Consider the following 54,722-nt stretch of genomic DNA (forward strand, 5'->3'; position numbering starts at 1 on the left):
CCCGCTGGGCCGACCCGAGCGCCACCCAGGCCAGCGCCGGCATCGACCTGGGCTTCCCCACCAACGCCTGACCCCGCAGGTGGCCGATCGCCCTCCGTGATCATGGGCGATCGGCCACCCCTGGGTGTGACCGAGGAGTGGCGCGTGCGCGAGGCAGCCTCTGACCTGCGGGTCGCCGTCGTCGGGGTGGGCGCCATGGGCGCCGACCACGTGCGGCGACTCGCCGACCGCGTGGTGGGCGCCCGGCCCGTGCTCGTGGCCGACGCCTCCGCGCAGACCGCCGAGCGCGTGGCCGCCGCCCACCCGGGGGTGCGGACCGCCCCCGACGCCCTGGCGGCCCTGGACGACGACGACGTCGAGGCGGTCGTCATCGCCAGCACGGGCCCCACCCACGCGGAGCTGCTGCTGGCCTGCCTGGAGCGCGGGCTGCCGGTGCTGTGCGAGAAGCCGATGACCACCGACGCCGAGTCGGCCCTGGCGGTCGTGCGGGCCGAGGCCGCCGTCGTCGCACGCACCGGGCAGCGCCTCGTCCAGGTCGGCTTCATGCGCCGCTACGACGCCGGCTACCTGGCCCTGCGCGAGCTCGTCGTCACCGGTGAGCTGGGAGCACCGCTCCTGCTGCACTGCGCCCACCGCAACGCCTCGGTGCCGCCCTACTTCACCAGCGAGGCGGTGGTGCTCGACTCCCTGGTGCACGAGGTGGACGGCGCGCGCTTCCTGCTGGGTGAGGAGGTCACCGCGGTCACCGTGATGAGGCCGCGCCGTCGGCGCAGCGCGCCGGAGGGCCTCGCCGACCCGCTGCTCGCCCTGCTGGAGACCGAGAGCGGTGCGCTGGTGGACGTCGAGGTGAGCGCGGCGACAGGTCTGGGCTACGAGGTGCGCACCGAGCTGGTCGCAGAGCGCGGCACCGCCCTCGTCGGCACCGAGACCGGCCCGCTCGTGGCCCGCGCCGAGACCGCCGTGCGGGGACGCCGCGTGCCGGCGGGCTTCCTGGACAGGTTCGCGGCCGCCTACGACGCCGAGGTGCAGGCCTGGGTGCACGCGGCGCGGCGCGGGACGGCCACCGGGCCGTCGACCTGGGACGGCTACGCGGCCACGGCGGTCACCACGGCCGGCGTGGAGGCGCTGCGCACCGGCCGCCGCGTCGAGGTGGAGCTGGCCGACAGCCCCTGAGGCGGACGCCGCGCCGGCGCGGTGGAGCCCGGCCCCGGGGGCACCGGTCAGGTGGTCGTGGAGCCGTCCTGCGACGGCGCGGCGGCAGCGCCGCCGGGCGCGGAGCCCGACGGGTCGAGCTGGCCGTCCTGCCCCTGCGCCGCTGCGCTCCCCGGGTCCGGCGGCAGGCCCTGGGTGCCGGTGCCGCCCTGGGTGCCGGGGCCCGCCTGGCCCGGGGCGCCGCCGGGGAAGCCCGTCCCGCCGCTCCCGCCCGGGCCGCCCTGCAGGAAGCCGCTCGTGCTCGCGCCCGCACCCGGCGCGGCGGGCGCCGTGAGCCGCCCGATCCCCACGCCGCCGAGCAGCCCGACGGCGAGGGCACCGGAGGCCACCAGCGCGGTCACGCTGTGCCCGAGGCGGGGCCGGCGCGGCTCCGCCGGGGCGGCCGTCGCCGCCCAGGGCCCGGCCGGCGGTGGCTCCCCGCCCGGCGGCGACCAGGCCGCCGGGGCCGCGGGGGCCGAGGGGGTCGGCGCTCCCCGCCGGGCGTCGGACGGGCGGTGCGAGGCATCCGTGGTCATGGCAGGACGGTCGGGGCCGTCGCTGCCGCGCCGCTGGACGGTGTCCATGACCCCGCTGTGGAGCCTCCGCGGACCTGCACCGGCCCGGCGTCCACAGGTCCAGCACAGCAGACACCCAGACGCGGTCGGCGTCCTCGCCCCACACTCCTGGCATGGCCGTCACCGACACCCTCGTCCGCGCCGACGGGAGCCCCCTGCGCGCCCTCGTCGTCGACGACGAGCCCCAGCTGGCCGACCTGGTCTCCACGGCCCTGCGCTACGAGGGCTGGCAGGTCCGCTCCGCCGGTGACGGCGCCGCGGCGGTGAGGGCGGCCCACGAGCTGCGCCCCGACGTCGTCGTCCTCGACGTCATGCTGCCCGACGTCGACGGCCTCACCCTGCTGCGCCGCCTGCGCGAGGAGGCCCCGGACGTGCCGGTCCTCTTCCTCACCGCGAAGGACTCCGTGGAGGACCGCGTCGCCGGCATCCGCGCCGGCGGCGACGACTACGTCACCAAGCCCTTCAGCCTGGAGGAGGTCATCGCCCGGCTGCGGGGCCTGGTCCGCCGCGCCGGCGTGGTCGCCCGCCGCGAGGACCCCCGCCTGGTGGTGGGCGACCTGACGATGGACGAGGAGGGCCACGAGGTCTTCCGCGGCGACGACGAGGTGGTGCTGACGGCCACCGAGTTCGAGCTGCTGCGCCTGCTCATGCGCAACCCGCGCAAGGTGCTGAGCAAGGCGCACATCCTCGACCGGGTGTGGCAGTACGACTTCGGCGGGCAGGCCAACGTCGTGGAGCTGTACATCTCCTACCTGCGCAAGAAGGTCGACGCCGGTCGCTCGCCGATGATCCACACCGTCCGCGGCGTCGGGTACGTGCTGAAGCCCGCCGCCTGAGACCCGTGAGCCGCATGGTCCCGGTCCGGGCGTGGTCGCTGCGCACCAAGCTCGTCGTCGCGCTCGTGGCGCTGGTCGCCGTGGTGTGCGCCGTGGTGGGGACGGCGACCGTGGTCGCCCTGCGCCAGCTCCAGCTGGCCCAGCTGGACGCGCAGCTCGTCACCTCCGCCGAGCGCGCGCCCTCCGCCGGTGACGGGTTCCGCGGGGAGCCCCCCGGACCGTCGCAGCCGCAGCGCCAGGACCTGGGTCGCTGCCCGTCGTCCACGGCCGAGGAGGAGGCCGCGGCCGGCGGCATCGGGTTCCTCCTGGCGCCCGGCCAGGCGCCGGGGACGCTGGCCGCCCGGGTCGCTGACGACCGGGTGACCGCCGCGGCGTCGCTGGAGGGGTTCTGCGCCACCACCCTGAGCAGCACTGACGCCACCGCCCTCGCCGACGTCGCCCCCGACGGGACGCCCCGCACGCTGGACGTCGGCTCGCTCGGCACCTACCGGGTCGTGGGGGTCACCAGCGACTCGGACGGCAGCACGCTCGTCACCGGCGTCCCGCTCGCCGGGCTGGAGGCGACGCAGCGCCGCCTGGTCGAGGTCGAGCTGGTCGTGGCGGTGCTCGCCATGGTGCTCGCGGGCCTGGCCGCCGCCGTCGTCGTGCGCCGGTCCCTCAGACCGCTGCAGCGGGTGGCGGCCACCGCCGCGCAGGTGAGCGCCATGCCGCTGGACCGCGGCGAGGTCGACCTCGCCGTGCGCGTCCCGCCCGGCGACACCGACCGGCGCACGGAGGTCGGCCAGGTCGGCGCGGCCCTGGACAGCCTGCTCACCCACGTCGGGTCGGCGCTGTCGGCCCGTCACGAGAGCGAGCTGCAGGTCCGCCAGTTCGTCGCCGACGCCAGCCACGAGCTGCGCACGCCGCTGGCAGCCATCCGCGGGTACGCCGAGCTGGTCAACCGCGACCCGGCGGCCCTGCCGCCGGCCGCTGCGCACGCCGTCGGGCGGGTGGAGTCCGAGGCGAAGCGGATGACCGGGCTGGTGGAGGACCTGCTGCTCCTCGCCCGCCTCGACGCCGGCCGGCCGCTGGAGGCCGAGGTGGTCGACCTGACGCGCCTGCTGCTCGACGCCGTCAGCGACGCCTCCGCCGTCGGGCGGGACCACGTGTGGCGCCTGGACCTGCCCGACGAGCCCGTCGAGGTGGTCGGCGACGCCGCACGGCTGCAGCAGGTCGTGGTCAACCTGCTGGCCAACGCGCGCACCCACACCCCGCCGGGGACCACGGTCACGGCAGGACTGGCGACGACGACGCCGGGCACCGTGGTCCTGTCGGTCCTCGACGACGGCCCCGGCATCCCCGCCGACCTGCTGCCGCACGTCTTCGACAGGTTCGCCCGCGGTGACGGGTCGCGGTCGAGGGTGGCGGGCAGCAGCGGGCTGGGCCTGGCGATCGTGGCGGCCATCGTCGCCTCCACCGGCGGCGCGGTGGACGTCACCAGCCGTCCCGGGCAGACGGCGTTCCTCGTCCGGCTCCCTGTGGCCGACCTCGGGGGAGGGGCCCCGGCCGGCAGCGCCGAGCAGGCGGTCGAGCAGGCATAGGTCACGCACAGGGTCGCCCGAGAGGTGGCCCAGCGCCCGCTCCGACGCTCGGTGCATGACCATGAGCTACACGGCTGCCGGTGCCGGCGAGGCCCCGCCGCTGGAGAAGGGCGCCGACGGCGCCGGCCCCGCCGACCGCGCCGTCCGGAGCGCGCAGCGCCGCGGGCCGTGGGGCTGGGTGACCGCCCGCCGCGAGGACGGCCCCGCGTGGGAGCGCCCGGCCCTGCTGGCGCTCCTGCTCGCGGCGGCGGTGACCTACCTGGTGGCGTTGGGCTCCTCGGGGTGGGCCAACTCCTTCTACTCCGCGGCCGTGCAGGCGGGGTCGGTGAGCTGGAAGGCGTTCCTGTTCGGCAGCTCCGACGCCGGGAACTCCATCACGGTCGACAAGCCGCCGGCCTCGCTGTGGGTGATGGCGCTGTCGGTGCGGATCTTCGGGCTCTCGTCGTGGTCGATCCTCGTGCCGCAGGCGCTCATGGGCGTGGCGACCACCGGCGTCCTGTACGCCGCCGTCCGCCGCCACTTCCCGGCGGGCGCGGCGCTGCTGTCCGGCGTCGTCCTGCTCCTCACGCCGGTGGCCGCGCTGATGTTCCGGTTCAACAACCCCGACGCGCTGCTCGTGCTGCTCATGACGCTCGCCGCCTCCACGGTGCTGCGGGCGCTGGAGAGCGGGCGCACCCGCTGGCTGGTGGCCGCCGGCGTGCTCATCGGGCTCGGGTTCCTCACCAAGCAGCTGCAGGTCTTCCTCGTGCTGCCGGCGCTGGGAGCGGCGTACCTCTTCTTCGGGCCCCGCCGGGTGGGGGCGCGCGTGCTGCAGCTGCTCGCTGCGGGTGCTGCGATGCTGGTCTCCGCCGGCTGGTGGGTGGCGCTCGTCGAGCTGTGGCCGGCGTCCTCGCGGCCCTACATCGGCGGCTCGACGGACAACAGCTTCCTGGGCCTGACCCTGGGCTACAACGGCCTGGGCCGCCTCACCGGTGACGAGACCGGGTCTGTCGGCGGAGGCGGGGGCGGCGGCAACGGGGGCGGGAACTGGGGCGAGACCGGCATCACCCGCCTGTTCACCGCCGAGTTCGGCGGTCAGATCGCCTGGCTGGTCCCCGCGGCGCTGGTGATGGCCGTGGTCGCGCTGGTGCTCCTGCGCCACCGTCCCCGCGTCGACGGGCAGCGCGCGCAGGTGGTGCTGTGGATGGCGTGGCTGCTGGTCACCGGGCTGGTCTTCAGCTTCATGTCCGGGATCATCCACGCGTACTACAGCGTCGCCCTGGCCCCGGCGGTCGCCGCGCTCGTGGGCGTGAGCGCGTCGGTGCTGTGGCGCGAGCGCGCCCGTCCGCTGGCCCTGGGGACCCTGGCGGCGGTCACGGCCGGCACCGCGGTGTGGTCCTTCGTGCTGCTCTCGCGCAGCAGCGACTTCCTGCCCTGGCTGTCGTGGGTGGTCCTCGTGGTCGGCGTGCTCGCTGCGGTGGGGCTGGTCGCCTCGGCGCTGCGCCCGTCGCTGACCAAGGTCGTCGCGGCGCTCGCCCTCGCGGCCTCGCTGGCCGGACCGCTGGCGTACACGGTCGACACCGTGGCCACTCCCCACACCGGTTCGATCGTCTCGGCCGGCCCGACGGTGGCCGGAGCGATGGGCGGCCCCGGTGGCGGTGGCATGCGCGGCGGCTTCCCCGGCGGCGGCTTCCCCGGCGGTCAGACCGGCACCGCACCCGGCGGGACGGGGACGACGACGCCGGGCGCGGCCGGTGGCACGGCTGCCGGTGGCACGACAGCAGGTGGCGGCGGCTTCGCGGGCCGCACGGGCGGCGCCGGGGGCGGGATGGGTGGCCTGCTCAACGGCAGCACGCCTAGCGCCGAGCTGGTCGCTCTGCTCGAGGAGGGAGCAAGCTCCTACACCTGGGTCGCCGCGACCGTCGGGGCGAACAACGCCGCTGGCTACCAGCTGGCCACCCAGGAGTCCGTGATGCCGATCGGCGGCTTCAACGGCACCGACGCCTCACCGACGCTGGAGCAGTTCCAGGCCTGGGTGGCGCAGGGGGAGGTCCACTACTTCATCCCCGGTCGCACCGGCGGTGAGGACCAGGGGACGGCCGCGCAGATCACCGCCTGGGTGGAGGCGACCTTCACGGCCCAGACGGTCGGCTCCACCACGGTCTACGACCTCACCACCGGCGCCTGAGCCGACGCGTCCCGTGCGCCGGCCGTCCCCCCGGGGCGGCCGGCGCTCCGGCGTCGCCCCCTCCCCACCGCGACGATCATGCGGCTCCGCGCCACCACGAGCCGCCCGTCCCGCGAGTGCGCAGTCCAGGGCCGTGACGGGCCTCCTCTCGACCCTGGACTGCGCACTCGCGGGACGAGCTGCGGCAGCCGGAGGACGGCCGCGGTGCGTCGTGGCGCGGACTCCCATGATCGTGCGGGGGACGGGGGCGGTCATAGGCGGGGCACAGCACGGGCGCACCAGCGCGGGAGCCGCCCGGCTGAACCTGCCTGCATGACGACGTTCCTGCTGGACGACTCGGCGTCCTGCCCCTCCCTGCGGACCGAGCGCGGCCTCCTCGTGGCCGAGCCGGGGCGGCCCCTGCTCGACGTGGTCGTGCCGGTGTTCAACGAGCAGGACGACCTCGAGCCGTGCGTGCGGCGCCTGCACGCCCACCTGGCCCAGGCTCTGCCGTACCCGTTCCGCATCACCATCGCCGACAACGCCAGCACCGACGCCACGGCGGCGGTCGCCGACACCCTCCAGGCCGCCGTCCACGGGGTGGTCGCCGTCCACCTGCCCGCCAAGGGGCGCGGCCGGGCGCTCAAGGCGGTGTGGTCCGCCTCCGACGCCCCGGTGCTCGTGTACATGGACGTCGACCTGTCCACCGACCTCGCCGCCCTCCTGCCCCTGGTGGCCCCGCTCGTCTCCGGGCACTCCGACCTCGCCATCGGCACCCGCCTGGCGCGGGGGAGCCGCGTGGTGCGCGGCCCGAAGCGCGAGCTCATCTCCCGCTCGTACAACGTGCTGCTGCGGCGCAGCCTGGGCGCGCGGTTCAGCGACGCCCAGTGCGGCTTCAAGGCGATCCGCAAGGACGTCGCCGAGCAGCTGCTGCCGCTGGTGGAGGACACCGGCTGGTTCTTCGACACCGAGCTGCTCGTGCTGGCCGAGCGCGCCGGCGCCCGCATCGCCGAGGTCCCCGTCGACTGGGTGGACGACCCCGACAGCAGCGTCGACGTCCTGCGCACCGCCGCCGACGACGTGCGGGGCATCCTGCGGCTGGGGCGCGCGCTCGCCACCGGCGCCCTGCCCGTGGCAGCGCTGCGCCAGCAGCTCGGACGCGCCCCCCTGGAGCCGCACGTGCCGGGCGTGCCCCGAGGGCTGCTCGGCCAGGTGGTGCGCTTCGGGGCGGTCGGGGTGGCCAGCACGCTCGCCTACCTCGCGCTGTACCTCGCCCTGCGCGGCGTGGTGGGGCCGCAGGCAGCCAACCTCGCGGCGCTGCTCCTCACCGCGCTGGCGAACACCGCCGCCAACCGCCGCCTGACGTTCGGCGTCACGGGACGCGACGGGCTCGTCCGGGCCCACGGCCAGGGGCTCGTCGTCTTCGCCGCCGCCCTGGGGCTCACCTCCGGAGCCCTCGCGGCGCTGCACGCCCTCGCCGACCCTTCCCGCGCCGTCGAGCTCACCGTCCTCGTGCTCGCCAACGTGGCGGCCACGGCGCTGCGCTTCCTGCTCCTGCGCCGGTGGGTCTTCCCCGGTGGTCGCACTCCGACCAGCAGCCGGGACGCGTGAGGGGGCCGGTGCGGCAGGGCCGGGCGCACAGCTCGTGCGGGAGGCGGTGGGCGCTCCGAGGCGCCCACCGCCCGCGGTCGGCGCCCCCGGCTGGATTCGAACCAGCGACCATCGGATTAGAAGGAGAACGCCCTTCGTTCCGCTGAGTCTCCGCTCGTCGCGCCAGGTCTCTGAGCAGGCACTTCGTCCCACGCCGCTGAGCGCTGGTCCCGCCCCGTCTCACTCCGTGCTCGCCCGTCTCATGCAGATGTTGGCGTCACGTGAGCGCGAGACGTGCTTCCGGGCGACCTCCGCGCCCCCTGCGGCGAGCCCGCGAACGCCTGCTCGGAGGACCGATGACCCCTGCCCACCACACCCCGCCGCACCCACCGGCTGAACCGCCGCCGGGGGAGGAGAACGTCCTCGTCGTCGAGGATCAGTTCTTCGCCCTCGTGCCCGAGTGGGTCATCGAGGCCGACATCCCTGACGGTCCGTTCCGGCTCTACTGCCTCCTGCTCCGGTACGGCAACAGCTCCGGCATGCGGATGCCCTCGCGGGGCACTCTTGCACGTCGGCTGGGGCGCAGCACCGACGCCGTCGACCGGGCCATGCGCGCGCTGGAGAAGGCCGGGCTCGTCGTCGTCCAGCACCGCCAGCGCTGCGGCGCGACGCTGACGAACCGGTACCACCTGCGCACGCAGCGGCCGCCGGCTGCAGCTGCTGATGACGGGGGCGCCGCTGGGGAAGGGGGCCGCAGATTTGCGGCCCCCTCCCCGCAGGCTCCGCCGAGCGCGCCACCGCCGGCTGCGCCCATGAGCGAGGCATCGGCGGGGGAGGGCCGCGGATCTGCGGCCCCCCGCCGCACATCCGCGGAGGGGGCAGCCGCAGATGTGCGGCCCAACCCAGAGATCTCTACCCAGAGAAGTTCTCCTCCTCCCCCTCCATCCCCCGCTCCGCCGGCCGCCGAGCGCGCTCTGCGGGAGGAGGAGGTGGAGTTCCTCAGGGAGATGAACGTCGATCCGCAGGGTGGGTTGGGACGCGTTGTGGAGCGGTGTGCGGAGCTGCGCGCCGGACACGGTCTGGGCGCGGCATGCTGGCAGGCGCCGCACGTCCTCGCCGCCCTCGACTTCGCCGTCCGGCGACGGTTGTGGCCCAAGCGCTACGCGGTGGCCGCGCTGCTGCGGGTCGCTGCTGACCCTGCGACGCGCTCGCCGATGCGTCTGGCCGAGGCGGGCCCGTGGTGGGACGAGGTATCGGCGCCCGAGCGGGCCCCGCGGCTCAGCGAGGCCGACGTCGAAGTGCTCGAGGCCCGGCTGCAGGCCCTTGATGGCGGGCGGGTCGCGGTGCAGCAGCAGGCTCGGCTCGAGCTGGGCGCGGAGCGCATGCCGCTGACGCGGACCACGGTGCTGCGCCGGGCCTGCGAGATCCTCGACCGGGCGGCGACGTCGTGAGGGCGCGTTCGGCCCTCGCGACCCAGCCCCTGATGCCGGGGTGGGCGGCTTCTGCGGGGGCCGGAACAGCGGGAGCAAGATATGCATCTGGTACCCAGATGCGCCGTCGCTGCCGCGCCGGATGCCGCTTGCTACGCGTCGCGGGCCCCAGCGGGGGCGACGTTGGCCGGGCGCGGTCATGGTCTGCGGATGGCGCCGGGCCGGGCAGGTGGGCGCGGTGAGTGCTGTCGTTCAGCGCCCTGGCCGGGCGCGCCGGTACGCCAAAGCTCGGGATCGGCAGGTCAAGTTCCGCGCCACGGCCGACGAGTACGCGCTACTGGCCGAGGCGGCCCGCTCGGCGGGACTGACGCCGTCGGGCTACGCCGCGGAGGCTGCGCTGGCGGCTGCGCGGGGTGTCCAGGCGCCGTCGCTGACGCCGGTCCGCGAGGCTCTTGTGGAACTCATGGCGGCCCGCACGCAGGTGCGCCGGTTCGCGGTGAACGTCAACCAGGCCGTCAGGGCGTTGAACGCCACGGGCGAAGCGCCGGAGTGGCTGTCTGCCGCCGTCGCCGTCACCGATCGGGCTGTGGAGCGCCTGGACGGCGCGGCCGCCGACCTCGTGCACGCGGCGCGGATTGCTCAGCGGCCCGCGGCCGCTTCTCCGCTGAGGCTCACCCCGGGGGAGGAGAGGTGATCGGCAAGGTCGTCCGCGGCAACGACGTCGGGGGGCTGCTCCGCTACCTCTACGGGCCGGGTCGTGCGAACGAGCACACGAATCCCCATCTGGTGGCTGCCTGGGACGACGGCGTAGTGGCCGACGGCGCTTCGGGAAAGCATCTATGGCTAAAGCGGCTGACGGCACTCCTAGAGCAGCCACTGGCCACGCTGGACCACCGACCGTCGCCGTCGGTGTGGCACTGCCCGCTGCGTACCGCCCCAGGTGACCGAGCGCTGACAGATGCCGAGTGGGCGGACGTGGCTGCCGAGGTGCTGCACCAGACCGGCTTGGCCCCGCGTGGCGACGCCTCGGGGTGTCGATGGGTCGCCGTGCGGCACGCCGACGACCACATCCACCTCGCGGTCACGCTGGCACGGCAAGACGGACGGCGAGCCCGCACGGCGCACGACTACGCACGGCTCGGAGCTGCGTGCCGAACGGTCGAGGAACGGTACGGGCTGACGGTGACGCCGGCCCGCGACCGGACCGCGGTGAAGCGCCCGACGCGGGCCGAGAGCGAGAAGGCCGCGCGTCTGGGCCTTTCGGAGACGTCTCGTCAGCAACTGCGTCATCAGGTGCGGCGTGCCGCGCTGTCTACTTCTGAGCTCACCACCTTCGTCGAGCAGCTACAGCGAGCCGGGATTGCGGTGCGCTTGCGGCACAGCGAGGTGGACTCCTCTGTGGTCACTGGTTACGCCGTCGCTGACCCGGCGCACAGGACGTCTGCCGGCGACCTCGTCTGGTTTGGAGGCGGCAAGCTGGCCCCACAACTGTCACTACCGCGGCTAGTTCAGTCATGGGCGCACGGCACGTATCGCAGCTCCTCCCTTGGGCGCAGATCACGGCTGGGCCTGGTTCCCCAGCTGCGGGCAGCTGCCGCTACGGCACGCGCGCTTGAGCGCGGGGACGCAGGAGCTGGTCTAGCCGCGGCGGTGGAGGGGAGCCTTCGTGTCCTGCGTCGCGCTCGATGAGTCAGTGGGCACCTAACATTTTTGGACTCCTTCTGAGAGACTGCAACGTCGCCAACGAAGGGTGTGGAGATGTTCGAGGCGCTTGACCCGAAGCCCATCGACGCGCAGAACCGTCTGAGGTCCCTTGACCTTCAGGTGGACGACCTTCTGCTGGCCGTTCGGGCGGGCGCCCTCGCCCGTCGAACGGCTACGTCGAACCACCCGCGGTCCTACGGGGGCTGGAAGGAGTACGGGGAGCGCGTCGCGGCCTTGCGCGACGCGCTGGCTCCTCAGGGATGGAAGGCGACGGAACCCGACGGTGTCTGCCTCACCGTCCATCCGGGCGGCGCCTGGGCAATCATGACGGCACAGGGCACGGCGGGCACAGGTACGGCCGAGCCGGTGACAACCCGTCGCAGCAAGGGAGAGCGGACAACGAAGTTCGTTCGCGCCAACGCGCAACTGGAGCTGGAACTAGATTTTCCAGGCAGTACAGACGTCGAGGACTTGCCCCCCGCCGCAACTTGGGTGCTGCTCGTTTACACCGATGGCGACATCGTTCGTAGTGAGCTGAGTAGAGCTGTAAAGATTAGCGATGAGGGCTACATCAATGATTGGGCTGAGAGAATCGCCCTTCCAGTAATCCGCTTGAATGACGTGCTGTCCTTGGATGGTGACGACGATGACGGCGGACGCAACTACGATTTCGAAGTTACGGAGAAGTGAGCACCTTAAATTCTTCCCCAAAGGTTGTCCCGAGCCGGATTGCGTTGGCGCGTCAGCGCCGAGGACTGACTGCAACCGCCTTGGCCGATCGACTTGGCGTCGCCAGGCAGACAATTGCTGCATGGGAGTCAGGTCTTCAGGATCCGCTTGACGAGCATGTTGAGGCGCTAGCAAGGGCCCTTAAGTTTCCCGAGGGCTTCTTCGCTGGCCCAGATTTGGAACCCTTTCCCGTTGGCGCAGTAAGTTTCAGGTCCATGAGCAAGATGACCGCTGGGACGCGGGACACCGCGCTGGCGTCTGGGCGGGTCAGTATGCTCATTGGCGAGTGGATCGAGGCTCGATACAACCTTCCAAGGTGTGACGTTCCTACCCTTGGGAAGTTCGCTCCTCAGCAAGCGGCGGATGTTCTTCGGCAGCGCTGGGATCTCGGCTTCGGTCCAATCAAGAACATGCTCCACTTAATGGAAGCCAAGGGCGTGCGGGTCTTCTCGCTCCCCATGGAGTGCCAGACGGTTGATGCTTATTCCCTTTATTGGAAGTCAACCCCGGTGGTTGTATTGACCCCGGGGAAGACGGCGGAGCGTCGCCGCTTTGACTTGGCTCATGAGCTAGGACATCTGGTGCTGCACGCCGAGCTGGAAAGCTTCCAGGGGCAGCAGGCAGAGAATGAGGCGAACGCATTCGCAGCAGCATTCCTAATGCCCCGCGAGGGGCTGCTGGCGCGGCCGCTTCGAAGTGCCACCTTTGACGTACTCTTGCGAGAAAAGGCGCGCTGGCAGGTCTCGGCTATGGCACTCGCTCACCGCCTGCACGAGTTGAAGTTCTTTTCCGATTGGGAGTATCGAAGCGCCTGTATAGAGTTGAGCCGGCAGGGGTATCGCCGAAGCGAGCCCGGCGGCATCCCTCACGAGACTTCACTGATGCTTGGAAAAGTTCTCCTTGCCTTAAGGCGCAAGAAAATCTATCCCGGGGCAATAGCAGACGAGATTGGTATCTCCCGTGAAGACTTCAGCGCCCATCTTCTCGGGCTCACGGTGCTCAATGTGCCCAGTGGAACAGAGGTGCCGCCATCGAATGTGCCATCCAGCGGGCGGTCGGCGCCTGCTCTTCGCTTGGCCTGAGTGCCCAGGGCCCTCCATTGAATCTCGCCACACGTGTTGCCTCGTGGGTAGAAGCCCAACGCGGTGACATGCTCCGTTATAATTAAATTCAGAAAGGACAGTATTGCCCGAAGAAGCGCACACGCACGCTCCGGTGACGGGTAACGAATTTTCGCTTGATGAGGAGGAATGGCGGGCAATTCGTGACTATGCCGACCGCGTCGAGGTGGTTGTGCAGGCGGTCGAGTGGGATGGCACTGTTCTCGACGAGATGTGGGTCATCCAGTCTGACGGAGCGGCGTGGGAGAGAGACTGGCTGCTCCGCCGAGTCGAGCAGCTCGGGCATGGGGGCGGCTGCTGCGGCAGCCAGTACTTCTTGCGCGTCGAAGAGTCTCGTCAGCGCTGGGGCGCCGACGCCACTGTTATGGCTTTCATCTTGGGCCTGGCTTTCTCGTCTATGCAGGCGGGAGTTTATGACTTGCTGAAGGTGCTGGCCAAGGATATGGCGCAACGGCTGTCTGAGAGTGGCCGCGTCGGATGGGAGTTGTCGGATGATGAGGCCGCTCGGATCGCTAGCCTTCGAGTCGCGACCCACTACGACATCAACGCTGACCAGCTTGTCGTTAAGTCCGTGGAGACGTCGCGGGACTCCACAGCAACGGTTGAGATCACAGGACCCGAGGGTGTGTTGTTCACCGTAGCGCTGCAGATGATCGATGGCGCTTGCTGCTTGCAGCGCGTGAAGCGAACTCAGCCCTGACGTCGATCGCCTCGCGTTCAGGCTCGTGACGACCAATCGGCCTTTTCTGGATGCTCGGTTCGATAAGCGTTCTAGCATCTTCGTGGTGCGGCTTATGTGGGTTGCGTAGGATCCAAGTGACGCTTCTCGTTGCATGAGGCAAAAGGGCCTCTGGGCCCCAATATGATAAGCAGTTGCGGGTCTAGGAACTGCTGAAGCCATGTGGAGATGCCGAGGGATGGGTCGCGGCTGAGGGCCCTCCATGAACGCCACAGAGCCTCCAGCCGAACTACAGCCTCTCGATGCGCTCGCCACTGAGAGCACCACCGGAACTCTCCGCCCAGGGGGCGGAAGAAGGTGGCGCAGAAGTAGTCGTGAACCCACGTGTCCAGGTTGGGGTAGTCCTTCTCGTCGATCGTTCTAGCTCTTGTCCCGTTGTCGACACCTAGGTTGACGAGCTCGGCTTCATCGGCTCGCAGCTCCAGGCGCGCTAACCGGGAGTCGACCTCGCCGTACCACCTCTCACTTCTCATACCGGCCATCGGTCGCCTCGGCGAAGTGGCGTCTCGTAAAAGGGCTCAAGGCGCACCTGCGCAACGCGTAGACCCGTGGCCAGCAGTAGCGCCGTCCCCTTGGGCATCGCGCGAAGGTCCTCGGGTGGGAGGAGTCGCTGCCGCCGCAGGGACGTCGTCACCGATCGCGAGGCCCGCTGCCGACCGTCCCCGCTGCCGTCGGCGTAGGAGCGCACGGCGACGTCGTGCTCGCCCACCAGGCGGCTGACGTCCTCGGCGAACCTAGCGTCGTCGATGCCGGCGCCGACCAGCTTCACCGTGGCCGCCGACCACAGCGAGTCCATGCCGGCCTCGCCCCAGACGCGGACGCCCTGGCGGTAGGACTGCAGCACCGTCAACGGCACCACGCCGCGCGACCCCAGGTGGGAGTACAGGTCAGGCAGGTCGGGGATCTTGCAGATGTTCGCCGCCTCATCCAAGACCACGACCAGCGGCGGATCGAGCCGCGTCCCGGGGGAGCGCTCCGCGGCGCGGATGCCGTCCTGCATGAGCCGGTCCACCAACGCCGCCACCAGCGGTGCGGCGGTGCCAGCGCCGTTCTTCGACAGCAGGTGCAGCGTCTGCCGTGACGTGACAAACGCTGCAGTGTCGAGCTCGTCGCACCCCGTCGCGCCACTAATCCACGGCGGCACCAGCCACCGCATGATGACCGGGTCCCGCAGAGCCGAGGCAGCGGTGCGCGCCGTCTCGTAGACGCCGTCGCGGGTCTCCACTGCCCCGTTCTGTCGCCCGACGACCGCAGCAGCTGCCGCGTGGTGGCCGTGAGCACGAAGCAGCGCCGCCGCGGTCGGGACGGCTGGCTCGGTGAGCCACTCGTAGACCTCCGGCAGCAACCGCTCCGACAGCGCGGCTGCCAGCAGGAGGTTGGCGAGGAGGTCGTGGGCGGCGCTGGACCAGAAGTCGCGACCGTCCTTGTCGCCGCGGATCTCGGTGATGAAGTGCCCCGCGAGCCGGGTTGCCTCCTCGACGCTCGTGACCCCACGCAGCGGGTCCCACCACATCGCCTGCGGCTGCCCGGTGACGCCCTGCGGGTCGAAGACCCACACTTGCTCCCCGGTCGAGGCAGCGCGCTCCGCTTCGGTGGCCTCCCACAGGTCCGGCTTGATCGAGGTCGCCAGCACCGGTCCGGGAGCGTTGCGCACGATTGGCACCGTCAGCGTCGTCGTCTTGCCGGCCCGGGGCGCCATCACCGCCAGCAGCACGTCCTCCCACGAAGCCCGAAGCCGGGGGCCGCGCGGCATCAGGACCCCGAGCGCAAGGCCGACGTCGTTGGCAGCGACGTCACGGTCCGACTGCTCCGCCAGTGACCGGCGCAGACGTCGAGCCCGCTCTTTCGCGGAAGCGGGGGTGAGCGGCGCAACCTGGTGCGCCTGCGCGAGTCCAGCGACGGGTGCGAGCACCCGCCGCCCCAAGACAGTTAGCGCACACCCCGCAGCCGTCACGACGGCGACCAGGAGGAGGGCCAGGACGACAACAGCCCAGATCGGTGTCCCCGGCCACACCGCCTCGACGCCATCGCCAGCTAGGAGCCGCACGAAGTCGACGCCGAACGGCGGCGAGGCCCACCCGTTTCCGGCGAGCCAGGACGCCGTCGTCCCGGCCAGCCGCACCAGCCAGGTCAGCCCGACGACGCCCCAAACCACGCCCAGCATCGCTATCGGCAGTCCCAGCCCGGGCGCTGCAACACCACGGGGCTCCAACACCCGACCCATCAGCGCCTCACTCGAAGAGCGCCGGCTCGCCGACCGACGTCGTCCTGCCGGTGGGTCGGACGGCGCTGTCGGTGTCGTACAACCGGGCCTCGTCGCCGACGAACTCCAACTCCACGGGGATGCCGACCCGCTGCCCGGTCTTGATGAGGTACTTCCCCCGCCCGGGGTGACGGGCGCCGGCCTGCCAGGATTCCGGCGCCGACCAGGACGCGACCATCTGCCGCTCCTTGTCCGACAGCGGCACCACCGCCGAGACCGCGTCCAGCTCCCGCGGCGGCAGCCCCGCCAGCACGGTCACGGCATTGCGCTCGACGAACCCGCGGGCCTTGGCCCGGTCCTCCTCGGTCGGCAGCGCCGACAGGTCGTCCAGGGAGTGCGTCGCCATCGCGTGCGCGACATCGCGGCCCCGGTAGACGCGGGTGAGGGCGTCGGCATGGTCGACCAGCCCGGGTGCTCCGCGCAGCGCGCGCCACAGCTCGTCCATGACGGCGAAGTACTTTCGCCGCGGCGCCAGCCCTGCCTCGGCCAGCGCGGTGGAGGCGTCGATGACGGCAAAGCCGTAGGACCAGGTCGACAGCATCGCCGCGGCCACCAGGGTGTCCCCCGAGGCAGCGACCGCAGAGATGTCGACGCTGACCGCTGGCGCCTCCAAGTCGATGGGCTGCGTCGTCGGCCCGTCGAACACGCCCTTGAGGGAGCCCTCGCACAGCAGCGCCAACGTCTGGCGCAGTTCCTTGGTCTCGGCGCGGTAGGCGTCGTGGTCGTCCAGCTCGGCGGCGGCCACGAGCCGGTCCGGTCCCTCTCGGACGACCTTGAGCACCTCAGGGATGGTCGGGGACATCCCACGGCGCTGAGCGGCGGTCATCCCCGCGGGGAGTCGGCCGCGGGGCTTGCGGTCGGTGAGCAGGTCGACGGCCGCGCCCAGGACGACCTCCTCGCCGTTGGTCATCCCGCCGTGGCGGCGCACCAGCGAGCACAGCGCGAGGGTCGCCGAGAGCCGCCGGCCGCGGACCTCCATGCGCAGCCGCTCGGCAGCCTCACCGCTGAGCTGGCTGAGGGCCGACCCGAGCGGTCCGGCGTCTAGGGGATTGATGCGGTCCAGGCCGCGCCCGACGCGGATGACCTGCCCACCAGCGGCCTCGACGACGGCGGAGTAGTCCGGCTTCAGGTCGCCCAGGAACAGGGGCCGCACGCCGAAGGCCATGAGCCCGCGGGCCAGGCGCTTCAGCGCAGCGGACTTGCCCGTACCGGGCTGCCCGAGCAGCGTCAGCCCGCGGTTGGTCACCAGCCCGGCCTCGAGCCAGGCGAAGGGGTCTAGGCAGACGACCTCGCCCCACATCATGTGGCGCCCGAAGGGCACCCCGACCGACGGCGCCCCGGAGCCCGCGACGAAGGGGAACAGGCCGCAGGCCTGCACGGTGGTGGCCTGGTACTCCGGGGCGACTCCGGCGTGGGCGAGCCGTCCGGCGCCGCGGTCGCGCCAGCCCCAGGCGGGGGCGACCACGTCGGGAAGCTCGACGCGAGCCGCGGTACGCGCGGCTCGGTTGGTCCGGCCCGCAGGACGTGAGGACGACGACGCGCGGCTCACGCGAGCACCCGCCCGGCGACGTGCGCGGGGTGCAGCCCCGCGGGCAGCGTGGTGGCGAAGCCGAGGGCCTGGGAGCCCCACAGCCGGCGCAGGCGGACCTTGGACTGGTCGGCGCGGGCCTCGGTGTCGGCGATCGCTGCGGCGAGCGCGGTGTCGTCGTCGCCGTCCAGGACCGTCGTCGTGACGTACAGGCTCATCAGCACGACCCCTGCACCGAGGGCTTCCTCGCGGGCCGCTGCCACAGCGCGCTCCCGGTCGGCGATGTCGCGGGCGGTGGCGTCGCGGCCCTGGCTGCGGCGGTAGGCGTCGCGGAAGGCCGCGGCGTTGACCTGGCTCTCCAGCACGCGAGCCGCTGCACCGGCAGGGAGCGGGCGGAACAGCAGCGTGACTCGGCGCGGGAACCGCCCCGGGGAGAGAAGCCGGGTGAGCACGTTGGCGGTGACCTGCTGGCGGGGTGCCTCGTGCCAGGCCCAGGACACCGAGGTGCCGGAGTCGTGGCGGTAGGCGCCCCAGCCGTCCTCGGCGGCCACCGGGCCGGCCTCGCCCCAGGAGAGCAGAGGGCAGGTGCCCGCGCCGGAGGAGGAGGGGAGAGCGTCGTCGAGCAGGGCGTTGACGTCACCGCGGCTGGCGGGGTCGAAGGCGGTGCGCACCGTACCGGCGAGCTCAGCGGCGCTGGCCCGGCCGAGGACGGTGACGCCGCACTCCCCGAGCGCGGCCTCCATGCCGGTCAGGGCCCGGGCGACCTCGGCGGTGCGGTCGGCGAGGTCAGGCAGACGCTCTCCGGCGCGGGAGGGGTCGAAGGTGATGGAGACGCGGGTGTCGACGTCGGCGGCCGCAGCGGGGGAGCGCAGGATCAGCTCGCGCAGCAGCGCCAGGACGTCGGCGGGTGCCTCCGGGTGCAGACGGGAAGCGACGTTGCGGGCCAGCGTCGAGCCCGGCTCGGGTGCGGTGTCGACGGTGACGGCGACCCAGGCGACGAGCGGGTCGAAGCCTCGCGAGGCCAGCCAGGAATGCCAGGAGGCGACCCAGCCGTCGGCGGCCTCGCTGTCGACCAGCCAGGTCGAGGATGACGCGCAGCGCAGCGTGGCGGTGAGCATGCCGGTGCGCTCGTCGTGCACCAGCCCGAACTGCCCGCCGCGGCCGTCGGCGACCGACAGCAGCCGCGTGGTGGCCAGGGCGCCGGGCAGCTGCCAGGCGGAGGGATGCTCGACGACGACGCCTGAGCGCAGGCTGGTGTACCCGCGCATCCGCGCCCAGGCGAACTGCCCGCGGCGCAGCACGACGTCAGTCAGCGGGGCGCCGTCGAAGCGCGCCACCGTCAGCGCCGCGACGAGGGCGCAGGGCAGCGCGACGACGAGCCCGGCTCGCACGGAGGCGCTGAGCGCCAGCAGGGGCAGCACGATGCAGGCCAGGACGATGGCGGTGGCGACGGCGCCGAGACCGAACAGGCCGATGCCGCGGGTGCGCCGCCAGCCGCCGTAGGTGCGTGGTGACTGGACCGCTGACATCGAGGCCGTCGTGTGCGGGCGCGTGGCGGTGGTCGTGCTCATCGGTTATCTCCTGCAGACGTCGTGGTCATGGCGCCGCCAGCGGTGTGGCTCGCAGCGACGGTCGCGTCGTAGGCGCCCTTGGCGGCGGCGACGCCTGCACCGGCGACGCCTCCTGCTGCACCGGCTCCGGCGGCAGCAGTTGCCGAAGAGCCGCTCGCCGCCGTGGAGGCAGCACCAGCGCTGGCACCGGACGCCGTGGACGACGCAGCGGTGGTTGAGGCGGCGCCGCTGGCCGCGCCGCCCGCCCCGCCGCCCGAGCTGCCGGGTGGCGCGTAGGCCGACGTCGCTGCCGGGCCCAGGTCGGACTTCATCTGCGTGGCGTGGGCCCCCGCGTCACCACCGGAGCCAGAGCCCGCACCGCGCAGCGCCGAGACTCCCTGCGCCCCGGCAGCGGCCAGCGACAGCGTCGTCGACAGACCACGGCTTGGACCACCGCCGTCACCGGTGGCCCAGCTGAAGAAGCGCATCAGCACGGGCAGAGCCACGACGCTCATGACGATCATCGACAGGCCCACGATGACGGTGCGCGGGTCGCCGCCGTTCTGCAGCGAGCCCTCCGGCCCGGCGGTCATGCGCAGTGCGACGGCGTACACGAGCGCGGCGACCGGCTTGTAGGCGATCAGCGCCAGCATCCAGGCGAGCACCCTGCCCAACCAGGGGCGGCCGTAGCCGGTGACGTTGCCGGCTGCGGCGAGCACGAGCAGCCCGGCCAGGACGACGATGGCGCCTTCGCGGAACATCATCAGCACCGCCTGGATGAGCCCGGCGAGCATGACGAGCAGCCCGATGACGATGGCGGCCCCGGCGGAGTTGATGCCCTGAAGCCCGGCCAGGGCCACGAGGCGCTCAACGACCCGCCCGCTGGCGGCGCGGTCGAGCACCCAGGAGGAGAAGTCGTCCCCGGCGCGCAGCGCCAGAGCAGAGCCGGTGATGCCGACTGCGGCCCACAGCGCCAGGGTGACGAGTCCGCGGCCGATGTCGAGGAGCGGGTCCAGGCGGTGGGTGATCGCCATGCGTAGGCCCTGCCATGACACGCCGGCGGCGGCGATGACCAGGGAGAGCCACCAGACGTCGTCGCGGATCGCCAGGGCGGGGGAGTTGGTGACGTCGATAGCGGGTACCTCGACCCACCAGCCGATCGTCGTCTTGATGACCCAGGTGGCGCCCTCGCGCATGGCGTCGGCGAAGGAGTTGCCGAGGCTGGCCGTGGCGGCGTCCGCCACCGCGCCGACGACGCAGCTGGCGGGGTCCAGGACGTCGCACGGCATCAGTCGTCACCGCCCGTCGTGGGCTGGGCGGGGTCGAAGATCGTGAGGTCCGAGGGGACGTCGGTCAGCTGGGTCACGACGCTGTTCCAGGTCCCGGCACCGGGGGCCAGCAGGCGCCAGTCGTCGTCCTGCCACGTCATGATGGCGTCGACGCTGAAGACCTGGCGAGCGCCGTCGGCTGCTGAGGAGGTCAGCACGAGCTGGACGTGGCGGTTGCCCTGGGGCAGCTGCTCGACGCGGTAGCCGAGCAGAGTCGCGTCACCGGCGGGCAGCGCCTGGCCGTCGCGAAGTCCGGCGGCGACGCGGGCTTCGGCGTAGTCCTTCTCGACGGCGATGCTCAGCGCCTGCTGCGCCGGGCCCGTGACCTGGGTCTGCAGAGCGGGCCGGAACGTCGCTGACCCTGCCGACGGTCCAGCGGCGTAGGAGATGTGGACTGCCGCGAGGACCGCGCCCAGGTCGTCGTCGGTGTACCCGACGTCGAGCGGACCTTCCTGTCTGGTCGGTCCGGCGGTTGCCGAGGCCGGGAGCGGGGTGCCCTGGTGGTCGACCCAAGCGAGGTCGGTCATCGGGGAAGGTGCCGGGGACTCTCCCGGTGGGCCGGGAGTGGTCTCCTCGGCTACGACGGGCGGGGTCCGGTCCCGTCCCTCGCCGTCATGCAGCACCGTCCAGGCCGACAGCGCGGTCGCGGGGAAGACGACGGCGATGACGGCAAGGATCGCGATCTGCGTTCGCCGCCGGCGGCTCCGGCGTCGTGCGGGGTCGGAGGGGCGCGGTTGGGGCGTCGTCGTCATGAGGCGGTCGCCGGGTGTGCGCCGTGGTGGTGGCACGAGCGGGGTCGGCACGTCAGACCACCGCCCCGACGATGGCTGCTGAGAAGGCGATGACGGTGAGGCCTCCGAGCACCCAGGGGATGCCCGCGGCACCGTCAGCCGCGACGGCGGAGCGGTTGCGCCGGCCGATCATCATCATGATCGCGCAGATGAGGAGGCCGGCGACGCCGGCGACCAGGCCGCCCCACTTCAGCCAACCGAGCAGCGTGTTGACCGCCTCGCCGAGGCCCGGTGGTGCGACCGGAGCGGGGTCGGGGACGGCCAGGGTCAGCAGCCAGCTCACGAGACGGCTTCCTTCTGCTGCTGGCGACGTCGAGCTCGACTGGTCGAGGCGGGTGGTGGTTCGACGGCGGCCACGAGTCGTGCCACGGCCTTGGCGTACTGGAGGGAGGGGGTGCGCTGCTCGTTGGCCTCGTACCGCCAGCGCTGCACGTGCGGCACCTCGGTGATGGAGGCGACGAAGACGCTGAGAGCTCGCACTCGGGCTCGAGCCCCGAGGGGCTCGTGGCCGAGCCCGTCGCGCACCAGGGCGAGGTGGATGGCCGGCGCTGAGGACACGCTCGTCAGCCGGCGCACGGCGTGGGTGGCGGCGATGACACCGTCCACGGTCGCCGCGGCGACGACCACGCAGTGGTTGGTGCCGTTGACGGTGACCGGGGTCAGCGCGACCTCGCGGTAGGTGTCGGGCAGGTGTGCGGCCAGCGTGCTGGCGCCGCTGCCGCCGTGGGCGCTGACCAGTACGACGTCGGTCGTCGGCGGGGCCGTGCGTGGTGTGGCTGGCCGCTCGGAGGGGGACGGGTCGGGTGGCGCGCCGGTCTCGGGGGCGCACGTCGTCATCACTGTGGTTGTCACTGGACAGGCTCCTTGTTTACATGAGTTGATAGTCGGACGCTACATCGCCACTACGGCGATGTCACGCGCCTCGAGCCGCCTCCGCCAGCAACCACCACTGCCTGTGGACGACGCGCTTCGCCCTGCCCACCTGTGGAGAGACGAGGTCCGCCATGACGACGCCCACCACTCCCGACACCGCCGAGCGAGAGGACGGCCCAAGCGCCGAAGCGGCGCTCATCGCCGCCCGACAGCTCCTGACCGCGCTCGTCGAGCACGCCCGCAACGAGGGCGAGCGGGTCCGCGCGGAGGTCGCGCTCGCCCACCTCGACGACGTCTGGCCGCTGCAGGCACCGGTGGGCGCCGCGGACGTCGACGCCCGCGGCGCCGTCCTGCTCGACGAGGCGCTGAGCGCCCTCGTCAACGTCGTGGTCACCGCCCAGGACGCGCAGGCCCGAGCCCGAAGCTTGCGGGCGCTCGAGGTGATGACCTCCGCCCTCGACGCGCCTGCCGGACAGCCGTGAACGTCGCCGACACCCTCGGCGACCTCACCGGCCAGCTCGCGCAGCTCTACGCACAGTGCTCACCCACAGCTGTGGACGGACTCGACGTCGACGCCGCGCTGCACGGCCGCGCCGCCGTCGTCGCCCTGTCCCGCCACCTGCTGTTCTGGGGCACCCGCCTGCGCGAAGGCACCAGGCCGACGCTGCTCGACGCCGAGACCAAGCCCGCCAACGGACTGGCCTGGCACCTCGCCCGCTACCCGATGCCGCAGGCCACGCGCTCACCGATGGATGTCGCCCGCCTCGCGCAGGCCGGCTCAGCGGCCGACCGCTGGGAGCGCATCGCCACCCAGGCCACCTTGGTGCAGGCTCAGTGGGACACCAGTCTCAGCAAGCCCGTAGGGCCGGCCGTGAAGACCGTCGTCGCCGACGCCACCGTGCTGGCGCTGAGCGTCAGCCACCTCGACCAGCGCCTCGCGATCGCCGCCGCTGCGAGCGGTCGGACCGAGGTCGCCGAGGCGCTGACCCACCACGCCGTGCACGGCCTGCGGCACAGCGCCGAGGCCACGCTCCGCCACCTGGCCAAGGGTGACCTGCCCGCCTGGCGAGCCGAGGTTCCCGGGCGGCGTCTCGACGTCCTGCCTGTGCGACATCCCGCCGAGGTGCCTCGCGGACTGGCGAGGCTCATGTCCCTCCTGGACGCCGGCACGTCGGTCAGTCCGGCCCACCTCCACCTCGTGCTGCGCGGGCAGCAGCGGATCGCGACGGCTCTCGGGCATGAGTGCGCCGCCCTGTGGCGCACGACCGCGTCGCTTACCGCCTTCGACGCCGGGCGACGCCTGCACGAGCTGCGGGTCTCCCTAGGCGGCGCGATCCCCGCTCTAGGCAAGGACATCGGCACCATCGAAGCCAGCGACCCGCGCCCGCTCTTGCAGGTCAACGAGTGCCTGCGCGGCCTCGGCTTCTCTCTGCCGGAGGGGATTAGCGGCCCTCACCAGCGCGTCGACCTCGTCGCAGACCAGACCTCCACGCTGCTCTACAGCGTCGAGGCCGTCCGTACCTGCGTCCGCGACCAAGTCGACGAGCGGCGCTGGCTGACCGCCCAGTGGAACCACGACGAGACGAAGCAGAGCTGGCACAAGAGCGACCGGCTCGACCACCCACGCATCGGCCCGCTCATCGCCCTCGGCGAGAGGGCCCTCGACCTCCTCACTCGCCCCGCAGCGCTCATGGCCCCGCCGGTGACGCAGCCGGCGGTGGCGCGGACCGCGCACCGCTCTCACGCCCCGGCCTGAGGCCCACCGGCGTCACTCACCACCGCCACGGCCGACCCATCCGACCCGACGAGGGAGACACCGCCATGTCCAAACACCGCCAACCCATCCCCGCCACTCGCCGAGCGCGGCCGGGGCTCGTGACCATCGGGGCCCTCACGTTTCTGTGCTCCGCTACCGGCGTGGCTCTGGCCGCAACGACGCCGGCTCCCAACGGCTCAGCTGCCGCCACGGCGACGGCGGCACCCCTTCCGTCCCCGTCGACGACGTCGTCGCCCGCCTTCCCGGAGGCACCGGCGGAGTCGACAGTGGAGCCGACGACGGAGACTTCGTCTCCGCCGAGCGTTGGCGCCTCGGCACAGGGGGACGGGCAGTCCTGGCTGTCGGGAGCCTCCGGTGACGGAGCTGCGGACGGCGCGCTGGGGGAGTGGCGCGGGAGTCCCGTGGAGATCGTCGGCACGTGGGCCGACCAGGGCGACAACCAGACCCGGCTGTACTCCATCGCCCCCGGCGGGGAGGTCGCCGACTTCGACGGCGCCATCGACATCGCCCCTGGCGGCCTACTGAACGGCGAGACCTGGGCTGCGGCCGCCGACGGCGCCTACGAGGACCGCTGGCGGGAGTCCCTGACCCGCATGGCAGAGCTGCGTGACGGCAAGGGCACCACCTACATCCGCCCCTTCCACGAGTTCAACCTTGGTGGTTGGGACTGGTCGGTCACCCCCGCCGACGCTGAGGACTTCAAGGCCGCGTGGGCCCGCTACCGCGCGATCCAGCAAGACGTCTTCCCTGACGCCCAGCTCGTCTACGGCGTCAACGTCACCTCCAGCGGGACCGACCTGGACTGGCGCACCACCTGGCCCGGCGACGGGCAGGCCGACGTCCTAGGCGTGGACACCTACAACGGCTGGCCGACCATCACCTCCGAGGCAGACTTCGAGGCCCAGCTCGACGCCCGCGGCGACGACGGCATCCCCATCGGGCTGAACGCCTACAGCGAGCAGGCCGAGCAGTGGGATGTTCCGCTAGCGGTACCGGAGTGGTCCGGGCGCGCGGAGATGGGCGACGAGCCGGCCTACGTGGAAGGCATGGTCGACTGGTTCGCCGAGCACGCAGGCGACGGACCCGGACAGCTGACCTACGAAATCCTCTTCAACGCCCCGCAGGACGACGGCAACTTCCAGCTGTACACCGAGGACAGCCGGATGCCGGAGTCAGCGCGGGCCTACGTCCAGGCCTTGCAAGAGACAACCGAGCAGGTGGAGCAGCCCGCCGAGGAGCCGGCTGCGGCGACGGCTCCGAGCTCAGCGGGAGCGCCGGATGACGTGCACAGCGCCGACAACCCTGCCCCCTCGTCGGCAACTTCCACTTCGACGGGTAGAGCCGACGTCGATACCGAAGCCCTGGAAACTGCCGCGGCGGCGCCGACTGATGGCGCGGACATCGACCAGCTCGTGACTCAGCTGGAGGCGCTGCTGGCCCAGCTCAAGCAGCGCCAGTCAGCAGATGAGCAGCGCTGACTGTCAGGCCGAGCGGGCAGCATGCCGCCCGTGGCGGGAGGCATGGCGAAGAAGGGCGCGCCCCTGCCTGCGTGGTTGGTCGCGGCCAACGCAGAGGCTCGCCTTGCCGCAGAGGAGTCGCTGAAGCAGCGGCGTCCGCCCGGCAACCCGTTCGTCTGGGTCGTGGCCACTGAGGCCGACTACCCCGGCATCGTCATCGACCGCCGCCGCGTGGAAGCCGGCTGGCAGATCCTGGTTGTCTACGCGACCCCGGGGCTGGTGATGGTTCAGCAGTGGCTGGACGCAGAGCAGCTGCTGCCCCTTGACCTAGACCGGCAGGCTGCCTCGACTTCCTGAGGAGAGCGCGAGGGGCGTCGGCTCGAGAGTGAGTCGGCGCCCTTCGCTGTGTCAGAGCGGACAGCGCGGCGCCGGGGGCGCGTCCCGACGACGGCTGGGGCGGCTCGCCGGCGGTGGTCTGTCACCAAAGAGCGGCCCGGAACAGGGGGAGGGGCGGTTGGTGGTCCCGTGATGTCTCCGCGGTGACTTCCCGCAGCCCGGATACGGTCACGAACGCTGGCCTTGACACTGCGCGCTGCCCGTAGAGGGCAGCGAAGCGAGACACCAACGCCGGGCGGGCTATACGCGACTCGATCACCACTTGTGATGGCTCCTCGGCGCGGCGCTTGCCTGTGTGCGGACAGCGGTCGTCATATGACACTGGCAGGACGTTGCAGTACCACCAACGCACACTCCGAACGGCACGCCGACTCACTGTCCGGACATCCAGCCACTTGCTCGACGGCCTCCACCAGCTGCCCCCTCAACAGCGCTAACGCCTCCAGCGCAGCCTCCACCCGCTTCAGCTCGGCCACCAGCACCGGATGCAGGCGCTGCTTGACCTGGGTGCATGTGCCCTCGCGCGACAGCCTCAACAGCTCCGCGATCTGCGGCAGCTCCAGCCGCAGCGCCTTCGCCGAGGCGATGAAGCCCAGTTGCTCGAAGACCGCCTCGTCGTAGTCGCGGTAGCCGTTGGCCGAGCGCCGCGAGCTCACCAGGCCCAGCGCCTCGTAGTAGCGCAGCGTCGTCGCCGGAACGCCGCTGCGCTGAACGACCTCGGAGATGCGCACACACCACCGTAAAGCTTGACCTTCGAGTCGACTCCAACGTTTACGGTCCACCGCATGCACCTCGATGCGACCGCCTCGAGCCCGAACTGATGAGTCGGCTGAGCGCCACCACCGAGCGCCTGGAGCGCCACCAGATCGCCATCTACCTGGCCGGGATCGCCGCCGGAGTGGCTACTGGACTGCTCATTCCCGGTGCACGCCACCTCGAGGCGGCCATCAACCCCGTCATCGCGCTGCTGCTGTACGCCACCTTCCTCGGGGTCCCCTTCACCGCTATCAGCCGCGCCTTCACCGACGCCCGCTTCCTCCTGACCGTGCTGGCGCTGAACTTCGCCCTCGTGCCCGTGGTCGTGTACGCCCTCAGCCGTGTGGTTGCCGATGAGCCGGCGGTGCTGTTCGGGGTGCTGCTGGTGCTGCTTTCCCCGTGCATTGACTACGTCATCGTCTTCGCCCGCCTGGCCGGCGGAGCCGCAGACCGTCTGCTGGCGGCGGCGCCGCTGCTGATGCTCGCCCAGGCGCTGCTACTTCCGGTGTACCTGTGGGTGATGGTCGGTCCCCGGGCCGCCCGGGCCGTGGAGGTGGGCCCTTTCGCGCACGCCCTCGTGGTGCTGATCGTGCTGCCACTGGCAGCAGCGGCGCTGACCCAGGTCCTGGTAGGCCAAAGCACTCAGAGCCAGGGCAAGGATGACCGTCGACGGCCGTGGTGGGCGCGGTGGGCCGCTCAGCTGCAGGAGGTGACGCTAGCGGCGATGGTGCCGCTGATGTTCGCCACCTTGGCTGTTGTGATCGCCTCCCAGGTGCGGGCGGTCAGCGGTCAACTCGGGAGGTTGATGGAGCTGGTGCCGCTGTACGTGGGCTTCGCGGTGGCGATGGTCCTGCTGGGCCTGGTCGTCGCGCGATTCGCGCGTCTGGACGTGACCTCGGGTCGGGCGGTGGTGTTCAGCGGTGTCACCCGCAACTCCCTGGTGGTGCTGCCACTGGCCTTGGCGTTGCCGGCGTCGCAGTCTCTGACGCCGCTGGTGGTAGTGACCCAGACACTGGTGGAGCTGGTGGTCATGGTGGTGCTGGTTCGGGTCTTGCCGTTAACGAACCGGCCCAAGCCTGCAGGTGCCGAGGCCGTGGCCCTCGACGAGGTCGAGCGCTAGCCACCCGACAACAGTGCCCGGTCGACGACCGCTGCCCGGTCAGTGTCTCGCTGACCACCCCGACCGGACGGCCGCGAGGCTGGCGCGTCCAGCATCGTCACCTCGCGAGCCCATTTCGCTTTTGTCGTGTTCGGTGGTCCCTCTCAGTGAGGTGCGTCGGGGAAGATCAGCGCGAGCCTGGTCAGGGTGGACCAGGCCATGCTCGGCGCGTGCGCGGGCTTGCTCCGCGAGACGACGGAGACCGCCTTGGCCGCCGGTCCATCACTGATTGCGTTGACGTGAAACGAACTATCGGTGGGCGGAGGAGTTCCGGTCACGCTGCTGTTGCTGTCCTCGCCTTCGGCGAGTCTGCGCTGCTCGTCGGGCGAGCGCTCCTAGGCTGCGAAGGGCTGACTGCCGGTGGCCCATGGCTACCGATGATGAGCCACGAGGTGAGCCCAGGCGGAGGAGGGTGACGGTGAGTGACCCTGGTGCGTCTGCCGGGGCGATCCGTCGACGGGCGTTCCTCACGGGCGCGGGCGTGCTGGGCGGAACAGTGATCTTGGCTGCTTGTGCCGGCGAGGGACGCGTACGCCTGGGTGCTGAGGCGCAGGTCGACGGGCAGCTCCCACGGGCTGGCGGCACGGGCCAGGTGCGCCTGATCGCAGCTGAGGCGGTCTCACCCTCGCAGATGCAGATGCAGGTGCCGCAGACGCAGGTCCAGCAGATCGACGTGCAGGACATGACCGCCTCGCGCGTGGCGGGCTCGAGCGGGCTGGCGGCCACGGTGAGAGCTGATGTGGGCGGTAAGTGGGTCAGCGCCACCCACGAGGTCCGATCGTTTCGGCTGCTGGGCATGACGTGGCCGGCAGCTGCTCGTCAGGGGGCCCAGCTGGTGCTGGCGGTGCGAGTGCGCAGCGGTGGGCAGTGGAGTGCCTGGCAGGTGCTCGAGGTGATGGAGACCGCCCCAGCCAGGTCGGAGGCTTCCTCGGCGCAGGTGCGGGAGGGCACAGAGCCGCTGGCAGTGGCCAGCAGCGACGCCGTCCAGGTACGCGTGTCCTCCGAGACGGTCGCGGCACCTGCCGGGCTGCGTCTTGAGCTCATCGACCCCGGCGAGTCCACAGCCCACGGCACAGCTGAGGGGACAGCTGATGGCACGGCCCGGGTCGCGCCGACGACGTTCACCAACCAGCCCGCGATCGTCACCCGCGCGCAGTGGGGCGCAGATGAGAGCTACCGCAATGACGTCCCCCACTACAACGCCACCATCAAGGCTGCCGTCATCCACCACACGGCCGGGAGCAACGACTACACGAGCCCAGCCGAGGCCCAAGGCGAGGTCCGAAGCGTTTACGCCTACCACACGCGAAGCCTGGGGTGGGATGACATCGGCTACCACTTCCTCGTGGACAGGTTCGGCACGATCTACGAAGGGCGCGCCGGCGGCGTCGACCGGCCCGTGCGAGGTGCCCACGCCGGTGGCTTCAACACCGACACCTTCGGTGTCTCGGTGCTCGGCAACTACGAGACAGCAGCTGCTACCCCGGCCATCGTGGACAGCGTCGCCCGCGTGACGGCGTGGAAGCTCGGACTGCACGGAGTGGACCCCAACGCCACGACCCAGCTCGTCTCCGAAGGTGGGGGGACCTCTCGCTACGGCGCTGGGACCGTGGTCGACGTAGCGACGATCATCGGCCACCGCGATGTGGGGGTCACTGCATGTCCCGGTGAGCACCTGTACGCCCAGATGGATCAGATCCGCTCCACGGTCTCGTCCTACCTGGACGCGGACGTCGACCCCGAAGTGACCCGGCTGGCCGGTGGTGACCGCTATGAGACCAGCGCCGCCCAGGCGCGGGAGATCTACCCGGACAGCCGCACCGTCCTCATCGTGGCCGGGGAGGACGACCACCTCGTCGACGGCTTGGTGGCCGCACCCCTGGCCGTGCAACGCCAAGCACCGATCCTGCTCTCGAGGCGGGACCACCTGCCTGATGTCGTAGCCCGAGAGGTGCAGCGACGAGCAGCGAACACGGCCTACCTCATCGGTGGTGCTTCCTCCTTGGGGGAAGGGGTCGAGCAGGCGCTGCGCGCGTGCGGTGTCACCCAGCTGGTCCGCATCGCAGGCACCGACCGGTATGACACAGCGGCCCAGGTGGCTCTGAAGATGGCTGAGGCGGGCACCGACGACGTCGCGGTGCTGGCCTCGGGGGAGACCGAGCACATGATTGACGCTCTGGCGGTCGGGGGCCCGGCCGGTCTGACCGCGCGTCCCATCCTGCTGACCCGCGCCGGCGGGACTCCGCAGGTCACTTTGGATGCCCTGCAGCGCCTGAAGCCGAAGTCCCTCGTCGTGGTGGGCGGCTCTGCGTCCGTCTCGCCACACAGCGCCGCTGCAGCGCTGGCCAAGGTCGGCCTGACGACCAAGTCCTTGGTCCGCATCGCTGGCCCTGACCGCTACAGCACCGCTACGGCCATCGCTTCAGCGTGGTCGGGCAAGACCGGAACGCATACGATCATCATCGCCTCGGGTGAGCAGGCCAACGTCGCCGACGCCATCTCCGCCGGAGCCCACGGCCGCCTGACACTGCTGGTGCCCCGCGGGGACCTGCCTGGTGCCACCGTGCAGTGGCTGCGTAGCCGTGCCATCAGTCAGGTCATCGTCGTCGGCGGCGCCAGCGCCGTCTCCGACAGCACGGTGACGCAGATCATGGACGCCCTCAAGGGCAAGCAGGTGCGGTCGGTGTAGGCCAGGCCGGCGCACCGCCCTCCCGTGAGGGCCCTCGAGCCGACAACGCCCACCCGCCCCCCGCCTGCCCCCGCCCGCGGCACAGCCACGGTGCTTTCTCCGCCTCGTCGCTTGCAGCGCACGCGTCGACCTCACGCGGCGGCGATGGCCAGGGCGCCAGCGAGCACTCCTGCACCGGTGAAGCAGGCCCCTAGCAGGAGTCCTCGGCGCGAGCTGGTGCTCCATGCTGGCGCGAAGCGGCACGGTCGCTCGATCACCACAGCTGTGACCCATGCCAGCGAACCGGCCACCACGATCTCCAGGGTCAGTAGCAGCGGCCAGCCCTGGATGCCTACATCCTCGGCGACGTAGATCACGGGCAGGTGCCAGAGGTACCACACGTACGACAGTCGACCGGCTGCTTGCACGGGCGCCCAGGACAGGATGCGCTGCGCCAGACCTGGCGCTCCTGCGCCGCCGGCGATGAGGGCGACGGCACCCAAGGTGGGGATGATGGCAGCTGACCCTGGGTAGTCCACCGTGCCTGTCCATTGAGCACTCGTCGCGATCAGCAGCAGGCCGGTGGTGCTCGCGCATGCCGCAGCGGCCGGCCACCAGGATCTGTGGATGAGCTCGTGCACAGCCGGGACGGCAAGCGCCAGGAGCGCACCGGCGGCCAGCTGCCAGGCGCGCGTCGGCGTGGACAGGTAGGCCACGGTTCCCGACAGGGGCGTCAGGATGATGGAGGTGCTGAGGGAGACCAGCGCCAGTCCACCAGCGACCACGGCCAGCCAACGGCGCACCGAGCCCCCGCGCTTGTGAGCTAGCCAGGCGGTCAGCATCACCAGCGGCGGCCAGGCCAGGTAGAACTGCTCCTCAACGGCCAACGACCAGTAGTGCAGCAGCGGACTGCCCACCCCGATCGGGTTCAGACCTGCCACGTCGGCTAGGACGTAGCGCCAGTTGGCGGCCTGCAGGCTCGCCGCGACTGCGTCGACGCCGACGCGCGCCAAGGTCGCCGGGGCGACCACGGCGACGATGAGCAGGACCGCGATGGTGACGCTCACGGCGCTGGGAAGGATGCGCCGCGCCCGGCGGGCGTAGAAGCGCGCCAGGTCCACCCGACCGGAGGTTTCAACCTCCCGCACCAACAGTCCGGTGATCAGAAATCCGGAGATCGCGAAGAAGACATCGACACCGAGCCGCCCGCCGGCGGTCCCGGGCACTCCGGCTTGGTAGAGCAGCACCAGCCCGAGCGCCAGAGCGCGCATGCCCTCGATGTCGGGACGAAAGGCGCTGCGGTGCCTGGTCGCTGGCTGGCCTTGCACAGGTGGAGCTGTCTGAGGCATGGGTGCTCCCTTCGAGCCCGGCTACGGCGACGAAGATCGCCATGAGCGCGGGCGTGGGTCGTGGTGGGGGGCCGAGACCGACCGGGGACGCCGTCACCGGCGGGTCGGTCAGGCGGTGCTGATGAAGTGCTCACCGGGGACGTCGCGGTCAACTAGTGAGCGGCCTGCAGGAGGTGGTGTCACCGCTGGTGCCCGCCCGCACAGCCGTCATTCGGGAGTGCGGACGGCCGTGCACGGTTCTTCCCAGGCTGAGCGCGGGACAGTCGCGAGACAGCCCTAGGACGGCCCGCGGTGAACAACCACAGGCTGGCGTCGTTGCGAACAGGTGCGGCTGCTCGACAGCAGAGCGCTACCTGCCGGCTCCGTCACGCTGACCTGCCCCAGGCGTGTCAGCGACGGCCCTCCCAGCGGCCTCGCTGGGCGGCCTTGTGTGACACCGCATCCAATGAGTCGCTGCCTGTCAGTTCCCGGCGGGGTTGGACATCCCGGCGCGGCAGCTCAGTCAGGAAAGACGTCGGTGACGAGGTCGACCAGCAGCAACGAAGTTGTAGCGCCGGGAGCTGGCGTGGTCAGAGTCGATGGGTAGACCAGGGACACATCGGCGGTTCGGGTGTCGAGGCCGACGCAGCGGTGGTCGACGCAGGTGTACTTCGAGGAGGGCTCGGTGACCTCAGAGGACGAGGCGGCTGCTGCGGCTCCCCACGCATCAGCGGTCGGTTCCTCGAAGGTCGTCAGGGGTGCCTGCACCAAGGAGGCCGAGGAAGCCGGATCGGGTGCGTTGGTGAAGGAGCCACCAGCTTTGAGCATGTTCGGCTGCGGTGAGGATGCAGTGTCGCCGGCCGCGACTGCTTCAGTGCCTCCAAAGCCGATCAACGCGTAGCCGGAGCTGATAGCTCTGTTCAAGGGCTCCGACAACGGCAGGTTCAACAGGCCGACGACCATCAGCGCAGTCAGGGCAAGCAGATACCCACCTGCCCCACAGCGACTGCGTCGTCGCTGCGCGCACGTCTGCTCGCGCAGACGGGCCATGACCGGAGCGGGCACTCGCGAAACGTACCGGCGCGGGACGCAGCGCAGCGGATCGAGCTGACCAATCACTCTTTCGCCGGCCTCTCGCAGCGACGGCAGTAGAGCGATCAAAGTGTCTGATGTTGTCCGTGAGAGCTTTCGCCGTTCGGATTGCCAGCTGGGGGTGCAGAGCGGGAATCCCGCAGGCGGACTCTCAGGCTGACCATGACCATGACCACCAGGCAGAAGGCGAACACCGGTAGGTCAGCCCAGCGGATGTAGGGCGTCTGACCCTCGTGCAGATCCACCGTGGCCGTCAGCACCTGCGCTCTACCCAGATCGCTGGTCTGGACGATCTGGCCGTCAGCGTCGACGATCGCGCTGTACCCGGTGGGGGCGCTCTGCACCACCGTGCGATGGCTTTCCCGGGCCCGTAGCTGGGCGGCTGCGAGCTGCAGCGCAGGGACGACATCGTAGGAGTAGGACGCAGCGTTGGTGGGCACCAGGATCGCCTGGCCTCCCGCCTGCACCGCCTCTCGTACCCGGTCGGCGAAGAACCCCTCATATGAGATCACCGTGCCGAGCCGGACCGTTCCTCGTGCGGTAGGGACGTCCAGGGCGGCTGTTCCCACCCCGACCAGCGCATCGCGTGGCACCAGGGTCCCGGCTGAGGAGATGCGCGACAGCAGAGCCCTCGCAGGCAGGTACTCACCGAAGGGAACCCGGTGCTCCTTCTCGTAGCGCCCCACGATGCGCCCTTCGCCGTCCCACAGCACTGCTGCATTGCGGAAGGTGGTCGAAGCCGTCTCCACCACCCCCACCACCACCGCAGCGCGCAGGCGCTCGGCCAGGGCGGCGACACGACGCTGTTGCGGTGCGCTGGCGACCGGACCGGACACGCTCAAGACGTTCTCCGGCAGCAGCACCAGGTCCACCGGCGGTACCTTCCCGGTCGCGATGTCGTCGCCCAAGTCCTCCGCCAAGACCAGGTGACGCTGCGTCACCTGGTTCGGATCGCTGAAGACAGCTCGCAGTCCACGCGGCCCACCGCCTTGGACCAGGGACAGGTGCAGCTGCCCGTTGCTCTGGGAGTGCACCTGCGCGCCCAGCGCGATCGGTGTTGCCAGCACCAAGGCTGCAGCTGCGAGAACCGCCAAGGACGGCAGTGACCGCTTCCCCGCTGACAGGAGCCAGCGACCACCGGTGCGGTGATGGTCTCGCGTCCTGGCGGGCGCTGGGCTGACGCGGACTGCTCGATGGCCCGCCCGCTCGGCCCACCCCGTCTGCAGCACACGAGCCAGTGCGACACCGCTGGCCACCGACACCAAGGTCACCAACGGTGCCCCACCCCACGCAGCGGCCACCGCGAACGGGCCTGAGGCCTGCCCCAGCGACAGGGCCGGCAGGGGGAACCCCTGCAGCGGAAAGCGCGCCAGCACCATCTCCAGCAGGGCCATGCAGGCAGGTAAGGCCCCGTAGTCGCGCACCAGATCTGCCGCGGTTGTCCGGCCAGTTCCCCCGAGGGGCACACGCCGCCCAGGGCCAGTGGTGGACCGGCTGGCGGGGCGGGGCAGTCGCCCCGGAGGGGCCGCCAACCGCAGCGCAAGGGTGAGCAGGCTGCCGATGACAACGCTGGCTGCGACGTACCCGATCACCGTGATCTCGGTCAACCACCACAGCGACGCCGTCGCCCACAGCCATCCAGCAACCCAACAGCTCCATGCGCGACTTCGGCCCCGCAGACCGTCCAGCCCCATCACCACCAGCAGTGACCCCGCAGGCAGGCACCACCACCACGAGCGCGGGGGGGCGGACAAGAACCACACCAAGACACCCGTGAGCAGCGATGTTGCCGACCATAACGGTGCCGACGTCCACCCAAAAGCACGGACGAGACCGGCAACAGGACCCCCGACACGGTCACCGGCCGGACCACTCCAGCGTGTCCTCGAGCCACGCGCGCCGTGTCGTCGCAAGACGTTGATGTCGTCACCCTTTCGCTTGCTGGACGCCCACCCGAGCAGGGCCCGTCGGTGTGCCATCTCGTGGTCCCACGGCGTGATCGTCAGTGATGCGCCGTGAGGGACCAGCCGGGATCGATCCCGGGATCCCAGCCGAGTGATCTCCACGGCGGGCGTCAGTTCCTGATGCGCACGGCACCCTGGCCGTCACGGACGTCTTGCATGCACGCCGCTGCAGCCCGTGGGCGAGCGTGCCCGCGGTGGTCGCGCGGGGCCCGTCCTTGACCGCAGCCCCTCGCATCAGCGCTGAGCGGTGATCGTCGTGGCAGGTTGCGCCGTCCTCGGGTGTCCCGCTTCACGTGGCGGCCACCACGCCGGTGCCCACCAGGGCTAGGACCAGCGATCCCGCAATGATGCGGTAGGCGATGAACAGCGAGTAGCTGTGGCGGGCGATGAACTTCAGTAGCCAGTCCACGGTGAGGTAGGCGACCACGAAGCTGACGAGGGTGGCCAGCAGCGTTGGGCCCCAGCCGATGCCGCTGGAGATCTGCGGCGCGGCGCTGACGCTCTGGTAGACGCTGGCCGCGGCCAGCGCGGGGATGGACAGGAAGAAGGACAGCCGGGTGACGGTGACGCGGTCCAGGCCGCGAAGCAGGCCGATCGACATGGTGGCGCCCGAGCGGGAGACGCCCGGGACCAGCGCCAGGCACTGCACCAGGCCGATGGCGAGGGTGTCGCGCCAGGTCACCGCGCTCTCGGGCTTGTTCTGGCTGGCGGTGCGGTCGGCGTAGAGCATGACGACGCTCCACCCGATGAGCGCGATGCCCACCACCCACAGGCTGCGCAGGGTGGTCTCGATGAGGTCGGAGAAGAGGAACCCGACGATCCCGATGGGCAGGGAGCCGACGATGACGCCGACCGCCATCCGCCAGTCGGCGTTGTGGCGGGCCTGGGAGTAGCGCAGCCCGTCCAGAACAGCAGCGATGAGGCGGATGAGGTCGCGGCGCAGGTACAGCAACGTCGCCAGCACCGCGCCGATCTGGATGATGACGGTGAAGGCGGTGACGTCGGGATCGTTGACCCTGTAGCCCAGCAGCTTCTCCAGGATTGTCAAGTGCCCGGTAGAGGAGACCGGAAGGAACTCGGTGACCCCTTCCACAGCTCCCAACAGGACGGCGTGCCACCACTGCACCTGAGGTGCTCCTCTCGTGGACGGACTGGCGCTGCAATGGATGCGAGCGCATGGCTAGCCGCCCTCAGGTGGACTGAGGGCTGAACGAGGTGCGCGCGCTGCATGATCGATCGGTGTGCTCGCAGGGTGCAGCGACCGCGCGCCGATCCCTGTCCGACCGCCTGCAGCTGCCAGGCCAGCGTCAAGGGCGGGTGCGCCCTACCGCTGCTCGCGTGCTCAAAGGCCGAAAGCGCCACCTTCGACCAGGATCACCACGCCGAGAACGATCAGCACGAGCGGGAACAGGATGTGCTCCCACCGCTCGAGGACCTCGGCGATCGGTCGGCGGGTGGCGATGTAGCGGGCGGCCAGGACCAGCACGGCGACCAGGGCGAGGAAGACCACCACGTAGGCGGTGATCGCGGCCGGGCCGACGGCCAAGAAGACCGGGACGTAGACGCCGATGTTGTCCCCGCCGTTGGCGAAGGTGACAGCGGCCACGCTCCAGATGGCCACGGCCCTGCCGGGGTCGTCGTCATCATCATCATCGTCGTCGTCACGGTTGCGCCAGGCCTGCCAGGCGGCGCGCAGGCCGATGAGCAGCGGGATGAGCCCGAAGTAGGGAATGACTCCTTCGGGCAGGAAGGCGCCGGCGCCAAGAGCGATGAGGATGGAGGTCACCAAGATGGCGCCGAAGCCGAGGTACTGACCAACTGTGATCTTGAACGTGGTGCCCGGGGCTCCAGCGCCGCGGGCGAAGAAGAGTGACAGCACGATGATGTCGTCGATGTTGGTCACCAGGAACAACCCGACGGCCTGCAAGGCGGAGACGGCGAGGGTCATAGACGTACCTTTCGATGATCAAGGTGATGTTGCTGCCCGCCGAGTCATCAAGCAGTACATGTAACATCAGTGCATGCAGATGATAGCCACGCCTGGTCATGGGACGGACCGTGCAGTGCTGGCTCCGGCTGCCGCGCTCTTCCGGGGGCTCGGAGACCCCACACGCCTGTCGTTGGTGCGTGAGCTGGCTCGCGGGGAAGCGCGCGTGGTGGACCTGTCCACAGCACTAGGACTGGGACAGTCCACGGTGTCCAACCACCTGGCGTGCCTTCGTGAGTGCGGCCTGGTGGACTTCCGTCCACAAGGGCGGGCCTCGGTGTACCACCTGACTCGCCCTGAGTTGATGGACCTGCTGATCGCTGCTGAGGCCCTCCTGCAGGCGACGGGGAACGCCGTGGCGCTGTGCCCCTCCTACGCGGACTCGGCGCCCGAGAGCTGCGCACTGGTCCCTGCTGGGCTCGGGCAGCCCGGTGAGTGAGACAGCGCTCAGCAGTGGTGCTGGGCGCGTGACGCCCCGCCGTCTGACCGGTCAGCGCCGGCAGCGAGCGTGGTGATGAGCGTCGACACTTCGGCCGGCGGCTCTGCTCGGACCAGCGCGGCATTCCTGCGGCGGGTCGTGGCGGGAACCATCGCAGCATCGGTCGTCGCTGTTGACCTGAGCGCCAAGGCGTGGGCGCAGAGCGCGCTGCAAGGCCGGGTGGTTCCGCTGGGGCCGGTGGACCTGCGCCTGGCCTACAATCCCGGGGTGGCCTTCTCCGTGGGGGCGAGCGCTCCGGCTGGGATCGTCCTGGCCGTCACCGCGCTCATCACTGTGGCCGTCGCAGTGTTCGCCTGGCGCACCGCAGCGACCCCTGACCGAGGACGCCTCGGCGCACTCGCCCTGGTCCTGGGGGGCGCAGTGGCCAACGTGGTGGACCGCGGCCGTGACGGGGTCGTCACCGACTATCTGCACAGCGGCTGGTTTCCGACCTTCAACCTCGCAGACACCGCCATCGTCGTCGGAGCGGGCCTGCTGGTGTTGAGCTCCCTTCGCCACGGCGGTGCCAGCGACGGTGACGACAGAGGCGCACAGGCATGAGCGCTGGACGCACGCGCCGGCCCCTGACGCGTCGGGCGCTTCTAGTCGGAGCGTTCGCTGCACCCACAGCAGCGCTGGCAGGCTGCTCGGGACTGGGCCAGCCCGGCCAGGACTCGGGCAACCAGCAGGGCTACGTCTCCGGCAACGGTGACGTGACCCTGCTGCCCGCGGCCGAGCGGGGCGAACCGGTCCAGCTCAGCGGAACAACCACACACGGCGACACCGTGGACGTCGGCGACTGGCGCGGTCAGGTGGTAGTGATCAACGTCTGGTACGCGGCGTGCGCGCCGTGCCGCCTGGAGGCGCCTGACCTGGCCCGGGTCGCCTCACAGACCCCAGACGTGCGCTTCCTCGGGCTGAACACCCGTGACGGTCAAGCGGTGGCGAACACCTTCGAGAAGGAGTTCGCCATCCCCTACTCCAGTGTCCTGGACGCGGGCTCTGGCCAAGCGCTGCTGTCGCTGCGCGGCACCATCCCGCCGCAGGCCGTGCCTTCCACGCTCGTGCTCGACGCCGAGGGGCGTCCGGCAGCACGAGCGGTCGGCCGCGTGGAGGAGAGCGTGCTGCGCGGCATGATCGATGAGGTCCGCAGTGGCCGAGCCGACGGCGCCGGCAGCTCCGGTGGCGCAGCGACCGTCAGCGGTGGCGCGTGAGCGCGGCTGATCTCTTCCAGCAGCTGGCAGGCGGCGGTCCGCTGGTGGTGGCCGCGCTCGTCGCGGCTGTGGCGGGCGTCGTCAGCTTCGCCTCCCCGTGCGTGCTACCGCTGGTGCCGGGCTATCTGGGCTACGTCACCGGCCTGACCGGTGTTGACCTCGGGCGCCAGCGCCGCGGCAGGCTGCTGCTCGGCTCGGTGCTCTTCGTGCTCGGTTTCTCGGCGGTCTTCGTCGCTGCCGGCGCAGCGTTCGGGGCTCTGGGTGCCTTCCTGGTGAGTCACCAGCTGCAGCTGACCCGGTGGATGGGCGTCGTCGTCGTCCTCATGGGGCTAGCCTTCCTCGGCCTCGTGCCCGGTCTGCGCGGGGAGGCGAAGGTGCGATGGCGCCCGGCAGCAGGCTTGGCCGGAGCGCCGCTGCTGGGAGCGACCTTCGGGTTGGGGTGGGCACCGTGCATGGGGCCGACGCTGGCGGTGGTGCTGGCTCTGGCCACCGATGCCGCCACCGCCTCGCGCGGGGTGCTGCTGTCAGTGGCCTACTGCCTGGGCTTGGGGCTGCCGTTCGTGCTCGTCGCGCTCGGACTGGGACGATCGACGAGGGCCCTGGACTGGGTGCGCCGACGGCGCTTGACCATCACCCGCGTCGGTGGCGCCGCGCTCGTCGCGGTTGGCGTGTTGCTGGTCAGCGGCCTGTGGACGCAGTGGCTGCTGGCTCTGCAGGGCAGCATCGGTGCCTTCGAGACGGTGGTGTGATGACGAGCGTCCAAGAGCGCCGCCCGGCCCTGCCCGAGCCGCCGGGCAGTGATCGCCCCGCAGGGCTCGGTCTGGTGGGCTGGGCCCGCTGGACCTGGCGTCAGCTCACGAGCATGCGCACGGCGCTGCTGCTGCTGATGCTGCTCGCGGTGCTGGCGGTGCCCGGCTCGCTGTTCCCCCAGCGCAACATCGACCAGGTCGCCGTGGCCCAGTACTTCCAGGACAACCCCGACTCTGCGCCATGGCTGGACCGGCTCAGCCTGTTCGACGTCTACTCCTCGCCGTGGTTCTCCGCGGTCTACCTGCTGCTGTTCATCAGCCTGGTCGGCTGCGTGCTGCCGCGCACCAAGGTGCACGTGGCCAACTTGCGCCAGGCCCCTCCGCGCACCCCGGCACGCCTGTCACGGTTGCCTGAGCACCGCACCGTCGAGGTCGATGCCGCTCCCGGTGACGTGCTGCGCGTCGCCCAAGACGTCCTGCGCAGCCGCCGGTACCGCACCGCGGACTTCGGCGACGACCGCCACGGCCCGTCTATGGCAGGGCAGCGCGGAGAGCTCCGAGAAAGCGGCAACCTGCTCTTCCACCTGGCCCTGGTGGGGGTGCTCATCGCCGTGGGCATCGGCGGCCTGTACGGCTACCGCGCCCAGGTGATCGTCCAGCAGGGGCAGGCGTACACCAACCAGGTCACCGCCTACGACAGCTGGGACCCGGGTGCCTACGTCGACGGCTCCGCTCTCCCGCCGTTCTCCTTCGCTCTGAACGCGTTGCGCGTCGCCTTCGACGAAGACTCCAGCGGCAACCAGTTCGGCGCCCCCCGCAGCTTCGAGGCGGACGTCACCGTCACCGACGCCCCTGGACAGGCACCGCGGCAGGAGAAGATCCGCGTCAACGAGCCCCTGCGCGCCGGCGGGGCGTCGGTGTACCTCGCCGGGAACGGCTACGCCCCGGTCATCACCGTGCGCAACGGCGCCGGGGAGGTCGTCTTCGACCAGGGCACACCGTTCTTGGTGCAGGACGCCAACTACACCTCCACCGGTGTGGTGAGGGTTTCCGACCCGGCCGGCGATCTCGGCCTGCAGGGTCTGCTCCTGCCGACAGCTTCCGAGGACTCGTCCGGGCCTCCCGTCTCGACCTTCCCCGATCTGCGCAACCCCGAGGTCCTCTTCTTCGCCTACACCGGTGATCTCGGTCTGGACGATGGTGTACCGCAGAACGTCTACGAGCTGGACACCTCGCGCATGCAGCGCGTGACCGACGTGGACGGGCAGCCACTGCGCTTTTCGATGAAGCCCGGTGACACCTATGACCTGCCGAACGGACTCGGCTCGGTGACGCTGGACAGGATCGACAGGTTCGCGGGCTTCACCGTGCGCCACGACCCGGCGCGCGCAATGGCCTTGACCTTCTCCCTGCTGGCCATCGTCGGCCTGACCGCGTCGCTTTTCGTCCCGCGGCGGCGCGTCTGGGTGCGGGCAGCACCCGCCACCGGTGACGCCGCGCAGGGCCGGACGCTGCTCGAGGTCGGCGCCCTGGCGCGCAGCGAGGACCACGGCCTGGCCGGCGAGGCCGACGCGGTCCTGTCCGCCGTGCTCGCGCGCCTGCCCGCCCGAGACACTGACCAGACCCCGTCCGACAAGCCCCCGCGACAGGAGGAGCCGTGAGCGTCGACGAGACCCTGGCCTCGGCCAGCAACTCCCTCGTCTACTCGGCCATGGCCGTGTACACCCTGGCCCTCGGCGCCAGCGCCATGGACCTCGCCGGCCTCGGCGAGCGCGCCACGGCGAGGAACCGCCGCAAGCAGCAGGGCAGGCAGGCGCTGCAGGCGGCGTCGCGCCAGCCGGCGGTCGTCGGGGCCGGTGCTGCCGGTCCGGTGGTGCGCACCTCCGCCACGCAGGAGCCGGTGCCCCTCGCCGAGGACGGCGCCCCCCGCAAGGCGGCCGGCATCGCCACCTCGCTGACGGTGCTGGCGCTGCTGCTGCACCTCGGCGGCGTGGTCACCCGCGGTCTCTCGGCGCACCGGGCGCCCTGGGGCAACATGTACGAGTTCTCCGTGACGGGCACCTCCGTCGTCGTCCTCGTCTACCTGCTGGTGCTCACGCGGCGCGACGTGCGCTGGCTCTCCACCTTCGTGCTGGCCCCCGTGCTCCTGAGCCTGGGCCTGGCCGTCGCCGTCCTCTACACCGACTCCGCGCCGCTGGTGCCCGCGCTGCAGAGCTACTGGCTGATCATCCACGTGTCGGTGGCGTTCGTGAGCTCGGCGCTGTTCGTGCTGGCCTTCTCCACCACCGTGCTGCAGCTGGTGCAGGAGCGCCGCGAGGCGCAGCGCGCCGCCGGCGCCACCCCGGGTGCCGGCCGCTTCATGGAGGCGCTCCCCAGCGCCGCCGACCTGGAGAAGCTCTCCTACCGCCTCATCGCCATCTCGTTCCCGCTGTGGGCGTTCACGCTGGTGGCGGGCGCGATCTGGGCCGAGGTCGCCTGGGGCCGGTACTGGAACTGGGACCCCAAGGAGGTGTGGACCTTCATCATCTGGGTGGTCTACGCCGCCTACCTGCACGCCCGGGCCACCGGTGGCTGGAACGGGCGTCGCGCGGCGTACCTGTCCATGGCCGGCTTCGCCTGCCTGATGATCAACTACGGCGTGGTCAACACGGTCTTCCCGGGCAACCACTCCTACGCTGGTATCGGTTGAGAGCGCGCCGTCCATGCACCTCGAGCGCTTTCAAGGTCCTGATCGACCTGCGCTGGTGGGGATCCAGTGAGCGCTGACGCTGGCCGGCGTCCTCGGCGATGGCTCCTGGCCCTGCTAGTGGCAGCTGCGGCCGCTGGCCTGGACCAGGTCACCAAGGCAGTGGCCGAGCGCACGCTGGACGGCTCGGCGCGCGAGCCATTGTTGGGTGACTTCCTCGGGCTGCAGCTGTCCTTCAACCCGGGGTCTGTCTTGGGGCTGGGGTCAGGCAGCACGTGGCTCCTGACGGTCGCGGCTGGCTTGGCCTTCTTGGCCTTGACGCGGGCAGCGCTGTGGGCCCCTTCGAGGGGATGGGCGCTGGCGACCGGTCTGCTGTGGGGCGGCGTGACCGGCAACCTGCTTGATCGGCTGCTTGCCCCTCCCCGCTTCGGGCAGGGACACGTCACCGACTTCCTGACCTACGGACACCTCTTCATCGGCAACCTTGCCGATGTGTGGCTGACCTTTGGCGCTGCCCTGGCTGCTGTGCTGCTTATGGGGGAGGCGCTGCAGGATCCCTCCGCCCAGCACCCCGTCCAGCCTCCTGGGCATCCACAGCAATTGCGCGAGCGCAAGTGAGCGACGCGCCGTGGTGGACATCACGCCTTGGCCCTAGGCGACAGTCCGTGTGCCCGCAGGCTGCCCGTGGGAGGCGCGCGAGCCGTAGGGAGCCGTGAACCCTGGGCAGGACCACACAGCGGCAGACTCGCTGCTCAGGCGCCAGGAAGGTTGTGACCAAAAGTAGCTTTCGGGTACGTTCTGGTGACTTTCGGGCATCCGAGAGCTCTCAACGCGCACGCCGAGCCCCTGCCAGCGCGGTCGAGGTCCACACATCCTTGTGGCAGGGGACGGGGGAACCACTTCCGGGCGCGCTGCTCTTCGGAGCGTCGTCGCGTCCTCGGGGTGAAGCTCGCCTAGCGAGCCGGGGGACCTCACCTCCCGAACCCGACAGCTCACCTCGCAGGCGTCGGAGAGGCTCACCCCCACATGTCGATGACTCCCGCCCTCAAGCCTGCCCGCAAGCACCAGCGCGCCCTGACCCGGCTCGTCGCCGGCCTCGCACTGTCCGGCGGCCTCGTCGCCGGTGCCGCGATCCCGGCCAGCGCCGCACCCGTGCTGAACAGCGGGGCCGTCCTGGCCACCGCGAGCCAGTACATCGGCACCCCCTACCGCTTCGGCGGCACCAGCCCGTCCGGCTTCGACTGCTCGGGCTACACCCAGCACGTCTACGCCGACAACGGCATCGCGCTGGCACGCACGACTTCCGAGCAGCTGGCCACGACAACGCGCATCAGCAAGTCCGAAGCGCGCCCTGGCGACCTGGTGTTCTTCGTCAACGCTGCGGGGCGGCCCTACCACGTCGGCATTTACACCGGCGATGGCCGCATGATGGACTCCCCGCGCACAGGCAAGTCGGTCAGTGAGCGCTCGATCTGGACCGAAGACGTGATCTACACGCGCGTGTGAGCCCACCTTGGCGCCCACCTCGGGGCCGATGAACAGGGTCGCTCTGACCCAAGGTGGGCGCCAAGGAACTTCACGAACGAGTCGTGCTGTGATCGAGAGGTTGACCGCGAGGGGGACGCCCCACAACGCCCTGCCCTTCCTGCAGCAGGTACCACGAAGGCGACCCAAGCCAGTCCTCGTGCCACAAGTCTTCAGGGGCATCAGACGGCCAGGCCCTTCACGTGTGCGCGAAAGCCGTGCAGCAGTATTCTCCGAGCGGGCAGTGGAACCGACGGCGCTCTCGGGCGCGGGGGTGCTCCTGGGGTGTAGTTCTGCTCGTCGACAGCCGATGAAGTTGGCGTGACCCGCATCAGTGCTGCGACGATGGTCCAGGCCTTCGTCATTCTTGTGACGGCCGTCGTGTTCGGCTTGATGGTCTTTGGTCCGTCCGACCCTTCGGGGCAGGGCTCGATGAGCGGCTCGAAAGTGAGCGGCATGAATATCGGCGGCATGTCCGCGGGCAGCAGGTCCATGGACTCCCATGACAGGAGCGGGCACTGACGCCGCCCCACGGGGCCTCGTCTCTGTCTCGCTTACTCCAGCACCCTTTTCGGACCCAACCGCTGGCTGCTGCGCCCGTCGCCTCTCTGAGCAGGTAGGACAGGGCGTCTGCGCGCATCTGCCCTGGTCGGCGATGCAGTCGGGCGGTCACTGGTCAGGCGATGAGGCGATGAGTGGCCAGGGGTGTTGCCTGGCGCCGGACAACCTCAGCTGACCATCGAGGGGCAGGTGGCCTCGACACGGAGGTCACGCGATCCGGGCACGCCGCCAGATCGGTACCACCTGCCGCACCACCGACGGGCCATATGGTCAACCTCCGCTGTACAGTCAGTACATGCTGACGATGGCGTCCCGCCTGCAGGTGATGCAGCGGCTCGGTCGAGCGATGGCCGACCCGACCCGCTCCCGCATCCTGAGCCGGCTGCTGGACGGCCCCTGCAACCCCGCCCAACTGGCCCGGGACCTGCAGCTGACCCCCTCCAACGTCTCCAACCACCTCACCTGCCTGCGCGGCTGCGGCCTGGTGGTCGTCACCCCCCAGGGTCGCAAGGCCAGCTACGAGATCGCTGACCCCCACCTGGTCAAGGCCCTCACCGCCCTGGTTGACATCGTCCTGGCCGTCGATGACGGACGCCCCTGCGCTGATGCTGACTGCGACGTCCCGCTGTGCTGCGGCCCGGGCGCTCTTGAGACGGCTAGGACCCCCCAGGCCGCCCCGGTCGCGGACGGCACCGAGCCCGCCGACGCCACCGGGGTCCGACCGTGAGCGGCGCCTGCTGCGGTGAGGACGAGCCCCGCTCCACGCCAGTGAGCCAGCGGCGCAGTGAGCGACCCAGCCAGCGCATCCAGCTCACCCTCCAGCCGCAATCTGCACCACCGAGCGGCTCCCTGCAGGCCCAACCCGCGGACCCAGCCACCACGAGCACCACAACCACCGAACCAGGGTGCGACTGCTGCTCCCCAGCTCCGACACGGGTACGCCTGGATCTCGGGCCGGCCACCTCCGGTGAAGCAGCCCCCCACCTAACCGACATCGCCGACATCACTGACGGCGCAGACCGCAGAGATCGCCCAGGCCCTGCTGACCTCGATGACTGCTGCGCCCCCAAGGCCCGCCCTACCGACGCTGAACTTGTCCACGAGGACCTGCCGCCGTGGTGGCGCGAATCGGCGCTGCGCCTGCCGGCGGCCTCGGGGCTCCTGGTCGCCGCCGCCCTGGTGCTGGACCACCTCGCCGGCGCCCCGACCGCCGCGGCCGTGCTCAACGCCGCCGCCCTGCTGGCGGGAGCGTGGACGTTCATGCCCGGGGCGCTGCGCCGCCTGGTGCGCGGCCGTCTTGGGGTCGGGCTGCTCATGACGATCGCCGCCGCGGGCGCGGTGGCCCTGGGCCACCTCGGCGAAGCAGCCGCCCTGGCGTTCCTGTTCTCCATCGCCGAGGCCCTCGAGGACCGCGCCATGGACCGCGCTCAGCACGGCCTGCGGGCTCTGCTCGCCCTAGTCCCACCGACCGCACGGGTTGAGCGCCCCGCCCAGCCGACCGGCAGTCCAGGCGAGCACGTAGTGCCCGCCGTGCAGGTGCGCACCGGGGATGTGCTGCTGCTAGCCGCCGGTGAGCGCGTGGCCACCGACGCCGTCGTCCTGACCGGCCGCTCAGCCCTGGACACCTCCGCTGTCACCGGGGAGTCCATCCCCGTCGAGGTCGGCCCCGGCGAACCCGTCCCGGCCGGGTCGGTCAACGGCACCGGCACGCTGCGCCTGCGGGCGGTCGCCGATGGGCGGGACAACTCCCTGACCCAGATCGTGCGCCTGGTGGAGGCAGCCCACGCACGTAAGGGCCAGCGCGCCCGCCTAGCCGACCGCATCGCCCGACCCCTGGTGCCAGCGGTGCTGGCCCTGGCGGCGCTGGTGGCGCTGTACGGCGTGCTCGTCGGCGAGCCGGAACTGTGGCTGCAGCGGGCTCTGGTGGTGCTGGTGGCGGCCTCCCCCTGCGCGATGGCGATCGCGGTCCCGGTCACCGTGATCTCTGCGATCGGCGCGGCCAGCAAGCTGGGGGTGGTCATCAAGTCCGGGCAGGCCTTCGAGGACCTCGGCGCGGTGCGCCAGGTGCACCTGGACAAGACCGGCACCCTGACCCGCGGCACCCCTCAGGTGGTCGCTGTGGCCACCATCTCCCCCGTTGCCGCCAGCACCTCCTACAACATCTCCAGCAGCGCCTCGGGGACGTCTGCGGACCGGGTGCTGCGAGCGGCCGCTGCTATCGAGGCAGGCAGCACCCACCCCCTGGCTCACACCCTGCTGACTGCGGCCACCCTTGAACAGGCAGACAGCGCGACCCTCCCCGACGCCACCGACGTGCACGAGCACCCCGGCCAGGGCATTAGCGGCCACTGGGGCGGCACCGCGGTGCGGGTGGGCAGCACCCGCTGGATCGACCCCGGTGCCCTGACCGGCGACGTCGAGCAGATGACCGCCGCGGGCATGACCGTCGTCCTCGTCGAGATCGACGGTCACCTCACCGGCGCCATCGGGGTGCGCGATGAGCTGCGTCCCGAAGCCGCCGAGGCCGTCGCCCTGCTGCGCCAGCAGGGCCTGGCGGTGTCAATGCTGACCGGGGACGACGCCCGCACCGCTCACGCCCTGGCATCCCAGGCCGGCATCACCGACGTGCGCGCTGCGCAGACCCCGGCGGACAAGGCCAGCGCCGTCCACCCCACCGCATCCTCCCGAGGTGGGACGGCGATGGTCGGGGACGGAATCAACGACGCCCCCGCCCTGGCCACTGCCACCGTCGGCATCGCCATGGGCCTGACCGGCTCGGCCGCCGCGATCGAGTCCGCCGACGTGGCCTTCACCGGCACCGACCTGCGCCTGCTGCCCCGCGCGTTCGCCCACGCCCGCCGCGGCCGATCGATCATGACCGCGAACATCGCCCTCGCGCTGGCGATCATCGTGGTGCTGGTGCCGCTGGCGCTGTTCGGGGTGCTGGGTCTGGCGGCGGTGGTGCTCGTCCACGAGGTCGCCGAGGTCATCGTGATCGCCAACGGCGCCCGCGCGGCGCGCCTGGCCCGACGACGCCGCGTGACCCTGGAAGGCGCCGAGGTGACCGGCACCGACAACGCAAACCGCCGCGCTGCCAGTGCCACACCCTCTCGTTGAGCCCGGTGCGTCACAGCGACCCACGGCCGGTCGGTGTGCTGTCGCTCACCGGTGTGACTCGCGCAGCAGCGTGCCCATGCGCGCGGCGGGAGAGCCAGACGGTGGCTGTAGCGTCGAGAGGGTGAGTTGCCATCGAGTCGCCGCAGTCGCGGCATCCGGTGGCACACACGTCGACCTACCAGTCGATCCATCAGTGCGTCTGGCCGTCGCTGTGCACGGGGGCCTGGCCGAGGACGCCCGAGGCGTGCGACAGGCCCTTCCAGGACGCGTGCTGCTGGCAGGGTTGGCGCTGGTGCTGGCGGTGTTGAGCTTCTGCCTCGCGGGTGCGTACACCGCCGACCACGCCCGCGATGCCCGGGCCTCCGCGGCCGCGGCGATGGGGGTGCAGCGCAGCCTCGTCGATGCAGCACCAGTTGGCCTGCAGCCGGCGGTGACGGCGGAGATGGCGGAGACGGCGGCTTCGTCTGCCAGCTCGTCCCCGGAGAGTCACCTCACGGACCCGTCAGTCGGGTCCAGCGTGACTGACGGTGGTCACGACCAGGGCGAGGACGGCTCACGCGGCGCTCATCAGCACGTCGAGCACGACGTCTTGATGGATGTCGCCCCGCGCGCAGGTGCGCCAGTCAACACCGCCGCCACGATCACTTCTCGGCAAGCGCCACCGCTGGTGCATGCCCCCATCGTTCTTCCTCCCGATTAACGGCTAGCGCCGGCTAGAGCTGGCTGCCCCCCACGACGCCTCGCAAGGTGTCGCGTCGCTGTGCCCGTGTGCCCGTGCCCTGACCGATATGGGCCCATCGTCTGGGTCCATCGCCGTGGACTTCGCGTGCGCCACGTGTCTGGGTCGTCCAGGCACCACCCGTGCAGCTGATCCGAGGGCTTGCCTGGCAGTTCGTCACGTCGGGAGTTGAGGTCAGCGCTGCACCTCCTCCATCTGCGTCCTGGCTGTTCCCCGTCTGCAAGGAGCTCCCATGTCTGCTCGTACCCGCGCCGTCATCGACTGGCTGAACAGCGCCGGCTTCACCATCGCCGCCACGGCTTTCGGGCTCCTCTGCCTGTTCCTGGTCGTGTCCTACCTGTTCACCTGACCACTGGACCTTCACCTGACCACTGGACCGCCGAGGCCAGCGCCGAGCGGCGCTGCTGCCGCTTGGCCCTCCTGCTCCATCACCAGCGAAGGACTTCCGTCATGAACTCTGCGGACAACTCAGCGCCTCGTGGATCGGCGCCCGACCCACAGCCCGACGACGTGGGTGCCACCACCGATCCCACGACCCCCGGCTCCCCGACCGAGGCAAAGGGAGGGCCCGGTCCAACCGGGGCATCCACTGCGGCCGGCACAGCTGCTGCGTCCTCCGCGCATGTGAGGGCCACCAAGGTCGGCAAGGCGCAGGTGCGCCAGGAGGCACGGCCTGCTCGCCCAGCGTCGGCGCGCAGGGCTGTGAGGTTGTCGGTGTTCGTCGTGGTGGCGCTGGTGGCGGTGCTCGGTGCGGCTCTGCTGGGCAGCCGCTCGGGCGGCGGGCAGGCCGAAGCCGCTGATGTGGTGCGCCAGGACAGCCACCGCCTGGGCGCGCCGGGCAGCAGCGGGGTCACGCTGACGGAGTTCTTGGACTTCGAGTGCGAGGCGTGTCGAGCTGCCTACCCGCTGGTGGAGCAGCTGCGGCAGGACTACGCCGGGCGCGTCACCTTCGTGGTCCGCTACTTCCCCATCCCCGGGCACGCCAACTCCACCCCCGCTGCTGTGGCCGTTCAGGCCGCATCCGAGCAGGGTCAGCTGGAGGCGATGTACCAGCGGATGTACCAGACCCAGGAGCAGTGGGGCGAGCAGCAGCAGCCCACTCCTGAGGTCTTCCGCGCCATGGCTGTTGAGCTGGGGTTGGACATGGCCGCCTTCGATGCCGCCGTCGCTGATCCGGCCACCGCGGCCAGGGTGGCCTCCGACTTCGAGGACGGCATCGCCTTGGGGGTGCAGGGCACCCCGACCTTCTTCGTCAACGAGGAGAAGATCCAGCCCGCAACGGAGCAGGAGTTCCGCGCGTTGTTGGACCAGGCGCTGGCCGAAGCCGAGGGCGACAACTCGTGAGGCGGTTCCAGGTCAGCGAGCGCACCTCGATCGGGCCGCTGCTTGTCGCTGCGTTCGTCGCCGCCGTGGTGCTGCAGGCTCTCGCGCTCACCGTGGCGGGGCCGGCGGCGGCTCATGGGGCGTTGAAGTCGACCTCACCGGCTGAAGGGGAGCAGCTGAGCGTTGCACCCACGGAGGTGGTGCTGGATTTCAACGAGGTTCCTCTGCCGCTGGGCACGGCGGTGGCCGTCACCGATGCGCAGGGCACGGTGGTCTCCACCGGCCAGGTCCAGCTGGACCAGCGCCGCCTGACCCAGCCGCTGCAGCCGGGCCTTTCCCCGGGGAACTACCGCATCGCCTGGAGGGCGACGTCGGCGGATGGGCATCCGGTCTCCGGGGAGCTGGGCTTCGTCGTCGCGGCCGGTGCTGGTGCTGGTGCTGGTGCTGGTGGCGCATCGTCCGCTGCTGGTGGTGCAGCAGCCGGTACGGGCACTCCTGATGCTGACGATGGCGCCACCGGTGGCGCACCGAGCGATCCCAGCGCCGGCCCGGCATCGGCTGCGGACGCCTCCGCCTCACCGCAAGCCGAAAGGCCGCAGGTCTCGGCGACCGCGGGGGTGAACGACGGCGGGGGGATGTCCGGCGGGGCTCTGCTCACCGGTGGTGCTGCCCTGCTGCTCTTGGTAGCCGTCGCGGTCAGTGTCCTGCGCCGACGGCGGCGCACGGCCTTGACCGAGGAAGCCTCCACTCAAAGATCGCCACAGCGATGAGGCTCCACCCGGTGATGCGGCGCTCAGCTGCCCGGTCAATTGCTCGGTCAGCTGTCTGGTCAGCTGCTGGGCCGGCTGCGCGCCGTGGTCGAGCACCCAAGCAGGCTCGGGTGCTGTGGGGCGCCGGGCTGGTGGCACTGAGCGTGACGCTCTCAAGCTGCGCCGGCCTCGGGGTCCAAGGGGATGACGGCTCCCAGCAGGGCTTCGTGGCCGGCGACGGCACCTGGGAACTGGTGGCCGAGACCGACCGCACCGACGCCGTGCAGATCACCGGCCCCGGCAGCGACGGTTCGACGGTCGACGTCAGCGCCCTGCGCGGACACGTCGTGGTCATCAACGTCTGGTACGCCGCCTGCGCACCCTGCCGCGTGGAGGCTCCCGACCTGGCTGCAGCTGCCCGGGAGTACTCCGAGGCAGGCGTGCGCTTCGTGGGGATCAACACCCGGGACGGACTCGCAGCAGCGAACACCTTCGAGCGGCAGTTCTCGGTCCCCTATCCCAGCGTGATGGACTCCGGATCCGGACAGGCCTTGCTCGCGCTGCGCGGGGTGGTACCGCCGTTGGCGGTTCCCACCACGATCGTGCTGGACCGTCAGGGACGTCCCGCTGGACGCATCGTGGGGCGCGCTGACCCAGGAGTGCTGCGCGGCATGATCGAGCAGGTAGCGGGTCTGTCCTCTGTGTCGCCTTCCGCTGGAGCTGGTCAGGCACCGACGTCGAACGATGCTGCTTCCCGGGCGCCCTCGGCACCGGCTGGCGCTGCGGCGTCGCTGAACGTCGGAGGGCTCGGGGTGGGGCTGCCCATCACCCCGGTCGGCGTCGGATGACGAGGCCGCAGCCAGTGCCGATGTGCCGCCGGCACGACAGAGGTGCGTGCGCAGAGGGGTCTTCGCGCGGCGCAGCGGCGGCTCGGTGCCTCGGCGGGCCCAAGCCCCTGGTGGGGCGGTCGTGAGCGTTCCCACGGTGACGGGTCTGGGTTCGCAGTTCGCCCAGAGCGCCTTGAGCGGACCGCTGCTCGTGGCCTTGACCGTCGCGGGGGTCGCTGGACTGGTGAGTTTCGCCTCGCCCTGCGTGCTGCCTCTGGTGCCGGGCTACCTGAGCTACGTCACGGGTCTGAGCTCGGTGGCGTTGGAGGACCGGCGCCGCTGGCGCGTCGTGCTCGGTGCTGGACTGTTCGTGCTCGGCTTCGCCGTCGTCTTCATCGGTTTGGGTGCTGCCTTCGGTGCACTCGGTGAGCAGCTGCAGCGCCATCAGGTGCAGCTCTCGCGCTGGCTGGGGGGCGTCGTCGTGCTCATGGGGCTGGTCTTCCTGGGTGTGCTGCCCGGATCGGGGCGGCAGGTCTCACTGCGTTGGCGACCGGCGGCTGGCCTGGCGGGCGCTCCGTTGCTGGGGGTGGTCTTCGGGTTGGGGTGGGCGCCGTGCATCGGTCCGACGCTGTCGGCGGTGCTGAGCTTGGCCACCGATCAGGCCAGTGCGTGGCGAGGGGCTGTGCTGACGGCGGCCTACTGCGCCGGACTGGGCGTGCCCTTCTTGGTGGTCGCGCTCTTCGTGGGGCGCAGCCAGCGGCTGCTGATGGTGCTGCGCCGCCACCGCTTGCTGATCTCTCGGGTAGGAGGGGTCGGCCTGGTGGTGATCGGTGTGCTGCTGTTGACGGGTCTGTGGGGCCGCTGGCTGGCTGAGATGCAAGGAGTCATCGGTGGATTTCAGACGGTGGTGTGAGGACGTGGTCAGGCCTGCCTCGGCTGGCCCTGCACGGTGTGCCCTGCTGCATGCGGTGCTCGTGGTGGATGAGGCAGACGCCTGTGCCCCTGCTCCCAGGCCGCTCGCTCGCACCTGTGGGGCGGGCGCGTGATGGCGCTGGCGTCGGGCGAGGGTGAGCTGCCCGCGGCTGGCCCCTCGCTGCAGACGCTGCTGAGCCTGACAGCGGGGGGGCTGCACGTGCTGCCCGTCCTGATCAGCGTGGTGGGGCTGGCCTACTTCGCCGGGGCGGTGAAGCTGTGGCGCAGCGGCCGGCGCTGGTCGGTGTGGGCCACGACGTCCTTCATGGCGGGCTGTGCGCTGGTGCTGGCCGTGACGGTGAGCGGGGTGGAGGTCTATGGCAGCCGCATCTTCTCCATCTTCATGTTCCAGCAGCTGACGCTGATGATGGCAGCGCCCGTGCTGCTGGTGCTTGGCCGTCCTGGGACGTTGCTGCTCAAGGCGCTGCCGCGGCGCGGGCGGGCTGCGGTGCTGGGACGGCCGGTGCTCGCCGCAGCGCTGTGGGGGCTGCGCTCCAGGCTCGGGAGGGTGCTGTTGCACCCGGTGGTGTGCCTGCCGCTGTTCCTGGCGTGCTTCTACGGGATGTACCTGACCGACCTCGCTGGGGTGTTGCTGTCCTCACCTGCCGGGCACACCGCCGCTGAGGTCGCCTTCTTGGCAGCCGGGGTGCTCTTCACCGTGCCGGTGCTGTCCAATGACCCGCTGCCCGCGGTGCACGCGCCTATGACCCAGGCCGCGGAGGTGCTGCTGGAGGCGTTCCTGCACGCCTTCTTCGGGGTGATCATCATGATGGCTTCCACGCCGTTGGTTCCCCACTTCGCCGACCCACCGCCCGGATGGGGGGTGGACGTGATGGCCGACCAAGCCGTGGCGGGGGGTCTGGCGTGGTCCTACGGGGAGATCCCTTCGGTGCTGCTGCTGGTGGTCATCTTCGTGCGGTGGCGGCGCAGCGATGAGGCTGCGGCATCGGCTCGGGATCGCTACGTCGAGGAGCACGGCGATGCCGAGCTGGAGGCCTACAACGCTCACCTGGCGGCTCTGGCCGCCGGCTCGCCTGCGCGCCACGACGCGGATGGCAGGACCACCCCGGACCCGAGCTCGAGATCAGGCTCGGAAACAGGCTCGGAAACAGGCTCGGCAACGGGCCCGGGAACGGGCTCGTGAGCCCGGGGGAGGTGCGGCCGGACCTACCGTTTGTACATGCGTCGATGTACATTTGGCGCGTGCAGGTGGCTACCCATGCCGATGTCCTGGCGCGCTTCGGCCACGCGCTGTCTGACCCGACCCGGGCCCGGCTGCTGCTGGCCTTGCGCGAAGGTCCCGGGTATCCCACCGAGCTGGCAGCCTCCCTGGGCACCTCGCGCCAGAGCCTGTCCAACCACCTGACCTGCCTGCGCGGCTGCGGTCTCGTGGTGGCCACCGCAGAAGGCCGGCGCACGCGCTATGAGCTGGTTGCCCCCGGTCTCGTGCACGCCCTGGAGGACCTGCTGCGCCTGACCCTGGCCGTGGACCCGCTGGTCTGCGGCTCGACTCCGAAGGAGTGCTGCTGATGCCCCACGATCACTCCAGCGCTGCAGCGGGCGAGCAGCACGCAGGCTGCGACCAGCGACGTCGGCTCGCCATCGCCTTGACCATCACCGTGGCCATCACCGCAGCGGGCCTGACCGGTGGCCTGCTGACTGGCTCCTTGGCCCTGCTCGCCGACGCCGGCCACGCCTTGACCGACGCCGCAGGTCTGGCGATCGCTCTGGTCGCGGCCACCTTGGCGCTTCGCCCGGCCACCGATGCGCGCACGTGGGGCTTCCGGCGTGCTGAGGTGATCGCCGCCGCCGTGCAGGCCGTGGCGCTGTTGGGCATCGGCGTCTTCGTCATCGTGGAGGCCATCCGCCGCTTCAGCGAGCCACCGGAGGTGGCCTCCTCGGGGATGGTCCTGTTCGGCGCGGTGGGGTTGCTGGGCAACGTCGTGGCGATCTGGGTGCTGACCCGCGGCGGCCACAGCCACGCCCACGGCTCCTCCTCGAACGGCGAGGGCGAGGGTGGCGGCTCCTCTCCCGCAGCGCTGCGGTCGCTGAACATGAAGGCGGCGCTGCTGGAGGTCATCAACGACGCACTCGGGTCACTGGCCGTCATCATCGCCGCGGTCGTGATCGCCACGACCGGCTGGACGCGTGCCGACGCCGTCGCCTCCCTGCTCATCGGGGCTCTGATCATCCCGCGCACGGTGCGGCTGCTGCGTGAGAGCGCTGAGGTGCTGCTGGAGTCCACTCCCCGGGGCTTGGACCTGGCCGCGGTGCGCGAGCACCTCCTCGCTCAAGAGCACGTGCTGGCCGTGCATGACCTGCACGCCAGCCAGATCAGCACGGGGTTGCCCGTGCTGAGCGCACACGTGGTGGTGGAGGACTCCTGCTTCCACGACGGACACGCCCCACAGGTGCTGGACGCGCTGCAGCAGTGCCTGGCCGGTCACTTCCCGATCAGCGTGACGCACTCGACGTTCCAGATCGAGCCGTCCAGCCACTCTCACCACGAAGCTGGCGCCCACTCATGATCAGTGATGAGCGCAGGTCGCGGAACAGAGCGGCTCCGGCGTCCCGACATGTGAAGCCGGCCCGCCTGTGACCCCCTGACCATCTCGACCGGAACGAGCCGCGGTTGCTGCGCCGGCGACTATCAGGTCCGAGAAGATTCGCTCATCGATACAGGGCGCCGTGGGCCTCACCCTGGCTGCTGTACGCGTGACGGCGGCCGCAATGGCCGGTGGGCGACGGTCGGCCAGGCGCCAGCCAGGTAACGATCAGCGGCGTGCTCGTGAAGGCAGGGTCATCGGGTCGTGGGTGCTGCCGTCAGAGCAGCATCCAAGCCGGTGACGGTGTCCGAGACCTGGCGCAGCTGGCCGCCGCTGGCCTCGACGGCACGGAGGTCCGTGGTCGCCGTCGCGACATCACTCACCGCCGACATCGTGGTCTGGATCGTCGCAGGTGGGCCTGCTGCCGAGCCGCCGTCACTGGTGCAGATCCTGACCTTTACGCCGACGCGGCTGAGCCGGCAAGAGCTCGAAGAGCCGGGGACGCCGTCAGGCCCGCAGCGCCGAGGAGCTGCGGCGAGGTGCTGCAGCGCGGCGGGCGCGGACGACGACGCCCTTGAGTGAATCTGTAACTTTCAGGTACTTTTCGGTCGCTCTCGGACATGACCGAGTGCTCTCGTCGCGCACGCCGAGCCCCTGCCAGCGCGTTCGAGGTCCGCAG

The 54,722-nt window shown here is 71.0% G+C and carries 51 protein-coding genes, 3 pseudogenes and 1 riboswitch; of the genes and pseudogenes, 38 read left to right on the forward strand and 16 right to left on the reverse strand.

Annotation, left to right across the window (positions count from 1 at the left end; all coding sequences use genetic code 11):
- Positions 1–144: 144 nt before the first annotated feature.
- Positions 145–1,173, forward strand: a complete 1,029-nt coding sequence (locus tag ACUN9U_RS16615) for a Gfo/Idh/MocA family oxidoreductase (protein WP_445486129.1) — start codon at positions 145–147, stop codon at positions 1,171–1,173.
- 47 nt (positions 1,174–1,220) lie between these two features.
- Here ACUN9U_RS16615 and ACUN9U_RS16620 read toward each other — a convergent pair whose 3' ends face one another.
- Positions 1,221–1,727 carry a hypothetical protein gene (locus tag ACUN9U_RS16620; RefSeq protein WP_445486130.1) on the reverse strand — a complete coding sequence of 169 codons (507 nt, stop codon included), beginning with the start codon at positions 1,725–1,727 and terminating at the stop codon, positions 1,221–1,223.
- Positions 1,728–1,879: 152 nt separating this feature from the next.
- On the opposite strand from ACUN9U_RS16620, the gene ACUN9U_RS16625 reads away from it, so the two are divergent.
- The 12 genes and pseudogenes from ACUN9U_RS16625 to ACUN9U_RS16680 all read left to right on the forward strand — a co-directional run bounded on the left by ACUN9U_RS16625 (position 1,880) and on the right by ACUN9U_RS16680 (position 13,602).
- Positions 1,880–2,602: a response regulator transcription factor gene (locus ACUN9U_RS16625; RefSeq protein WP_445486131.1), complete on the forward strand. Its 723-nt coding sequence runs from the start codon at positions 1,880–1,882 to the stop codon at positions 2,600–2,602.
- Positions 2,603–2,616: 14 nt separating this feature from the next.
- The gene (locus ACUN9U_RS16630; protein WP_445486154.1) at positions 2,617–4,182 is read left to right on the forward strand and encodes a sensor histidine kinase; all 1,566 of its coding nucleotides are present in this window, start codon (positions 2,617–2,619) and stop codon (positions 4,180–4,182) included.
- Positions 4,183–4,243: 61 nt separating this feature from the next.
- The gene (locus ACUN9U_RS16635; protein WP_445486155.1) at positions 4,244–6,349 is read left to right on the forward strand and encodes a glycosyltransferase family 39 protein; all 2,106 of its coding nucleotides are present in this window, start codon (positions 4,244–4,246) and stop codon (positions 6,347–6,349) included.
- A gap of 312 nt (positions 6,350–6,661) precedes the next feature.
- Positions 6,662–7,939, forward strand: coding sequence for a glycosyltransferase (locus ACUN9U_RS16640; protein WP_445486132.1), 1,278 nt, complete (start codon positions 6,662–6,664; stop codon positions 7,937–7,939).
- 335 nt (positions 7,940–8,274) lie between these two features.
- Positions 8,275–8,544: pseudogene (locus ACUN9U_RS16645) on the forward strand (helix-turn-helix domain-containing protein); the annotation flags it as partial.
- Positions 8,545–8,907: 363 nt separating this feature from the next.
- Positions 8,908–9,369 (forward strand): hypothetical protein, encoded by a 462-nt coding sequence (locus ACUN9U_RS16650; RefSeq protein WP_445486159.1) that lies wholly within the window; start codon positions 8,908–8,910, stop codon positions 9,367–9,369.
- 217 nt (positions 9,370–9,586) lie between these two features.
- On the forward strand, positions 9,587–10,042 hold the full coding sequence (locus ACUN9U_RS16655) for a plasmid mobilization protein (RefSeq protein WP_445486133.1): 456 nt from the start codon (positions 9,587–9,589) through the stop codon (positions 10,040–10,042).
- The gene (locus ACUN9U_RS16660; protein ID WP_445486134.1) at positions 10,039–11,037 is read left to right on the forward strand and encodes a relaxase/mobilization nuclease domain-containing protein; all 999 of its coding nucleotides are present in this window, start codon (positions 10,039–10,041) and stop codon (positions 11,035–11,037) included. Before ACUN9U_RS16655 ends, ACUN9U_RS16660 begins: the two co-directional genes overlap by 4 nt.
- Positions 11,038–11,106: 69 nt before the next feature.
- A complete protein-coding gene (locus tag ACUN9U_RS16665) occupies positions 11,107–11,742 on the forward strand; it encodes a hypothetical protein (protein WP_445486135.1) in 636 nt (211 codons plus the stop codon).
- Positions 11,739–11,924: pseudogene (locus ACUN9U_RS16670) on the forward strand (helix-turn-helix transcriptional regulator); the annotation flags it as partial. The gene ACUN9U_RS16665 and the pseudogene ACUN9U_RS16670, both read left to right, overlap by 4 nt.
- Positions 11,925–11,996: 72 nt before the next feature.
- Positions 11,997–12,863, forward strand: a complete 867-nt coding sequence (locus ACUN9U_RS16675) for an ImmA/IrrE family metallo-endopeptidase (protein WP_445486156.1) — start codon at positions 11,997–11,999, stop codon at positions 12,861–12,863.
- Positions 12,864–12,996: 133 nt separating this feature from the next.
- Positions 12,997–13,602 carry a hypothetical protein gene (locus tag ACUN9U_RS16680; RefSeq protein WP_445486136.1) on the forward strand — a complete coding sequence of 202 codons (606 nt, stop codon included), beginning with the start codon at positions 12,997–12,999 and terminating at the stop codon, positions 13,600–13,602.
- A 92-nt stretch (positions 13,603–13,694) separates the two neighbouring features.
- Here ACUN9U_RS16680 and ACUN9U_RS16685 read toward each other — a convergent pair whose 3' ends face one another.
- The 8 genes from ACUN9U_RS16685 to ACUN9U_RS16720 form a co-directional block, all read right to left on the reverse strand.
- Positions 13,695–14,123 (reverse strand): DUF4913 domain-containing protein, encoded by a 429-nt coding sequence (locus tag ACUN9U_RS16685; protein WP_445486137.1) that lies wholly within the window; start codon positions 14,121–14,123, stop codon positions 13,695–13,697.
- Complete coding sequence (locus ACUN9U_RS16690) at positions 14,111–15,796, reverse strand: type IV secretory system conjugative DNA transfer family protein (protein ID WP_445486138.1); 1,686 nt, start codon at positions 15,794–15,796, stop codon at positions 14,111–14,113. The genes ACUN9U_RS16685 and ACUN9U_RS16690 overlap by 13 nt, the downstream gene beginning before the upstream one ends.
- 76 nt (positions 15,797–15,872) lie before the next feature.
- Positions 15,873–17,369 (reverse strand): hypothetical protein, encoded by a 1,497-nt coding sequence (locus tag ACUN9U_RS16695; protein ID WP_445486139.1) that lies wholly within the window; start codon positions 17,367–17,369, stop codon positions 15,873–15,875.
- Between the two features lie 80 nt (positions 17,370–17,449).
- Positions 17,450–19,003: an SCO6880 family protein gene (locus ACUN9U_RS16700; RefSeq protein WP_445486140.1), complete on the reverse strand. Its 1,554-nt coding sequence runs from the start codon at positions 19,001–19,003 to the stop codon at positions 17,450–17,452.
- The gene (locus ACUN9U_RS16705; RefSeq protein WP_445486141.1) at positions 19,000–20,271 is read right to left on the reverse strand and encodes a hypothetical protein; all 1,272 of its coding nucleotides are present in this window, start codon (positions 20,269–20,271) and stop codon (positions 19,000–19,002) included. The genes ACUN9U_RS16700 and ACUN9U_RS16705 overlap by 4 nt, the downstream gene beginning before the upstream one ends.
- Positions 20,271–20,837, reverse strand: a complete 567-nt coding sequence (locus ACUN9U_RS16710; RefSeq protein ID WP_445486142.1) for a hypothetical protein — start codon at positions 20,835–20,837, stop codon at positions 20,271–20,273. Before ACUN9U_RS16710 ends, ACUN9U_RS16705 begins: the two co-directional genes overlap by 1 nt.
- Positions 20,838–21,114: 277 nt before the next feature.
- Positions 21,115–21,384, reverse strand: coding sequence for a hypothetical protein (locus ACUN9U_RS16715; protein ID WP_445486143.1), 270 nt, complete (start codon positions 21,382–21,384; stop codon positions 21,115–21,117).
- Entirely contained in the window at positions 21,381–21,953 is a 573-nt protein-coding gene (locus ACUN9U_RS16720) for a hypothetical protein (RefSeq protein ID WP_445486144.1), read from the reverse strand. Before ACUN9U_RS16720 ends, ACUN9U_RS16715 begins: the two co-directional genes overlap by 4 nt.
- A 152-nt stretch (positions 21,954–22,105) precedes the next feature.
- Between ACUN9U_RS16720 and ACUN9U_RS16725 the strand changes: the two genes are divergently transcribed.
- The 4 genes from ACUN9U_RS16725 to ACUN9U_RS16740 all read left to right on the forward strand — a co-directional run bounded on the left by ACUN9U_RS16725 (position 22,106) and on the right by ACUN9U_RS16740 (position 25,565).
- Positions 22,106–22,456 carry a hypothetical protein gene (locus ACUN9U_RS16725; RefSeq protein WP_445486145.1) on the forward strand — a complete coding sequence of 117 codons (351 nt, stop codon included), beginning with the start codon at positions 22,106–22,108 and terminating at the stop codon, positions 22,454–22,456.
- Positions 22,453–23,730, forward strand: a complete 1,278-nt coding sequence (locus tag ACUN9U_RS16730) for a hypothetical protein (protein ID WP_445486146.1) — start codon at positions 22,453–22,455, stop codon at positions 23,728–23,730. The genes ACUN9U_RS16725 and ACUN9U_RS16730 overlap by 4 nt, the downstream gene beginning before the upstream one ends.
- A 287-nt stretch (positions 23,731–24,017) precedes the next feature.
- Positions 24,018–25,229 carry a hypothetical protein gene (locus tag ACUN9U_RS16735; RefSeq protein WP_445486147.1) on the forward strand — a complete coding sequence of 404 codons (1,212 nt, stop codon included), beginning with the start codon at positions 24,018–24,020 and terminating at the stop codon, positions 25,227–25,229.
- A 30-nt stretch (positions 25,230–25,259) separates the two neighbouring features.
- Complete coding sequence (locus tag ACUN9U_RS16740) at positions 25,260–25,565, forward strand: hypothetical protein (protein ID WP_445486148.1); 306 nt, start codon at positions 25,260–25,262, stop codon at positions 25,563–25,565.
- Between the two features lie 350 nt (positions 25,566–25,915).
- Here the strand turns inward: ACUN9U_RS16740 and ACUN9U_RS16745 are convergent, their stop codons facing one another.
- A complete protein-coding gene (locus ACUN9U_RS16745) occupies positions 25,916–26,335 on the reverse strand; it encodes a MerR family transcriptional regulator (RefSeq protein WP_139713898.1) in 420 nt (139 codons plus the stop codon).
- Positions 26,336–26,433: 98 nt separating this feature from the next.
- On the opposite strand from ACUN9U_RS16745, the gene ACUN9U_RS16750 reads away from it, so the two are divergent.
- Both ACUN9U_RS16750 and ACUN9U_RS16755 read left to right on the forward strand, forming a co-directional pair.
- Positions 26,434–27,480: an arsenic resistance protein gene (locus ACUN9U_RS16750; RefSeq protein WP_439653575.1), complete on the forward strand. Its 1,047-nt coding sequence runs from the start codon at positions 26,434–26,436 to the stop codon at positions 27,478–27,480.
- 457 nt (positions 27,481–27,937) lie between these two features.
- A complete protein-coding gene (locus tag ACUN9U_RS16755) occupies positions 27,938–30,208 on the forward strand; it encodes a cell wall-binding repeat-containing protein (RefSeq protein ID WP_445486149.1) in 2,271 nt (756 codons plus the stop codon).
- Positions 30,209–30,339: 131 nt separating this feature from the next.
- Here ACUN9U_RS16755 and ACUN9U_RS16760 read toward each other — a convergent pair whose 3' ends face one another.
- The 5 genes from ACUN9U_RS16760 to ACUN9U_RS16780 form a co-directional block, all read right to left on the reverse strand.
- Entirely contained in the window at positions 30,340–31,458 is a 1,119-nt protein-coding gene (locus tag ACUN9U_RS16760; protein ID WP_445486150.1) for an acyltransferase family protein, read from the reverse strand.
- A 576-nt stretch (positions 31,459–32,034) separates the two neighbouring features.
- Positions 32,035–32,580, reverse strand: coding sequence for a hypothetical protein (locus ACUN9U_RS16765; protein ID WP_147928090.1), 546 nt, complete (start codon positions 32,578–32,580; stop codon positions 32,035–32,037).
- Positions 32,581–32,672: 92 nt separating this feature from the next.
- Complete coding sequence (gene lnt, locus ACUN9U_RS16770; RefSeq protein WP_445486157.1) at positions 32,673–34,586, reverse strand: apolipoprotein N-acyltransferase; 1,914 nt, start codon at positions 34,584–34,586, stop codon at positions 32,673–32,675.
- 274 nt (positions 34,587–34,860) lie between these two features.
- Positions 34,861–35,673, reverse strand: a complete 813-nt coding sequence (locus ACUN9U_RS16775; RefSeq protein ID WP_445486158.1) for an undecaprenyl-diphosphate phosphatase — start codon at positions 35,671–35,673, stop codon at positions 34,861–34,863.
- Positions 35,674–35,913: 240 nt separating this feature from the next.
- Positions 35,914–36,519, reverse strand: a complete 606-nt coding sequence (locus ACUN9U_RS16780; protein WP_139713904.1) for a cadmium resistance transporter — start codon at positions 36,517–36,519, stop codon at positions 35,914–35,916.
- A gap of 73 nt (positions 36,520–36,592) precedes the next feature.
- Between ACUN9U_RS16780 and ACUN9U_RS16785 the strand changes: the two genes are divergently transcribed.
- The 19 genes and pseudogenes from ACUN9U_RS16785 (at position 36,593) to ACUN9U_RS16875 (ending at position 54,025) form a co-directional block, all read left to right on the forward strand.
- Positions 36,593–36,997 (forward strand): ArsR/SmtB family transcription factor, encoded by a 405-nt coding sequence (locus ACUN9U_RS16785; protein WP_222710997.1) that lies wholly within the window; start codon positions 36,593–36,595, stop codon positions 36,995–36,997.
- A gap of 75 nt (positions 36,998–37,072) precedes the next feature.
- Positions 37,073–37,597 (forward strand): signal peptidase II, encoded by a 525-nt coding sequence (lspA, locus tag ACUN9U_RS16790; protein WP_139713905.1) that lies wholly within the window; start codon positions 37,073–37,075, stop codon positions 37,595–37,597.
- Positions 37,594–38,250 (forward strand): TlpA family protein disulfide reductase, encoded by a 657-nt coding sequence (locus ACUN9U_RS16795; RefSeq protein ID WP_139713906.1) that lies wholly within the window; start codon positions 37,594–37,596, stop codon positions 38,248–38,250. Before lspA ends, ACUN9U_RS16795 begins: the two co-directional genes overlap by 4 nt.
- Positions 38,247–38,999, forward strand: coding sequence for a cytochrome c biogenesis CcdA family protein (locus ACUN9U_RS16800; RefSeq protein WP_180357952.1), 753 nt, complete (start codon positions 38,247–38,249; stop codon positions 38,997–38,999). Before ACUN9U_RS16795 ends, ACUN9U_RS16800 begins: the two co-directional genes overlap by 4 nt.
- Complete coding sequence (resB, locus tag ACUN9U_RS16805; protein WP_445486151.1) at positions 38,999–40,660, forward strand: cytochrome c biogenesis protein ResB; 1,662 nt, start codon at positions 38,999–39,001, stop codon at positions 40,658–40,660. Before ACUN9U_RS16800 ends, resB begins: the two co-directional genes overlap by 1 nt.
- Before the next feature lie 50 nt (positions 40,661–40,710).
- Entirely contained in the window at positions 40,711–41,688 is a 978-nt protein-coding gene (gene ccsB, locus ACUN9U_RS16810) for a c-type cytochrome biogenesis protein CcsB (RefSeq protein WP_139713935.1), read from the forward strand.
- A 117-nt stretch (positions 41,689–41,805) separates the two neighbouring features.
- Positions 41,806–42,303 carry a signal peptidase II gene (locus ACUN9U_RS16815; RefSeq protein ID WP_222710995.1) on the forward strand — a complete coding sequence of 166 codons (498 nt, stop codon included), beginning with the start codon at positions 41,806–41,808 and terminating at the stop codon, positions 42,301–42,303.
- A gap of 238 nt (positions 42,304–42,541) precedes the next feature.
- Positions 42,542–42,704, forward strand: a riboswitch (cyclic di-AMP (ydaO/yuaA leader).
- 7 nt (positions 42,705–42,711) lie between these two features.
- Entirely contained in the window at positions 42,712–43,191 is a 480-nt protein-coding gene (locus ACUN9U_RS16820; protein ID WP_139713908.1) for a C40 family peptidase, read from the forward strand.
- A 339-nt stretch (positions 43,192–43,530) separates the two neighbouring features.
- Positions 43,531–43,731 (forward strand): hypothetical protein, encoded by a 201-nt coding sequence (locus tag ACUN9U_RS16825; RefSeq protein WP_445486152.1) that lies wholly within the window; start codon positions 43,531–43,533, stop codon positions 43,729–43,731.
- Between the two features lie 334 nt (positions 43,732–44,065).
- Positions 44,066–44,416 (forward strand): annotated as a pseudogene (gene cmtR, locus ACUN9U_RS16830) (Cd(II)/Pb(II)-sensing metalloregulatory transcriptional regulator CmtR); the annotation flags it as partial.
- A 533-nt stretch (positions 44,417–44,949) separates the two neighbouring features.
- Positions 44,950–46,887 carry a heavy metal translocating P-type ATPase gene (locus tag ACUN9U_RS16835; RefSeq protein ID WP_445486153.1) on the forward strand — a complete coding sequence of 646 codons (1,938 nt, stop codon included), beginning with the start codon at positions 44,950–44,952 and terminating at the stop codon, positions 46,885–46,887.
- A 268-nt stretch (positions 46,888–47,155) separates the two neighbouring features.
- Positions 47,156–47,587: a hypothetical protein gene (locus tag ACUN9U_RS16840; protein WP_139713911.1), complete on the forward strand. Its 432-nt coding sequence runs from the start codon at positions 47,156–47,158 to the stop codon at positions 47,585–47,587.
- A gap of 753 nt (positions 47,588–48,340) precedes the next feature.
- Positions 48,341–48,970 carry a DsbA family protein gene (locus ACUN9U_RS16845; RefSeq protein WP_257571117.1) on the forward strand — a complete coding sequence of 210 codons (630 nt, stop codon included), beginning with the start codon at positions 48,341–48,343 and terminating at the stop codon, positions 48,968–48,970.
- A complete protein-coding gene (locus ACUN9U_RS16850; protein WP_139713913.1) occupies positions 48,967–49,719 on the forward strand; it encodes a copper resistance CopC family protein in 753 nt (250 codons plus the stop codon). The genes ACUN9U_RS16845 and ACUN9U_RS16850 overlap by 4 nt, the downstream gene beginning before the upstream one ends.
- Before the next feature lie 110 nt (positions 49,720–49,829).
- Entirely contained in the window at positions 49,830–50,546 is a 717-nt protein-coding gene (locus ACUN9U_RS16855; protein ID WP_218974816.1) for a TlpA family protein disulfide reductase, read from the forward strand.
- Between the two features lie 121 nt (positions 50,547–50,667).
- Positions 50,668–51,438 (forward strand): cytochrome c biogenesis CcdA family protein, encoded by a 771-nt coding sequence (locus ACUN9U_RS16860; protein ID WP_255472634.1) that lies wholly within the window; start codon positions 50,668–50,670, stop codon positions 51,436–51,438.
- A gap of 132 nt (positions 51,439–51,570) precedes the next feature.
- A complete protein-coding gene (locus tag ACUN9U_RS16865) occupies positions 51,571–52,641 on the forward strand; it encodes a cytochrome c oxidase assembly protein (RefSeq protein WP_139713940.1) in 1,071 nt (356 codons plus the stop codon).
- 44 nt (positions 52,642–52,685) lie between these two features.
- The gene (locus ACUN9U_RS16870) at positions 52,686–53,027 is read left to right on the forward strand and encodes an ArsR/SmtB family transcription factor (protein ID WP_139713941.1); all 342 of its coding nucleotides are present in this window, start codon (positions 52,686–52,688) and stop codon (positions 53,025–53,027) included.
- Positions 53,027–54,025 (forward strand): cation diffusion facilitator family transporter, encoded by a 999-nt coding sequence (locus ACUN9U_RS16875; protein ID WP_139713914.1) that lies wholly within the window; start codon positions 53,027–53,029, stop codon positions 54,023–54,025. Before ACUN9U_RS16870 ends, ACUN9U_RS16875 begins: the two co-directional genes overlap by 1 nt.
- Positions 54,026–54,297: 272 nt before the next feature.
- Here the strand turns inward: ACUN9U_RS16875 and ACUN9U_RS16880 are convergent, their stop codons facing one another.
- Entirely contained in the window at positions 54,298–54,426 is a 129-nt protein-coding gene (locus ACUN9U_RS16880) for a hypothetical protein (RefSeq protein ID WP_255472631.1), read from the reverse strand.
- Between the last annotated feature and the right edge of the window lie 296 nt (positions 54,427–54,722).

Source organism: Quadrisphaera sp. KR29, from assembly GCF_052644995.1.

Bases quoted from the DNA above. Each gene is read 5' to 3' on its own strand.
- ACUN9U_RS16625 (WP_445486131.1), top strand. From the start codon at position 1,880: ATGGCCGTCACCGACACCCTCGTCCGCGCCGACGGGAGCCCCCTGCGC.
- ACUN9U_RS16795 (WP_139713906.1), top strand. From the start codon at position 37,594: ATGAGCGCTGGACGCACGCGCCGGCCCCTGACGCGTCGGGCGCTTCTA.
- resB (WP_445486151.1), top strand. From the start codon at position 38,999: ATGACGAGCGTCCAAGAGCGCCGCCCGGCCCTGCCCGAGCCGCCGGGC.
- ACUN9U_RS16870 (WP_139713941.1), top strand. From the start codon at position 52,686: ATGTACATTTGGCGCGTGCAGGTGGCTACCCATGCCGATGTCCTGGCG.
- ACUN9U_RS16685 (WP_445486137.1), bottom strand. From the start codon at position 14,123: ATGGCCGGTATGAGAAGTGAGAGGTGGTACGGCGAGGTCGACTCCCGG.
- ccsB (WP_139713935.1), top strand. From the start codon at position 40,711: ATGGCCGTGTACACCCTGGCCCTCGGCGCCAGCGCCATGGACCTCGCC.
- ACUN9U_RS16865 (WP_139713940.1), top strand. From the start codon at position 51,571: ATGGCGCTGGCGTCGGGCGAGGGTGAGCTGCCCGCGGCTGGCCCCTCG.
- ACUN9U_RS16630 (WP_445486154.1), top strand. From the start codon at position 2,617: ATGGTCCCGGTCCGGGCGTGGTCGCTGCGCACCAAGCTCGTCGTCGCG.
- ACUN9U_RS16640 (WP_445486132.1), top strand. From the start codon at position 6,662: ATGACGACGTTCCTGCTGGACGACTCGGCGTCCTGCCCCTCCCTGCGG.
- ACUN9U_RS16875 (WP_139713914.1), top strand. From the start codon at position 53,027: ATGCCCCACGATCACTCCAGCGCTGCAGCGGGCGAGCAGCACGCAGGC.
- ACUN9U_RS16665 (WP_445486135.1), top strand. From the start codon at position 11,107: ATGTTCGAGGCGCTTGACCCGAAGCCCATCGACGCGCAGAACCGTCTG.
- ACUN9U_RS16710 (WP_445486142.1), bottom strand. From the start codon at position 20,837: ATGACCGACCTCGCTTGGGTCGACCACCAGGGCACCCCGCTCCCGGCC.
- ACUN9U_RS16675 (WP_445486156.1), top strand. From the start codon at position 11,997: ATGAGCAAGATGACCGCTGGGACGCGGGACACCGCGCTGGCGTCTGGG.
- ACUN9U_RS16780 (WP_139713904.1), bottom strand. From the start codon at position 36,519: ATGACCCTCGCCGTCTCCGCCTTGCAGGCCGTCGGGTTGTTCCTGGTG.
- lnt (WP_445486157.1), bottom strand. From the start codon at position 34,586: ATGGCACACCGACGGGCCCTGCTCGGGTGGGCGTCCAGCAAGCGAAAG.
- ACUN9U_RS16700 (WP_445486140.1), bottom strand. From the start codon at position 19,003: ATGAGCACGACCACCGCCACGCGCCCGCACACGACGGCCTCGATGTCA.
- ACUN9U_RS16705 (WP_445486141.1), bottom strand. From the start codon at position 20,271: ATGCCGTGCGACGTCCTGGACCCCGCCAGCTGCGTCGTCGGCGCGGTG.
- ACUN9U_RS16620 (WP_445486130.1), bottom strand. From the start codon at position 1,727: ATGACCACGGATGCCTCGCACCGCCCGTCCGACGCCCGGCGGGGAGCG.
- ACUN9U_RS16635 (WP_445486155.1), top strand. From the start codon at position 4,244: ATGAGCTACACGGCTGCCGGTGCCGGCGAGGCCCCGCCGCTGGAGAAG.
- ACUN9U_RS16785 (WP_222710997.1), top strand. From the start codon at position 36,593: ATGCAGATGATAGCCACGCCTGGTCATGGGACGGACCGTGCAGTGCTG.
- ACUN9U_RS16760 (WP_445486150.1), bottom strand. From the start codon at position 31,458: ATGCGCGCTCTGGCGCTCGGGCTGGTGCTGCTCTACCAAGCCGGAGTG.
- ACUN9U_RS16820 (WP_139713908.1), top strand. From the start codon at position 42,712: ATGTCGATGACTCCCGCCCTCAAGCCTGCCCGCAAGCACCAGCGCGCC.
- ACUN9U_RS16725 (WP_445486145.1), top strand. From the start codon at position 22,106: ATGACGACGCCCACCACTCCCGACACCGCCGAGCGAGAGGACGGCCCA.
- lspA (WP_139713905.1), top strand. From the start codon at position 37,073: ATGAGCGTCGACACTTCGGCCGGCGGCTCTGCTCGGACCAGCGCGGCA.